52 protein-coding genes, 1 tRNA gene, 1 pseudogene and 1 other annotated feature (2 of these 55 cut by a window edge) are annotated in these 57,671 nt (G+C 41.2%); of the genes and pseudogenes, 39 read left to right on the top strand and 15 right to left on the bottom strand.

What is annotated here, in order from left to right:
- Positions 1–1,007 carry the 3' portion of a beta-ketoacyl-ACP synthase II gene (fabF, locus tag MKY93_RS05090; protein WP_078817334.1) on the top strand. 229 nt of this gene lie to the left of the window's left edge, so only the last 1,007 of its 1,236 coding nucleotides appear in the window; its start codon lies beyond the left edge, outside the window; it ends in the stop codon at positions 1,005–1,007.
- 427 nt (positions 1,008–1,434) lie between these two features.
- Here the strand turns inward: fabF and trpS are convergent, their stop codons facing one another.
- On the bottom strand, positions 1,435–2,421 hold the full coding sequence (gene trpS, locus MKY93_RS05095; protein WP_040758864.1) for a tryptophan--tRNA ligase: 987 nt from the start codon (positions 2,419–2,421) through the stop codon (positions 1,435–1,437).
- Positions 2,422–2,472: 51 nt separating this feature from the next.
- Positions 2,473–2,687, bottom strand: a binding site (T-box leader).
- 417 nt (positions 2,688–3,104) lie between these two features.
- Between trpS and spxA the strand changes: the two genes are divergently transcribed.
- From spxA to pepF, 4 genes are all read left to right on the top strand, one after another.
- Positions 3,105–3,503 (top strand): transcriptional regulator SpxA, encoded by a 399-nt coding sequence (spxA, locus tag MKY93_RS05100; RefSeq protein ID WP_009765721.1) that lies wholly within the window; start codon positions 3,105–3,107, stop codon positions 3,501–3,503.
- A 230-nt stretch (positions 3,504–3,733) separates the two neighbouring features.
- Complete coding sequence (gene mecA / locus MKY93_RS05105) at positions 3,734–4,384, top strand: adaptor protein MecA (RefSeq protein WP_340758469.1); 651 nt, start codon at positions 3,734–3,736, stop codon at positions 4,382–4,384.
- A gap of 1,045 nt (positions 4,385–5,429) precedes the next feature.
- Positions 5,430–6,575: a competence protein CoiA gene (locus tag MKY93_RS05110; RefSeq protein ID WP_221835633.1), complete on the top strand. Its 1,146-nt coding sequence runs from the start codon at positions 5,430–5,432 to the stop codon at positions 6,573–6,575.
- 51 nt (positions 6,576–6,626) lie between these two features.
- Positions 6,627–8,444 carry an oligoendopeptidase F gene (gene pepF, locus MKY93_RS05115; RefSeq protein ID WP_009765717.1) on the top strand — a complete coding sequence of 606 codons (1,818 nt, stop codon included), beginning with the start codon at positions 6,627–6,629 and terminating at the stop codon, positions 8,442–8,444.
- 277 nt (positions 8,445–8,721) lie between these two features.
- Here pepF and MKY93_RS05120 read toward each other — a convergent pair whose 3' ends face one another.
- The 3 genes from MKY93_RS05120 to MKY93_RS05130 all read right to left on the bottom strand — a co-directional run bounded on the left by MKY93_RS05120 (position 8,722) and on the right by MKY93_RS05130 (position 10,955).
- Positions 8,722–9,546 carry a DsbA family protein gene (locus MKY93_RS05120; protein ID WP_340758470.1) on the bottom strand — a complete coding sequence of 275 codons (825 nt, stop codon included), beginning with the start codon at positions 9,544–9,546 and terminating at the stop codon, positions 8,722–8,724.
- On the bottom strand, positions 9,543–9,935 hold the full coding sequence (locus MKY93_RS05125) for a globin domain-containing protein (RefSeq protein ID WP_009765715.1): 393 nt from the start codon (positions 9,933–9,935) through the stop codon (positions 9,543–9,545). The genes MKY93_RS05120 and MKY93_RS05125 overlap by 4 nt, the downstream gene beginning before the upstream one ends.
- A 333-nt stretch (positions 9,936–10,268) precedes the next feature.
- Positions 10,269–10,955, bottom strand: coding sequence for a lytic transglycosylase domain-containing protein (locus tag MKY93_RS05130; RefSeq protein WP_340758471.1), 687 nt, complete (start codon positions 10,953–10,955; stop codon positions 10,269–10,271).
- Between the two features lie 157 nt (positions 10,956–11,112).
- On the opposite strand from MKY93_RS05130, the gene MKY93_RS05135 reads away from it, so the two are divergent.
- The 5 genes from MKY93_RS05135 (at position 11,113) to MKY93_RS05155 (ending at position 15,261) form a co-directional block, all read left to right on the top strand.
- Entirely contained in the window at positions 11,113–11,505 is a 393-nt protein-coding gene (locus MKY93_RS05135) for a UPF0738 family protein (RefSeq protein WP_340758472.1), read from the top strand.
- A gap of 39 nt (positions 11,506–11,544) precedes the next feature.
- Entirely contained in the window at positions 11,545–12,378 is an 834-nt protein-coding gene (locus tag MKY93_RS05140) for an NAD kinase (RefSeq protein WP_009765712.1), read from the top strand.
- Entirely contained in the window at positions 12,362–13,297 is a 936-nt protein-coding gene (locus tag MKY93_RS05145) for an RluA family pseudouridine synthase (RefSeq protein ID WP_340758473.1), read from the top strand. The genes MKY93_RS05140 and MKY93_RS05145 overlap by 17 nt, the downstream gene beginning before the upstream one ends.
- 67 nt (positions 13,298–13,364) lie before the next feature.
- On the top strand, positions 13,365–14,741 hold the full coding sequence (gene mgtE / locus MKY93_RS05150) for a magnesium transporter (protein ID WP_009765710.1): 1,377 nt from the start codon (positions 13,365–13,367) through the stop codon (positions 14,739–14,741).
- A gap of 121 nt (positions 14,742–14,862) precedes the next feature.
- The gene (locus tag MKY93_RS05155) at positions 14,863–15,261 is read left to right on the top strand and encodes a hypothetical protein (protein ID WP_078817340.1); all 399 of its coding nucleotides are present in this window, start codon (positions 14,863–14,865) and stop codon (positions 15,259–15,261) included.
- A gap of 72 nt (positions 15,262–15,333) precedes the next feature.
- On the opposite strand, the gene MKY93_RS05160 is transcribed toward MKY93_RS05155, so the two are convergent.
- Positions 15,334–15,936: a CotY/CotZ family spore coat protein gene (locus tag MKY93_RS05160; protein WP_078817341.1), complete on the bottom strand. Its 603-nt coding sequence runs from the start codon at positions 15,934–15,936 to the stop codon at positions 15,334–15,336.
- A 128-nt stretch (positions 15,937–16,064) separates the two neighbouring features.
- Between MKY93_RS05160 and MKY93_RS05165 the strand changes: the two genes are divergently transcribed.
- From MKY93_RS05165 to MKY93_RS05195, 7 genes are all read left to right on the top strand, one after another.
- Positions 16,065–16,457, top strand: a complete 393-nt coding sequence (locus tag MKY93_RS05165; protein WP_078817342.1) for a hypothetical protein — start codon at positions 16,065–16,067, stop codon at positions 16,455–16,457.
- Entirely contained in the window at positions 16,457–16,912 is a 456-nt protein-coding gene (gene spoVAC, locus MKY93_RS05170) for a stage V sporulation protein AC (protein ID WP_078817343.1), read from the top strand. Before MKY93_RS05165 ends, spoVAC begins: the two co-directional genes overlap by 1 nt.
- Entirely contained in the window at positions 16,906–17,925 is a 1,020-nt protein-coding gene (locus MKY93_RS05175; RefSeq protein ID WP_078817344.1) for a stage V sporulation protein AD, read from the top strand. The genes spoVAC and MKY93_RS05175 overlap by 7 nt, the downstream gene beginning before the upstream one ends.
- Positions 17,922–18,284 carry a stage V sporulation protein AE gene (gene spoVAE, locus MKY93_RS05180; protein ID WP_009765704.1) on the top strand — a complete coding sequence of 121 codons (363 nt, stop codon included), beginning with the start codon at positions 17,922–17,924 and terminating at the stop codon, positions 18,282–18,284. The genes MKY93_RS05175 and spoVAE overlap by 4 nt, the downstream gene beginning before the upstream one ends.
- A gap of 71 nt (positions 18,285–18,355) precedes the next feature.
- Complete coding sequence (locus MKY93_RS05185) at positions 18,356–18,499, top strand: YjcZ family sporulation protein (protein ID WP_078817345.1); 144 nt, start codon at positions 18,356–18,358, stop codon at positions 18,497–18,499.
- A 15-nt stretch (positions 18,500–18,514) separates the two neighbouring features.
- On the top strand, positions 18,515–18,769 hold the full coding sequence (locus MKY93_RS05190) for a stage VI sporulation protein F (protein ID WP_009765702.1): 255 nt from the start codon (positions 18,515–18,517) through the stop codon (positions 18,767–18,769).
- Between the two features lie 88 nt (positions 18,770–18,857).
- The gene (locus MKY93_RS05195) at positions 18,858–19,169 is read left to right on the top strand and encodes a hypothetical protein (RefSeq protein ID WP_340758474.1); all 312 of its coding nucleotides are present in this window, start codon (positions 18,858–18,860) and stop codon (positions 19,167–19,169) included.
- A 63-nt stretch (positions 19,170–19,232) separates the two neighbouring features.
- Here MKY93_RS05195 and MKY93_RS05200 read toward each other — a convergent pair whose 3' ends face one another.
- The 3 genes from MKY93_RS05200 to MKY93_RS05210 form a co-directional block, all read right to left on the bottom strand.
- Positions 19,233–19,673: a GNAT family N-acetyltransferase gene (locus tag MKY93_RS05200; RefSeq protein WP_009765700.1), complete on the bottom strand. Its 441-nt coding sequence runs from the start codon at positions 19,671–19,673 to the stop codon at positions 19,233–19,235.
- A 7-nt stretch (positions 19,674–19,680) separates the two neighbouring features.
- Positions 19,681–20,196 (bottom strand): YjcG family protein, encoded by a 516-nt coding sequence (locus MKY93_RS05205; protein WP_009765699.1) that lies wholly within the window; start codon positions 20,194–20,196, stop codon positions 19,681–19,683.
- An 87-nt stretch (positions 20,197–20,283) separates the two neighbouring features.
- Entirely contained in the window at positions 20,284–21,006 is a 723-nt protein-coding gene (locus tag MKY93_RS05210) for an esterase family protein (protein ID WP_009765698.1), read from the bottom strand.
- A gap of 109 nt (positions 21,007–21,115) precedes the next feature.
- Between MKY93_RS05210 and MKY93_RS05215 the strand changes: the two genes are divergently transcribed.
- The 7 genes from MKY93_RS05215 (at position 21,116) to MKY93_RS05245 (ending at position 28,002) form a co-directional block, all read left to right on the top strand.
- On the top strand, positions 21,116–21,670 hold the full coding sequence (locus MKY93_RS05215) for a phosphatidylglycerophosphatase A family protein (protein WP_040758313.1): 555 nt from the start codon (positions 21,116–21,118) through the stop codon (positions 21,668–21,670).
- A gap of 796 nt (positions 21,671–22,466) precedes the next feature.
- The gene (locus tag MKY93_RS05220) at positions 22,467–23,474 is read left to right on the top strand and encodes a TAXI family TRAP transporter solute-binding subunit (protein ID WP_340758475.1); all 1,008 of its coding nucleotides are present in this window, start codon (positions 22,467–22,469) and stop codon (positions 23,472–23,474) included.
- 93 nt (positions 23,475–23,567) lie between these two features.
- Positions 23,568–24,095, top strand: coding sequence for a DUF1850 domain-containing protein (locus MKY93_RS05225; RefSeq protein ID WP_340758476.1), 528 nt, complete (start codon positions 23,568–23,570; stop codon positions 24,093–24,095).
- Between the two features lie 40 nt (positions 24,096–24,135).
- Positions 24,136–26,118 (top strand): TRAP transporter permease, encoded by a 1,983-nt coding sequence (locus MKY93_RS05230; protein ID WP_340760907.1) that lies wholly within the window; start codon positions 24,136–24,138, stop codon positions 26,116–26,118.
- Between the two features lie 357 nt (positions 26,119–26,475).
- On the top strand, positions 26,476–26,625 hold the full coding sequence (locus MKY93_RS05235) for a hypothetical protein (protein ID WP_009765693.1): 150 nt from the start codon (positions 26,476–26,478) through the stop codon (positions 26,623–26,625).
- A gap of 187 nt (positions 26,626–26,812) precedes the next feature.
- Positions 26,813–26,885 (top strand) — tRNA-Val (locus MKY93_RS05240).
- Between the two features lie 223 nt (positions 26,886–27,108).
- Entirely contained in the window at positions 27,109–28,002 is an 894-nt protein-coding gene (locus tag MKY93_RS05245) for an RluA family pseudouridine synthase (RefSeq protein WP_340758477.1), read from the top strand.
- A 246-nt stretch (positions 28,003–28,248) separates the two neighbouring features.
- Here the strand turns inward: MKY93_RS05245 and MKY93_RS05250 are convergent, their stop codons facing one another.
- Entirely contained in the window at positions 28,249–28,881 is a 633-nt protein-coding gene (locus MKY93_RS05250; RefSeq protein ID WP_340758478.1) for a LysE family translocator, read from the bottom strand.
- 324 nt (positions 28,882–29,205) lie between these two features.
- On the opposite strand from MKY93_RS05250, the gene MKY93_RS05255 reads away from it, so the two are divergent.
- Positions 29,206–31,311, top strand: a complete 2,106-nt coding sequence (locus MKY93_RS05255; protein ID WP_340758479.1) for a heavy metal translocating P-type ATPase — start codon at positions 29,206–29,208, stop codon at positions 31,309–31,311.
- Between the two features lie 93 nt (positions 31,312–31,404).
- Positions 31,405–32,793: an aldehyde dehydrogenase gene (locus MKY93_RS05260; RefSeq protein WP_340758480.1), complete on the top strand. Its 1,389-nt coding sequence runs from the start codon at positions 31,405–31,407 to the stop codon at positions 32,791–32,793.
- Here the strand turns inward: MKY93_RS05260 and MKY93_RS05265 are convergent.
- Positions 32,770–33,852 (bottom strand): two-component system sensor histidine kinase NtrB, encoded by a 1,083-nt coding sequence (locus MKY93_RS05265; RefSeq protein ID WP_340758481.1) that lies wholly within the window; start codon positions 33,850–33,852, stop codon positions 32,770–32,772. The genes MKY93_RS05260 and MKY93_RS05265 overlap by 24 nt on opposite strands.
- Before the next feature lie 438 nt (positions 33,853–34,290).
- Here MKY93_RS05265 and MKY93_RS05270 point away from each other — a divergent pair, with 438 nt between their 5' ends.
- The 5 genes from MKY93_RS05270 (at position 34,291) to MKY93_RS05290 (ending at position 43,988) form a co-directional block, all read left to right on the top strand.
- Positions 34,291–35,781: a UDP-N-acetylmuramoyl-L-alanyl-D-glutamate--2,6-diaminopimelate ligase gene (locus MKY93_RS05270; RefSeq protein ID WP_340758482.1), complete on the top strand. Its 1,491-nt coding sequence runs from the start codon at positions 34,291–34,293 to the stop codon at positions 35,779–35,781.
- A gap of 102 nt (positions 35,782–35,883) precedes the next feature.
- Positions 35,884–37,458 (top strand): peptide chain release factor 3, encoded by a 1,575-nt coding sequence (locus MKY93_RS05275; protein WP_340758483.1) that lies wholly within the window; start codon positions 35,884–35,886, stop codon positions 37,456–37,458.
- 172 nt (positions 37,459–37,630) lie between these two features.
- Positions 37,631–40,702, top strand: a complete 3,072-nt coding sequence (locus MKY93_RS05280; protein ID WP_340760908.1) for an efflux RND transporter permease subunit — start codon at positions 37,631–37,633, stop codon at positions 40,700–40,702.
- A gap of 807 nt (positions 40,703–41,509) precedes the next feature.
- Positions 41,510–42,268, top strand: coding sequence for a TerC family protein (locus MKY93_RS05285; protein ID WP_040758305.1), 759 nt, complete (start codon positions 41,510–41,512; stop codon positions 42,266–42,268).
- A 370-nt stretch (positions 42,269–42,638) separates the two neighbouring features.
- Positions 42,639–43,988, top strand: coding sequence for a TrkH family potassium uptake protein (locus MKY93_RS05290; RefSeq protein WP_340758484.1), 1,350 nt, complete (start codon positions 42,639–42,641; stop codon positions 43,986–43,988).
- A gap of 58 nt (positions 43,989–44,046) precedes the next feature.
- Here MKY93_RS05290 and MKY93_RS05295 read toward each other — a convergent pair whose 3' ends face one another.
- On the bottom strand, positions 44,047–45,813 hold the full coding sequence (locus MKY93_RS05295; protein ID WP_340758485.1) for a B12-binding domain-containing radical SAM protein: 1,767 nt from the start codon (positions 45,811–45,813) through the stop codon (positions 44,047–44,049).
- A 184-nt stretch (positions 45,814–45,997) separates the two neighbouring features.
- On the opposite strand from MKY93_RS05295, the gene MKY93_RS05300 reads away from it, so the two are divergent.
- Complete coding sequence (locus MKY93_RS05300; RefSeq protein ID WP_340758486.1) at positions 45,998–47,380, top strand: ATP-binding protein; 1,383 nt, start codon at positions 45,998–46,000, stop codon at positions 47,378–47,380.
- A gap of 76 nt (positions 47,381–47,456) precedes the next feature.
- Here MKY93_RS05300 and MKY93_RS05305 read toward each other — a convergent pair whose 3' ends face one another.
- Complete coding sequence (locus tag MKY93_RS05305; protein ID WP_340758487.1) at positions 47,457–48,113, bottom strand: hypothetical protein; 657 nt, start codon at positions 48,111–48,113, stop codon at positions 47,457–47,459.
- 59 nt (positions 48,114–48,172) lie between these two features.
- A pseudogene (locus tag MKY93_RS05310) lies at positions 48,173–48,355 on the bottom strand (YkvS family protein); the annotation flags it as partial.
- A 442-nt stretch (positions 48,356–48,797) separates the two neighbouring features.
- On the opposite strand from MKY93_RS05310, the gene MKY93_RS05315 reads away from it, so the two are divergent.
- The 7 genes from MKY93_RS05315 (at position 48,798) to MKY93_RS05345 (ending at position 55,601) form a co-directional block, all read left to right on the top strand.
- Positions 48,798–48,968, top strand: a complete 171-nt coding sequence (locus tag MKY93_RS05315) for an aspartyl-phosphate phosphatase Spo0E family protein (RefSeq protein ID WP_340758488.1) — start codon at positions 48,798–48,800, stop codon at positions 48,966–48,968.
- Positions 48,969–49,149: 181 nt separating this feature from the next.
- Positions 49,150–50,019, top strand: a complete 870-nt coding sequence (locus tag MKY93_RS05320; RefSeq protein WP_340758489.1) for an NAD(P)-dependent oxidoreductase — start codon at positions 49,150–49,152, stop codon at positions 50,017–50,019.
- 236 nt (positions 50,020–50,255) lie between these two features.
- Positions 50,256–52,274, top strand: a complete 2,019-nt coding sequence (locus MKY93_RS05325) for a sensor domain-containing protein (RefSeq protein ID WP_340758490.1) — start codon at positions 50,256–50,258, stop codon at positions 52,272–52,274.
- A 76-nt stretch (positions 52,275–52,350) separates the two neighbouring features.
- Positions 52,351–52,578: a hypothetical protein gene (locus tag MKY93_RS05330; protein WP_009765674.1), complete on the top strand. Its 228-nt coding sequence runs from the start codon at positions 52,351–52,353 to the stop codon at positions 52,576–52,578.
- 143 nt (positions 52,579–52,721) lie between these two features.
- Positions 52,722–53,165: a cyclic-di-AMP-binding protein CbpB gene (gene cbpB / locus MKY93_RS05335; RefSeq protein WP_009765673.1), complete on the top strand. Its 444-nt coding sequence runs from the start codon at positions 52,722–52,724 to the stop codon at positions 53,163–53,165.
- A 122-nt stretch (positions 53,166–53,287) separates the two neighbouring features.
- Positions 53,288–54,727: an MDR family MFS transporter gene (locus tag MKY93_RS05340; RefSeq protein WP_340760909.1), complete on the top strand. Its 1,440-nt coding sequence runs from the start codon at positions 53,288–53,290 to the stop codon at positions 54,725–54,727.
- A complete protein-coding gene (locus MKY93_RS05345) occupies positions 54,714–55,601 on the top strand; it encodes a LysR family transcriptional regulator (RefSeq protein WP_078817853.1) in 888 nt (295 codons plus the stop codon). Before MKY93_RS05340 ends, MKY93_RS05345 begins: the two co-directional genes overlap by 14 nt.
- A 315-nt stretch (positions 55,602–55,916) precedes the next feature.
- On the opposite strand, the gene MKY93_RS05350 is transcribed toward MKY93_RS05345, so the two are convergent.
- Entirely contained in the window at positions 55,917–57,107 is a 1,191-nt protein-coding gene (locus tag MKY93_RS05350; protein WP_221837003.1) for an MFS transporter, read from the bottom strand.
- Positions 57,108–57,245: 138 nt separating this feature from the next.
- Positions 57,246–57,671: the 3' portion of a TlpA family protein disulfide reductase gene (locus tag MKY93_RS05355; protein ID WP_078817852.1), read on the bottom strand. The gene runs 30 nt beyond the window's last position; the window shows 426 of its 456 coding nt (coding positions 31–456); its start codon lies beyond the right edge, outside the window; its stop codon occupies positions 57,246–57,248.

Here is a 57,671-nt window from a genome sequence, read left to right on the forward strand (position 1 = left end):
ATGCCGTCGCTTCTGCCATGATGGCAATGAAGGATGCCGATCTTGAGCTGGATGATGAACTGGCGCTTCGCACAGGCGTGTGGATCGGGTCGGGGATCGGCGGTATGGAATCGCATGAAACCCAATTCAATACATTCCTTGAAAAAGGCTATCGACGTGTCAGTCCATTTTTTGTCCCCATGATGATACCGGATATGGCGGCAGGACAAGTATCAATTTTCACTGGAGCAAAAGGCATCAACTCCTGTTCGGTAACAGCTTGTGCTTCCGGCACGAACTCGATCGGAGATGCGTTTGAAGTTATACTTCGCGGAGATGCAGACGTCATGATCACTGGAGGAACAGAAGCGCCGATTACGTCACTTGCAGTAGCAGGTTTCATTGCAAGCACGGCACTCTCCTTGAATGAAGACCCTGAAAAAGCATCTCGTCCGTTCGATAAGAATCGTGATGGATTCGTAATGGGAGAGGGAGCAGGAATTCTGATCTTGGAAGAGTATGAACATGCGGTCAAACGTGGCGCAAAAATTTATGCGGAAATCGTCGGCTATGGTTCTACTGGAGATGCACACCATATCACGGCTCCAGCACCAGGCGGAGAAGGTGGCGCACGTGCAATGGTACAGGCGCTGGAAAAAGCGGAGATTGATCCTACGCAAATTGATTATATTAACGCGCATGGGACGAGTACGCCGTATAATGATTTATTCGAAACGATGGCTGCCAAAACAGTGTTTGGTGAACATGCCTATAAGCTGGCAATGAGTTCGACAAAATCCATGACGGGCCATTTACTCGGCGCGGCTGGCGGTATTGAAGCGATCTTTACCGTAAAGGCTTTGCAGGAGGGCATCATTCCTCCGACAATGAATTACGAAACTCCGGATCCAGAATGTGATTTAGATTACGTGGTCAATGAAGCACGTAAAGCAAACATCACCTATGCAATGAGCAACTCTCTAGGCTTCGGCGGTCACAACGCTTCGCTGGTATTTAAGAAAATATAATGAAAAAGGAAAGAGCACAGTAGCTCTTTCCTTTTTTTTTGACTTTTAATAAACGATGAAATGATAAAGTGAATTAACGTTGGAGGGGAAAGCTCGGATAGGGCACATGGGCTTGTGGTCGCTCTGTTCATTCTCTTCAAGATCCATGTATCTACTCTTAATACTTTCCGTGCAAGCAAGTTGAAAGTACTCGTCTAAAAGGCATGTACTTATACATAAGATGAAAGAAAACGATAAAGGGCGAGGATCCGTTTGACGCGTTTTCTAGTATTCCTATTCAGCTATTCTATTATCGTCATCTGTGTTGCCAATTTACTCTTCTACTTGAACTACGCAGCACTCGGTTACGATTATAAGCAAATTACTTTGTTTATGTTGCAGTCGACAGACTTTACAATGCTCGTCATAGCCATTATTTCGTTAGTGTTTACCGTCTGCGTCCCAAGCCCATCGCGGCCTCCATCTTCTTGAGAGTGGTGGAAGCGATGGCATTTGCTTTTTCAGCGCCTTGGTCCAGAATAGAATCCAATTCAGGTGAATCAATTAATTCATGATAACGCTGCTGGATTCCTGCTAAATGATTGTTGACCGTTTCAGCTACGCCAGCTTTAAAGGCGCCATAGCCAAGCCCCTCATATTTTGTCTCCAGTTCTGGGATGGACAATCCGCCTAATGAAGATTCGATGATCAATAAATTTGAGACACCAGGTTTGTTTTCAACATCGAATTTCACAACGCCTTCTGAATCTGTAACAGCACTTTTGATTTTCTTTTCAATTTCTTTCGGCGTATCCAAAATGGAGATCGTCGCTTTTTTATTTGGATCGGATTTACTCATTTTCTTTAAAGGATCTTGTAAAGATTTTATTCGGGCGCCGTTTTTTGGAATACGAACGGCAGGAATGGTCAATACTTTGCCGTAGCGGCTATTGAAACGTTCCGCCAAATCTCTTGTCAGCTCCAAATGTTGCTTTTGGTCTTCACCGACAGGGACGATATCTGTGTTGTACAGTAAAATATCTGCAGCCATTAATGGAGGGTAAGTCAACAGCGCTGCAGAGACACCTTCAGCACCTTCAGATTTGTCTTTGAACTGTGTCATGCGTTCTAGTTCGCCGATGTAAGAGACGCATTGCATAATCCATCCTGCTTGTGCGTGAGCGGGAACTTCCGATTGAATAAAGAGTGTAGATTTTTCTGGATCGATGCCGCTCGCGATATAGGTGGCGGCAAGGGATCGGATAGCTTGTTTTAAGTCGTCAGGATTTTGTTGCACGGTAATAGCGTGTTGGTCAACGATGCAAAAGATGCAGTCCTCTTCATTTTGCAACTCTACAAATTGGCGGAAAGCGCCAATATAATTTCCTAATGTGATGACACCTGTTGGTTGAACACCTGAGAATATAGTTTTCATTGTATTTCCTCCTTTATAAATTGGCATAAAAAAACACCAGCCATCCCTATAAAAAGGGACGATTGATGAAAAGTAACCGTGGTACCACCCGAATTGCTTCGTTAAAAGCCGCTCTAGTCCCTTAACGCGGGATACGTGTCGGACTACTGTTGTTCGTCCGTCAAGCTCGGGAGCCCATTCTTTTTGTACGATTTTGCCTGCTTCCACCATAGACAGGCTCTCTGAGAAAATCGCGTCAAAAATACTTTTTCCTTCTTCGCCATTTACTTATTGCTCTAAAGTATATCGATTTCGATTGGAAAATGCAACTTTCAGAAAAAAATAAGGATTAAATTGAAACCTTTCAGTACATCTGTACGTACTATAGAGGAGAGAGAAAAAGATAGAACGACTTTCTAAATGAGAATACCATTTCTTTCTTTTTAGTAGGTTTAAATCAATTCATTACTGGGTATAAAAAGAGAAGATGTTCAATTACCGCATAAAACAGCATCATTCTGCACAGATTTGTAGGAACTAAAGAATGTCGAAATTCTGTATAATTTTTTTTGAAAAACTATATTAATTGAGAATGATTATGTGTATAATGAGTAGTATGAAGACAAATTATAATAATTCTAAATTGAAATCTAAACATATCAAATCTAAATGAGCGTAAGCCGTGGGAAAGGACGTGTCAATACATGGGTGTTACACTTTATACATCACCTAGTTGTACATCTTGTAGGAAAGCAAAAGCATGGTTGGAGGAACATGAGATTCCTTATACAGAGCGTAATATCTTCTCTGAGCCATTGAACATTCAAGAAATCAAACAAATTCTTCGCATGACAGAAGACGGTACAGATGAAATTATCTCCACGCGTTCCAAGATTTTTCAAAAGTTGAATGTTGACGTAGAGAGTCTGCCGCTTCAAAGGTTATATGAATTAATTCAAGAACATCCGGGCCTTTTAAGAAGACCAATCATTCTAGATGAAAAAAGACTCCAAGTAGGGTACAATGAAGATGAGATTCGTCGTTTCCTACCGAGAAAAGTTAGAGCCTATCAGCTGCTCGAAGCGCGGCGAATGGTGAACTAATCTGAATACAAAAGCTGATAGGGATGACACACTGGATACATTTGTGCCTATCAGCTTTTTTGAATTGAAATTCCCTTGTATTCCTCTAGGATTTTCGCTTCAATGCTTAGGCAATTGAAATAAACCCTTTCGAAATCGGTTTGGTCGACATATAGTAAGAGTAAGCATTGCAAGTGAGTTTAAATTATAAAACAGGGGAAGGCCTGTTTGACAGAAGGGAGAGATAAGGGATGGAAATAGAGCGCATTAACGAAAATACGGTAAAGTTTTATCTTTCTTATGGAGATATAGAAGATCGCGGCTTTAGCAAAGAAGATGTTTGGTATAACCGCGATAAAAGTGAAGAGCTTTTTTGGGATATGATGGATGAACTTGGCGATGATACAGAGTTCGAAGTAGAAGGACCGCTTTGGATTCAAGTCAATGCTATGAATGAGGGAATTGAAGTGATTGTGACAAGAGCACATCTTCCGAAGAACGCTGAATCTTCACAATTTCCTTTTGGCATTGAAGACCCTGAAGAATTATTCGATCCGATTTTTGACGCGATCAATGAAACGGAAGAGGATAGTGAAGAAGAAGTGCAAGTCAATGATAAGTTGTTTGTATTCAGAGATTTTGATGAGCTGATTCCATTGGCATCTCAAATGGCTTCACTCGAAGACCCTTTTGAAACTCAGCTGTATGCATTTGAGGGTCGTTATTATCTCAACTTGCGGTTTGATTACACTCTTATAGATACGAAACGCGCCAAGGACATTGTCAGTATGATCACAGAATACGGCATTCTATCTAAGATGTCGATTCATCGTATTGAGGAATATGGCACAGCCGTTATGGAGTCCGACGCTTTCGTTCAAATAGATAAATATTTTTCATAATCCACTGGAAAGCTACCAATAATTTGGTAGCTTTTTTGTATGCGCCCTTAGTTAAAGTATGGCTTTTTATCAATCGAGTGGCGGCATGAGGTCTAGTGTGGTAGGCAAAAGAAGTATCGTTACTGAACTCACTTCGGCGCTAGCGGATGGCTCCCGCAATGAGCCAGTCAGGAAGGGCGCCTGTCAGTCTCATCGCTCCGCCTACCGCTTGTAAGGCGCCTACGTTTAGTGTGGAAAGATCATTCTGTGCAAATTACTAAATGGCCCCTGAAGTATCTTCTATGTTAAAACACAGCCCTCTTTAATTTGTAAGTACAAGCGAAGCCGCAACTGCGGGGTCGTCCGAAGCCATGAGACAGCTAGCGTTCTTTGCTTGTTGGCTCATGGCGGGAGGCAATCCCCCAGCGGCGAAGCGATGCCAATGTGCAACCCATTATCTAGCTTGAACACATAAAAAGTTCGAGCGACGGGACAAGCAAAAGAGTAACGTCATTGAAGTCACTTCGGCGCTTGCGGATGGCTCCCGCGATGAGCCAGTCAGGAAGGGCACCTGTCTGTCTCATCACTCCACCTACCGCTTGTAAGGCGCCTACGTTTAGTTAGGGAAGAATAGGAGATCATTCTTCAAACTATTAAGTAGACACTGAAGCATTTTTTATTTAAACAAGACACTCATTAATTTGAACATACCAGCGAAGCGGCGACAATGTACACCCCTGTACCTATCTTGGACACATTAAAAGTTCGAGCAACGAGATGATGATATATTACTTCTTTAAACACCACACTCAAGTACTTCCTGACACCAACAAAGGGGTCAGCCGAAGCCAGGAGACAACCCCAGCGGCGAAGCGATGACAATGCACAACCTCTGCCCCTTGCCATAACCCACTATGAGTCAAGCGACGAGACAACAAAATATCAAAAAACAATAACCTCATACAATAGTTCAGCAAAACAAAACGTCACAAGCTTTTAGTATGTAAAAAGACTTGCAAAATAATCAGTTAATTCGTAGAATATAGCTGGAAGGAGAGTGAACAACTTGTTGACAGCTCGTACAACTGGCGGGGAACTGGTGATCTTGACTAAACAATATTCCCTAGAACACTTAAGAAAATGGCGTGAAGACGAAACGTTCTATTGTCCCCAATGCAAAGAAAAGCTGATTTTGAAAGTCGGCGACGTTATGATACCACACTTTGCGCACCGTCAGCAGACCAACTGCCGAGACAGCTTCTCAGAAGGAGAATCCCCAACTCATCTGCTTGGTAAAACTCAACTATACGAATTGTTTTCCCGCCACGCCCTCAACGTCAACTTAGAACCTTTTTTAGTAGACGTGCGACAAAGGCCGGACCTTCTCGTTACTTGGCAGGATACTGCGGTCCCTATCGAGTTCCAATGTAGTGTCATTCCACTTTCGCTTGTCCAGCAAAGAAACGCTGGCTACCACATGCTAAACATGCTGCCGATCTGGATTGTCTTAACCCCTCAAACGATCCATGCCACTTCTGCAGCCACACTCTCTATTCGTATCTCTCAGTTCCATCATTTTTTTATTCGGCAAATCAATGACCGGATCACCATCCTTCTTACATACCATCCGCTTAGCGAACAATTTCATTACCTCAGCCATATGATTCATCTGCATGGTTCTACTTATGCCGTTCGCCATTTGATTTTGCGCATAGATAAACAAACGGTTCCTTTTGCTACGCCCGCAGCACCGAACCCGACAGATATAGAGGAGCTGACTCGTCACTATCAATCAGCCCGGCGAAAGTATCTTCGTTCTGTGATCGGTTACAATCCACTAGGAATTCATAATCGTTTTTTACGTGCGTGCTATGAAATGCGAATTCAACCGATTCAACTGCCTTCATGGGTTGGCGTGCCGACGGCGGGACAGGAGGCATTCAAACAGCCTGACTGTGAATGGCAACTGTTGCTTGTTGCAGCAATGCGGGAAACTAGAAAAATGCCTAATCAGCTTAATTCATCATTTTTTCGAACGTTTATTAAAAGATTTGAAGGAGAGACGGAAGATCAATTAAAAGCATGCAGAGTGTATACGGATTTTTTACGCCAAGAGCGCATAGATATCTACAGAATGGATAAATTTATTGGAGGTAATTTCGTGCAGGAAATTCTGGCAGGGCGATTTCTTGCAATGCATGCGAAGAATTGAGAAAATATAGTGGATTCGAATTACGGTGAAATGGCTGAAGGAGGAATTTGATTGACAACCGATCAAAAAGTTTTAACACGTGACGAAGTAGCTGAAGAAGAAACTTGGCGTCTGGAAGATATTTTTGTTTCCGATGAAGCATGGGATAAAGAATATCAAAAAGTTGAAGAGATGGTCAATGAAGCTGAGCAGTATAAAGGGACGCTCGGCAACGGAGCAAGACAACTTTTTGAGGCATTGACGTACCGTGATAAATTGGCAGAGCGTTTACGCAGATTGTATACGTATGCACATCTTAAAACTGATCAGGATACGACGAATGGTTTTTATCAAACAATGGATGGCCGTATCAAGTCACTAGTAGTAAAGGTGTCCACAGCATTGTCTTACTTTACGCCCGAGCTGCTTTCTATAGACGAAGAGCAATTAAACCAAACGATTGAATCGCATGAAGGTTTGCGTTTGTATAAACAAGAGTTTAAGGAATTGAATGCAGAACGTGCGCATATTCTATCAACTGAACAAGAGGCATTACTCGCTCAGTTGTCCGAAGTAACTGGAAATCCGGCTGAAACGTTCAGCATGTTGAATAATGCTGATCTAACCTTCGGATTAGTTAAGGATGAAGAAGGAAATGAAATCCAACTAACACATGGCCGGTATTCTCGTTTTTTAGAGAGTAAAGACCCTAAGGTGAGAGAAGCTGCATTTAAGGAAATGTATGCAAAATATGGAGAGTTCAAAAATACATTTGCATCCACACTTAGCGGGAATGTCAAGGCACATAATGTAAATGCGAGAATCAGGAATTATACTTCTGCAAGAAATGCAGCATTATCCAGCAATCATATTCCTGAACAAGTATATGAGAATCTCGTTTCTACGATCAATAAGAACTTAGACTCGCTGCATCGCTATGTTGCTTTGCGTAAGAAAGTACTGCAACTTGATACACTTCATATGTGGGATATGTACACGCCGTTGGTGGAAGACACAGAAATTAAATACACTTATGAAGAAGCGAAAGAGACGATGCTGGAAAGTTTTCATCCGCTAGGCGAAGATTATACCTCGATCGTAAAAGAAGGACTTGAGAATCGTTGGGTCGATGTCCGTGAAAACAAAGGAAAGCGTTCAGGTGCTTATTCTTCTGGTTCATATGGAACAAATCCGTATATCTTAATGAATTGGCAAGATAATGTGAATAACTTATTCACGTTGGCGCATGAATTCGGCCATAGTGTCCATAGCTATTATTCTCGGCAAAATCAACCGTTTATTTACAGTGGCTATTCAATTTTCGTTGCAGAAGTAGCATCTACAGTGAATGAAGCATTACTCAATGATCATTTATTGAAGGTAACTACAGATGAAGACAAACGAATTTATTTGCTGAACCATTGGTTGGATGGATTCCGTGCAACTGTATTCCGCCAGACGATGTTTGCTGAATTTGAGCATCTCATCCATAAGTTGGATCAAGAAGGAACGCCATTGACAGCTGAAAAATTAACAGAAGAGTACTATGCATTGAATCAAAAATATTATGGTGAAGCAATCGTCAGCGATGAAGAAATTGGTTTGGAATGGGCGCGTATTCCACATTTCTACTATAATTATTATGTCTATCAGTATGCGACAGGGTATAGTGCAGCAGTAGCGCTAAGTAAACAGATTCTCGAAGAAGGGGAGCCGGCAGTCGACCGATACATTTCCAACTTCCTGAAAGCTGGATCTTCTGATTATCCGATTGAGGTGCTGAAAAAGGCAGGAGTCGATATGACATCTGAAAAACCGATTGAAGAAGCGTGCCGTGTTTTTGAAGAGCGATTAAATGAACTCGAGCAGCTTTTGGCGAAGAGAGGATAAGCGATAGCTATAAATCTCTAGGTATGTTGTCGGAGTATGTGACATAAGGATGAAAGCGAGTATAATTTGTTGAAGTCATAAGTTAGATATGGTATGTTATGTACGTGGAATAAATCACATACCAAACATACACCCCTTTTGTTTGAACGTGAACATTTCTCCCATTCCCTTTGAAAAAGAGTATTCACTCCCCCCCAGGAGAGAATGCTCTTTTCTTTTTTTGTATAAAGAAATCCGAAGTGATCATTTTCTTGATCACCTCGGATATGAATAAGTACTATTTAATTAGAGAGCAATTTTGTTGTTTTTTACGCCAAAGCGTTCGATCTTGGAAAGGAATTCGTTCGATTTGCTGCTTGAGCAGGCGCTTCTTCAATTCGCGTTCTGCTTCTTTTTCTGAAATATGATAGATTTCGGCAACTTCTTTAGTGGTTAGTAAATCAAAACGATTGAACAATGAGCTAATGGATGGCGGAATATCGGGTAAGATCTGTTCGCCAATCAATTCCTCTAAGATTTGTTCGTAAATCCCATAATCATAGAGACCGCTCACTTTCAAACCTTCATCTTCAATATTGCTATTGAAAAATACGAAAGTCGGTGCTTCATCTACTTCCATTTCATTTCCTAGAAACATATCGACTTGCAAGGCGCGTATTGTTTCTTCCGACGTGAAGTCGACAATGAATTCATCTACATCTAGATTGATCCGTGCGGCAATTTCAACTAGCACAGAAAAAGATGTGACATCACGCTTCTTTAAAAACGAATACTCAAATAAGCAAGATAGGTAACGGAAGCCAGCCCGTTTCCCTTGAAATTCAGCAGCTTTCACCGCGAGGCTCGGGAAACATGGGTTTGATCGCTTTGTCGGCTGGGGGTCTTGTCTCTCCGTTAAGCAGTTCCTATTTAGTTTATTTATAGGTGTACGCAACGCAACTCTCAACGTAAAATAATGATCATATTCTACTTGAAGTTTACGTAGGAGCGGTTGGAGTGACCAGCAGTCCTTGCAGTATGGATCCAAAAATACATAAAGTTCAATTGGTTTTGCTGAAGTAGAATAGTGTAACGTATCATCAATAACAGTTAGATAGTTCACTGGTCTTCCTCCTCGTTCCTATTTACCATATGGTTGGCTGTTAAGACAAGGCGTTGATAATAGACATTCCGAAGCGGTCCCTCCAGTCCCACTTCATCCATTGCTTCTTCCATGCATGCAAGCCACGCTTTCGCGCGAGTAGGCGTAATTGGGAACGGCATGTGCCGTGCCTTCATCATGGGATGGCCGTGTTCTTCCGTATATAGGTTAGGGCCTCCTAAATATTGTGTCTGAAATTGTTTTTGTTTCCGAATTGTTTCGGTTAAATCTTCAGGAAATATTGGAATAAGGTCCGGGTGCACAGCCACTTTATCATAGAAGCGTTCAATTAGTTCATGTAACCTTTTCTCGCCAATCTCCTCAAAAGGGATGACAGGTTTTCGGGTCATTACATTCACACCCCTTCGTTCATCTGTGACTTTATTCTATCAACGAATTATTTTGTATACAAATAAAACAGCTTATTTCTAATTATTGTTATATAGCAGGCAATTGCTGGTTGGATGTAAATAGGGATTCCGAGAACCGTTGATTTGCGCTACAGGCGTGACGCTTTCCGCGGGGCGTGCGGTGAGCCGCTTCCTTCGCTTCGCTCAGTCCAGGGTCTCACCTGTCACGCTAATCCCGCTGGAGTCGCCCGCCTTTCACTCCAATCAACTAGCGTGTTCCTTAGAAAATAGTGAAGAAAACATCAAAACATCAAACTTTAAAACATATCTATGCTACGCCATCTGTCCGTAGTAATTCATGACTTTTTTGACGTATTGTTGTGTTTCTTTGAAGGGAGGAATTCCACCATATTTTTTTACGTTCCCTGGTCCTGCATTATATGCGGCCAGTGCGGTTTCTATTTTTCCGAATTGATCTAGCATTTTTCGCAAGTATTTGGCGCCGCCCATGATGTTCTGTTGCGGGTCAAAGCGGTCTGTGACACCGATGAATTTAGCTGTTCCGGGCATTAATTGCATTAAGCCGGCTGCTCCTGCGTGGCTCGTGACATTATTATTAAAGTTGGACTCTTGCTTGATGACAGCGGCAATCAGATTTTGCGGCAATTGGTATTTGTCAGCAGCTTGCTTGATGATGTCTCCATACGGACCTTGGTAGGTTGCACCGGATGATGGTGCAGCTATTGTTGGAGAGGAGTTCTGTAACTGGAATGCTGGAATATGGGCTGGCATGTATACTGGATTGGCGCCTTGGTAAAGCAGGCCGTCAGCAGCAGTGCCATTCACTGTATTCGATGAACTTACTGACCCTAATGTATTTTCTGTCATTAACTGCGTCAGCATCGATTGGAATTCGTTAGAGCTGCCTGAAGAGTTCGTGCTGAAGGACTGAACTGCTCCGAGTGTTTGCAGCGCGTTGATTTCTAGGAGTAACCTAAGATTTTGTAGGTCTAGGCTCATACTTTCTCCCCCTATCTATGATTTTTCTATTAGTTTTTCATTGGTCGATTATATCCATTATACCAACTTTTGTACCCGAATGTACAATAACAAAATGCAACTATGTGTGTCATATGGTAGACTGAACGTAAAGACTTGTATTAAGGAAGTGATCATATTGGATATCAAGAATAAAATAATAAAAGTGAGTCAGCAAGGGAATGAAATACACTTTATTTTGGATCCGGGAGCAAAGTGGCCTTTAGATAGTGTCCCTACAGGAAAAATGCTGACAGACACAGACCGACAATCATTTGTTTATGTATTTGATCATGATTTGGGCTATCAGTATGCGTATTTTCCACAAGAAAGCTGGTACGGCCTTGTAGATTTGCTGTTGAAAGAAATGGAACCTTTTCTAATTTGGGAAGATCAGAAAATACCTCTAGAAAGCGCGGCAGAGGAACTACAGGCACTGGTATTGAATATCGAAGGCAATGATAATTATGGTGAAGCATTCAGTGCAGCTGTTGAGAAAGCCTTCCAATCTGTATTAGAACAGGAAAACTAAGCGGTATACGAAGAAACAAAATAGAAAGGAAGTGGCGTAATGAAATTCACAATTCAGTCTCGAAACGACGAACTTTCGAATAAGTTAATGAAAGAAGCGCGAGTATATTTACGAGATTTCGGTTTAAAGTATGATGAGGAAGAACCGGACATTGTATTGTCAATTGGTGGAGATGGCACATTACTGCATGCTTTTCATAAATACATACATCGACTCGACAAGACGTCATTCGTCGGTATCCATACAGGTCATCTAGGATTTTATGCTGATTGGAAACCTTCTGAAGTAGAAAAATTAGTGATTTTGATTGCTAGACAGGAATACGAAGTCATAGAGTATCCATTAATTGAAGTGACGATTAATTACCGCCACTCAGAAAAAAGTGCATCCTATTTGGCACTTAATGAATCAACAGTGAAATCACCTGAAGTGACATTAGTTATGGACGTTGAGTTAAATGGGGAACATTTTGAACGCTTTAGAGGAGACGGCTTATGTATGTCAACGCCATCTGGCTCAACTGCCTATAGTAAGTCACTTGGTGGAGCGATCATTCATCCATCTTTACCTTCGATGCAGCTGACGGAAATGGCATCGATCAATAACCGCGTCTTCCGAACAGTTGGTTCTCCTCTTATTTTGCCCGATCACCATATCTGTACGTTGACTCCTGTAAAAGGGCCTGATTTCATGGTGACAGTGGATCACTTGCAATTGCTTCATAAAGACGTAAAGTCTATTGAGTACAAAGTTTCCAATGAAAAAATGGGCTTTGCGCGGTTTAGACCTTTCCCATTTTGGAAGCGAGTGAATGAATCTTTTATAGCGAGTGATTTAAGATTTGAACGTGAAGACAATGAACAGGATAGCTAATCATTTGTTTCAATTAGACTATGAAGTGGAAGAACAACTGATACTGCGAGATTTTTTAGCGAGGAAAGATATTTCCAAAACCACATTGACCGCCATTAAATATCAAGGCGGGGATATCTTGGTGAATGGTCATGCACAAAATGTTCGTTATATTTTACGGCCAGGTGATCAAGTTACCGTAGTGTTCCCTCCTGAACAGATGAGCGAAGGGTTGAAGCCAGAATTGGGTCCATTGTCTGTTTTATATGAGGACAAGACGATTTTATTACTTGATAAACCTGCAGGTCAGAGTACAATCCCTTCACGTAATCATCCGTCCGGAACACTTGCGAATTTTGTCTGTGGGAAGTTTGAAGAAGAGGGCATACTATCGACAGCTCATATCGTGACGAGGCTGGATACAGATACGTCAGGAGTAATTTGCGTGGCGAAAAATCGACACATTCATCACTTATTAAGTAAGCAGATGAATGAGCAGCTCTTTCATCGGCGCTATACAGCATTCGCGGAAGGTCACATCAATACTTCTTTGATTACGATCGAACAACCAATCGATAGAAAAGAAGGAAGCATAATTGAGCGTAAGGTAAGTGCAGATGGACAATACGCAAAAACAGATGTAACTCTTCTGGGTAATTATGTCAATGACATCCAGGATTTTTCTGTAATCGAGCTGAAACTGCATACGGGAAGAACTCATCAAATACGTGTTCATATGCAATGGTTAGGCCATCCTTTAGTTGGCGATGATTTGTATGGTGCTTCGAGTCACCAATTTGCGCGTCAGGCATTGCATTGTTCATCTATCAGTTTTCTTCACCCGCTTACGAAGGAAAGAATGATATTTGATAGTCCGTTGCCAAGTGACATGAAGTACTACTTAAAGCAAAGTAAGACAGTCGAAATAAGGAGTATGTAATAATTTCCCGGGGAATAACAGAAGGATTTGATATGAACCGTAACTGCAGAAGGGAAGGTGTATAATCATGAACAATCAACCAGAGGAATTAAAAAATGAAGTCATCTATGATGAAGATAGCTTGCGTGAGTTGCTCGTAAACGAAGATATCCATTCATTTAGACAAGAATATTTAACCCTTCATCCATATGATCGAGCGATTTTTTATGAAAAAGTTGATCCGAAACTCCGAGAATTGATGTATTTCTATTTATCACCAAAAGAACTTGCTGAAATTTTTGAGACGAGCGAAATTGATGAAGATGAATACAAAGAGTTCCTTGAGGAGATGGACGCGACATATGCTGCAGAGATGATATCTTACATGTTTGTGGATAATGCGGTAGATGTCCTGAAAGAACTTGATAAAAAGCAAGTAGTCAGCTATTTGACATTAATGGATAAAGACGCTGCTGTTCAGATCAAAGCTTTGCTACACTATGAAGAGTACACAGCAGGATCCATCATGACCACTGAATTTGTTACGGTTCCCGAAAATTCAACCGTCCGTTCTGCGATGACTATACTGCGTAATGAAGCTCCGAGTGCCGAAACAATTTACTATGTCTTCGTCGTGGATGATCACCAGCGTTTGACTGGTGTCGTTTCTTTACGTGATCTTATTATTGCGGATGAAGATACGTTGATTCGTGAAATCATGAGTGATCGCATTGTCAGCGTGTCTGTTTCAGATGACCAGGAAGATGTTGCGCGAACAATCCAGGATTATAATTTTTTAGCCGTTCCTGTTGTCGACTTTCAACAACACATTTTAGGAATTATTACAGTCGATGATATTATTGATGTTCTTGATGAAGAAGCTTCAGATGATTATTCAAAGCTTGCCGGTGTTTCTACAATGGACACATTCGACAAGAACTCCTTTTCTGCCGCGAAGAAGAGGATACCCTGGTTGATCACATTGATTGTTCTCGGTATGCTCACTGCTAATTTAATTGATTTATTTACAGAAACGATTTCTCAGGTTGCTTTACTCGCTGTATTTATACCGTTAATTGCAGGAACTGCGGGAAATAGTGGTACCCAATCATTAGCCGTTGCCGTTCGGGGTATTGCGACACGTGATATTGAGGATGAAAGTAAGTTCAAATTGTTAGTGAGAGAAGCGGGTACCGGATTGATCACCGGATTAGTCTGCGCAATATTCGTTGTTCTGCTGATATTTATCTGGAAACATGAATTGGTCATTGCACTTTTAGTGGGTACAGCTACCCTTGTATCGATTTTTGTCGCTACCATTTCAGGGTCGTTCATCCCTTTATTCATGCATAAGATCAAGGTGGACCCCGCAGTAGCCTCCGGACCATTTATCACGACGTTAAATGACGTCATCAGTATTATTATTTATCTAGGACTAGCAACAGCATTTATTAGCTCCTTGTGAGGTGTAAATGCTGTTTTTTCTATTTGAACATTTGAAAACGTATAGAAAATTGAAGATAAACTGGAACTCGGAACGTTAGGCTTTTTGTTTACATATGCTAAACAAAAAGGATGTGAGAGGTATGCGTAATGCAGAGCCGTTATTGTTTATTAAGAGCCCGGTGATTCGGAAATTCATGTATACGCCAACTGTTGAAGAAGAGAGTACTTCTGTTTTTGAAATGGAGCATACTCGAGAAGCGGAACGAGTCATTGAATTGCCTCAATTAGTCGTATCGGATGAAGAAGTTTCAGTGGAAATAAATCCGCATATTCTGAGGAACTTGGATTATTTGGTTCATCCTTTCCGAAAAGAATTGTATCAGCCGATTGAAATTGTGACAGAGGAGAGAGTGGTAATGGGGAAACTTGAGGAACTGAAAGATGAAGTACTTTGGATGAAGGAAGGCGAAGATCTTACTTCAATCGCCATCCACGATATTAGAGACATAAAGTGGAAACAGCAATCATTTTCTATATAAATAGTAAAAGGCGAACCCGTAATTTCGGGTTCGCCCTTTTTTCGCATTGCAAGCGTTAATTCTAATTAAATTTTAGTCCTCATCGCAGAAGTCGATATACACATCGTCGATGCATTGGATACCGCAGAAACAGCTTAAATCAACAGTCAAGCACGTATCGGTGGCTCCGAAACCGTTTACTTGACAAATTTTTTCTACGCAGATTTTTCCGTTATTTGTAATATCGAAAGGCCTGCCATCTTTCAATGGTTGTAATACTTGAAGCGTTGCACAGCAAGAGTCAAATACTTTCTGTACGCGGAAGAATACGGAAACGCAGCTTGTTGATGGTGCTGGACCTGGTCCTGGTCCGGGTCTTCTGCCACTTATTTCATCTTCAGTTGCTCTCGGTTGCGGGCGAGGTCTATGATTCCTTTTCCCACCGCGGAATACGGCCTTGAAGTAGTCCCCATCGTCTGTTAACAAACTGAATACACGAGTATTCACACGACCGCGCGCCGGAAGAGTTAAACTGCCGAGCGGAGCCATGAAGCAATCCGTATCACATTCAACACAATCCACCTCTGGACTCGTGCTTTGGACACGTTTAATAAAACGCACTACCTCACAAATACAATTGGACTTGTTACAGCAACCATAATTCTCTCTTCCACTATCTGTTCTTTCACATCCCACTACTGTCCACCTCCTGTTTGTCTTTCCCTATACCTTATGCGGTGTGAGAAAAGACGTCAGGGCGTTTGCACCGGTATGCATAAATCGCTTAGGAATATTCCATACTATTTACAAGGAGGGAGATACTCTTGAAAAGAATAGGTTTGCTGTTTACTTTGCTCATTCTATTGACTGGCTGCAGTGAAAAAGGAACCAAGATCGAAAATACAACGGCTTATAATGAAGATAAGTTGGAAGAAGTTTTGGATCAAAACGGTCATGTCAAATTAGCGATAGCACTTCTTCATGAAAAGGACTTGATAACGGGCATTCGTGTGAATACATTTTCTCGCTTTCAAAAGAAAAAGATTGCATCGGAAATTAAAAAGAAATTAGAAAAAGCTTATCCAGATTTGACGGTTACTGTTTCTGCTGACAGTAAAGTGTTGTTGGAAACAAAGAAATTGATAGATAAAGAAAAACAAGATGAATACCAAAAGAAAATAGATAAAATTAAATCCATTGAAAAGGAGCAAACCTAATGGAACAAGAAAAGTATGCCCATTTGGAGAAAGAATTATCGCCTAAACCTCCCATTCTAAAAAATGTCATTAAAGCGTTCTTGGTAGGTGGTCTCATTTGCCTAATTGGACAGTTTATCGCACTTTTCTATATAACGTTCTTTGATTTTACGGAACGTACAGCGAGCAATCCAACAGTTGCCACGATGATTTTCCTTTCAATGTTGCTAACGGGTTTTGGTCTGTATAAAAAGATTGCTCAGTTTGGGGGAGCGGGTGCAGCAGTTCCTATCACAGGTTTTGGTAATGCGGTTGTTTCATCTGCAATTGAGCATAAATCAGAAGGATATGTGCTCGGTGTCGGGGGGAATATGTTCAAACTTGCAGGCTCTGTTATTTTATTTGGCGTATTTTCTGCATTTGTTGTGGCACTCATCAAGACAATTCTTGTGAAATTCGGTGTTGTTTCATGGTGAAGAATGGAATCCTGACCTTCAATTCTATGCCAAGTATTCATTCAGCCGGAGTTACTGCAGGACCTCTAGAAAAGAAGAAAAGTGTTTTTGCCCAGAGTTTTGACAAATTATATGAAGACGAGCGATGTGATTTGCCGACAAATGAGGATGGCCACAAACAGTTGATGTATGATGCTGTGATGGTTGCTCTCAGTAAAGCTAAAAAAGATGTCGAAAAAATTGATTTCTTTTTAACGGGCGACTTGGTGAATCAAATGACGCCATCTAATTTCACAGCCCAGGCTTTAGGAATTCCTTATTTAGGAATGTTTTCAGCTTGTGCAACATCCGTTTCTTCTATGATTACAGCCGCGCTGCTTGCAGAAGCTAAACAAGCAAATTGGCTCATCGCCGGCTCGTCTAGTCAACATAACGCAGTTGAACGGCAATTTCGCTATCCGCTCGAGTACGGTACTCAAAAAGCAGCTACTGCACAATGGACAGTGACAGCAGCAGGGGCTGTTTTAATTGGACAGAATAAGCCGGGAACTCCTTCGATATCTTGCGCCACGATTGGCAAAGTAGTGGACATGGGAATGACGGATCCTCTGAATATGGGAGCTGCTATGGCGCCTGCTGCGATGTCCACTTTATCTAGCCATTTAAACGGTCACAGTAAAACGGTTGATGATTATGACACGATTATCACGGGTGATCTGGGGAGCAGTGGATTTAAGCTTTTAAAAGCTCTTGCAAATGAACAAGGGCTACCCCATACGAAGAATTTTCGAGATGCAGGAGAAGAGTTCTATGGGATGGATCCTTCATTTTTTGCTGGTGCCAGTGGAGCTGGCTGTTCAGCCGCCGTGTTCTTTTCGGATGTATACCAGAAGTTGCAAAAAGGTGAATATCAACGTGTGCTGCTGATCGCAACAGGTGCATTGCTATCCCCATTGTCCTATCAGCAAGGAGATACCATTCCTTGTATCGCACATGCAATAGAAATTTCGATAAATGAGGTGAGTATGATATGATCTCCATTTATATTACTTCGTTTATTGTTGGTGGTCTGATCTGTGTCATTGGACAACTTTTGATGGATGTTGCAAAACTGACCCCGGCGCATACTTTATGTTCACTTGTAGTTGCTGGATCGGTATTGGATGGGATCGGTTGGTACGAGCCATTGATTGATTTTGCAGGCGCTGGTGCTACGATTCCAATCACTTCATTTGGGAATTCATTGACACATGGGGCTTTAGCAGAAGCGGAAAAACATGGCTTGATCGGCGTAGTGACAGGAATGTTTGAAGTGACGAGTTCTGGTATCAGTGCAGCTATTGTTTTCGGTTTGATTGGAGCACTTCTTTTTACTTCGAAAGGAAATGTGTGAAAATATATTAACCGCCCTCTCCATTTTGTTCTTCTCTGCATACGATAGAGAAGAAGGAAGGAGGGGTTTTTATGTTTGGATGTTATCCGTCTTACGGTCAAGGTGGATTTGGATATGGCGGCGGAGGCTGCGGAGAAAGATATGGCGGTTCTTCTTTCGTTTTAATTGTGGTCCTGTTTATTTTGCTGATCATTGTAGGCAGAAGCTATTTTTAAGGAGGAGATCTGAAGATGAATGATTCATTCTTTCGAAAAATAGAATCCAAGACAGGCGTCCCGATGGAAGAAGTTTTTGCCTTAGCCAACGCGATTCAGTTTGCCGATTTTAAAGATGAACGTCAAGTTAGAAAGATTGTACAAAAGGTGAGTCAGTTGGCTAGAAAAGACGTACCACAACACGTAGAAGATGAATTGGTCAATTCGATCATTCAAAGTGGAAAAGGGCTTAACTTAAACGATATTAATCACATGCTTGACGGGAATTAATTAAATATTTAAAAAGATGTTTAAAAGTTTCTACTAATGGGTATACTAGATAGAAATAGAAAGCACAGAATCTAAGGAGGTGCACGTCATGGGATATATTTTACCGATCCAACCACTTCAGGCTCAACAATACGCAGAGCGAATGAATAACGAACGTCATAATTTTGCTTATATTGGCCGAGTAAGCCCAGTACGTCTAGAAAATGAGGAATCTAGTTATTGGGAAGATATCTTGGAGGACGAGAATCGGCAACAAGTAGAGCAAATGGAAGAACGGAACATGAAGCGTGCACCGCTTCCTTTAGTCAAAAGGGGCCCGATAGCTCCGAACCCAACGCAATTATCTCCCGAGATAGCGGCAGCAGTAGGAAAAGGTCTAGCGGTTAACACATATGTGTGAGCACTCTAAAAATACCCCTGTCAGCTAAACAAAGCTGACAGGGGTATTTGATTGGGCACAGCATTATGATTCATCTAGTAAGCTCTTTTCCATCGCTCGATGCGGAATGTCTGCATCCATAAACTCTGGTGAAGTTACTACGTATCCTAATTTTTCATAGAAAGGCACGGCGTATGCCTGAGCATTCAACAGAAGTTTTTTCATAGAACTTTTTCTCGCATGTTCCTCTAATGTATGCATAATCATATTGCCAAAATGCTTGCCTCGATGTTCAGGTAAAACGCAGATTCTTTCGATTTTTCCGTGCGCGTTGACTAATCCTCTCATTCGACCGGCGCCGATTGGATTGTCTTCGCTGTCATAAACGACAAAATGTGTAGCGTCTTGATCATATTCATCCAATTCCAAATGCAGAGGTACTCCCTGTTCTTCTACAAAAACTTTCTTGCGAACAGAGAATGCATCCTCCCTACCCTTATCATCTGTGACGATCTTCACTGTCATCAGCAAATCAAGACTCCCGGTCAAGACGAAATGTTTCGTATACTGTCCACGAACCATCTTCTAGTTGGTACAGTAAATGGATGCGATCGATGAGTTCAGAATGGTCGACACCTACCATTTTCAATTGGCTGATTATATCGTCATGTTCTCCTGATGTCAGGTTTTGGGCAATTGTGATGTGCGGTGCAAACGCATAATTGGATTCTGCTTCATAAAAATTCGAATTCAAATCTTTGTGTAGTTCGAGCAATTCATCGTTCGGTGTAACCTTGAAGTAAATTGTATTCGTAGTTGGAGCGAATGTGCTTACTTTTGTGGCATTCAACTCAAAAGGACTGTTCTTGATCGTAATTTCTTTTAACGCTTTTGCTACTTCTTCAATTTCCTTATCGTTCGCTTCAAACGGATCTTTAAGAGTCATATGCGGTGTGATCAGCGAGTAATGCGGATCATATCTCTTACGATAGCCATTTGCCAAGTCTTGGAGTTTCTTTGAAGGGAATGCAACAATACCGTATTTCATTTAAGATTACCTCCTCGTGAATTGAGTGAATTTTAGTTCATCCACTTCAGTATATCAGAAAATAGTCGGACTTGTCTTTTATTATCCCTATAAGTTGTTAATTTGTAGGAGAGCCCGTCGGATATCGGGTTGCCATGATTTCCATGTATGATCTCCGTCTAGCTCTTCATAAAAATATGGGAAACCTTTTTCTTTAATCAATTCATGCAGCTCACGGTTGGGCGTTAAAAAGTCTAGTCTGCCATCAGCGGTTGTTGGGACTGCTGTTTCTTGTTGACCGATCACCTGGTAAATGGACAAGGCAGCTGGATCTTGAATGGACTTTACAGCTTCCATGACATGTTCATTGACAAAAGGAGAATGCAGGACGACTTTTCCGAAACAATTCGGGTATTTCGCTGCCGTCAGTAATGATATGGAAGCAGCTAGAGAATCTCCAATTAACATACGACTTGAGCCCATTTGGTATGTTGGATAGGTTTCATCAATATACTGGATTAATTCATGAGCTAGAAAACGAATATACGCTTGGTGGCGGTCGCCTTCAGGATGATACATACGTCTGCGCTCAGGAACTGTTTTGTACGGAATGCCAACGATGATGACAGGGTCGATCAATTCTTCTTCCATCAACTCTTCTGCAACACGACCGATTCGGCCTAGTTGAAAATAATCTTTTCCGTCTGATGCCAGCACGACGTTATGCTTGTATAAAGGAGAGTAATGGGAAGGTAAATAAAGCAATAGTTCCATTTCTTCTTGCAGTTCATTGCTGTAAAAACGAATTTCTTCAATCTTGCCTGGGTTCATTTTGTAGGACCTCCATAAATAATGTACACTTAGAAGATATCATACCGGTAAGTAATGGGGAAAAGCCAGTGAAAAATTATCTGGTATGAGGAGAGAGAGGGGAAATAATATGGTAGCAGGTAAAAATATTGTTCATTCCGATGTAGTAACGGCAGCTGCAAAAGATGCATTGCTTCGCCGTGGAGTAAAAATTGAAGATATCGCGAAAATCGTTTATGAGATGCAGGTACCTTACAACAAGGGCTTGTCTCTAGATCAATGTATCGACTCTGTAGAAAATGTCTTGCGTAAGCGAGAATTGCAGCATGCGATCTTAGTTGGTGTGGAATTGGATGAAATTGCGGAAAGAGGTCAGCTTTCAGCTCCGCTTCAGCAAATTGTCGAGTCGGATGAAGGATTATTTGGTGTGGATGAAACAATTGCGTTAGGAGCAGTTTACACGTACGGTTCCATCGCAGTTACGACATTCGGTCATTTGGATAAAAACAAAATTGGCATTATCAATGATTTGGATACAAAAAAGGGCATAGGCATTCATACATTCTTGGATGACTTAGTCGCTAGTGTGGCAGCCTGTGCTGCATCTCGAATCGCCCATAGAACACGCGACTTACAAGAAGCGGGCCTGACGTTTGAAGATGTACGAAATGGGAACAGCGAATAAATCAAACAAAACGCACAAATACTTTACTCATAGTATTTGTGCGTTTTGTTTGTAGATTGAGGAAGGAATAAATGAGAACGGAAACCTTCTTATCTCAGTCTAGGCTCACGCTGGTCTACCTGGAGTCAAACGTCCTCCGCTCAAATGCTGTATAGCAGGAATAAGGAAAGGAAATCTTCTATCCTTTTTTCTCTTTTTGACCCTTCATAAAATTCTCCACAGTGCTTTATCGATTTTATTTTCTAATACACCATTTCGAAGATCCAACATATTTACCTGGTTCAAATAGGGGTGTGAAATGAGTAGGTTTCCTTATATGAATTCTAAGATACTAGCATCCATTCTAGTGATCCATTCTAATATGAAAAATAATAGTACAAACCATTGTCTTGGCCCGCACTACTAATATTAGTATGTTTCCGAAAGGCGCAGCTGAGCTACCTCAACTGAAAGTATAAACTTCTTACGCTTCGATAATGCTTGGGAAAGCCATTCTTTGTGGTGGCTTTTCCTGTAGTGTTTAACGCGAATGATGAGACACGATGCTGAGCGAAGTGAGGAAAGCGGCTAATGTGCCTCGCGGAGCATCCCTTTAGCTGTAAAACTAAAGCGTACTAATACCGCTAGAACAGCGTACAGGTATTTTTAGAAGTAGCGAGCATTTAAGTACAGTACTATTTAATTATTGCTAAGTGTTCGACTTGCCGGTTTGTTTTGAAAATCATTGACACACTAAAGCGCTTTCATGGTAGAATGGAAATGTCTATGACTATATTAGAAAAGGGGAGAAAGACACATGAAGAAAAAATCACTTCGCCTATTGGCGCTAGTTTCCATGCTTGCTCTTCTTGTTCTGGCTGCTTGCGGAACCGACAATGCAACAGACGGAGACAAGGATGCAGGGGATGGAAACAAAGAAGAAGATAAGCAAGGTCAAGATTACAAGTTCTTAAGCTTATTAACTGGTGGAACGCAAGGAACATACTATCCGCTAGGTGGTTCTTTCGCAGAATTCATCGGTGAAGAAACCGGCATCAAAACGACTGCAGAAGTATCACAAGCTTCTGCTGCCAATATGACAGCATTAAAAGATGGAGATGCACAAATCGCATTTGTACAAACAGATATTGCATATTATGCATCTAAAGGTGAAATGATGTTTGACGGAGAAGTAATCGATGAGGTATCCGCTGTCGGTAACTTATACCCTGAAACCATTCAATTGGTTACATTGAAGAAAAATAATATTACAACGTTTGAAGATTTAAAAGGTAAAAGCGTTTCAGTAGGTGCTCCAGGTTCAGGTACGTATGCGAATGCTGAGCAGTTACTTGAGATTCACGGTCTTACAATGGACGATATTAAGCCACAAAACCTAGACTTCGGAGAGTCACAAGAAAGCCTACAAGCAGGGCAAATTGATGCGGCATTCATTACTGCAGGTACACCAACAGGTGCTGTAGAAGGCTTGAACGCGGTAGCTGAAGTATTCATCGTTCCTGTAGAAGATGCAAAAGCAGATGAACTAATTGAGAAATATCCATACTATGCAAAAGAAATTATTCCAGCTGGAACATACGGTTCTGAAGAAGATACACCGGCAGTTTCTGTAGGTGCAATGCTTGTTATGCAAAATGACATTTCTGAAGAGCTTGGCTACCAAATCACGAAAGCAATTTATGAAAACGCTTCAAAAATCCAACATGCTAAAGGTGCGTTGATCAAGGCTGAAAACGGCTTGGATGGGATTGGTATTCCTGTACACCCAGGTGCACAGAAGTATTTTGACGAAGTAAACAAGTAAAAATAAGAAGTTTGGAATGATGAAGAGGGACGGTGAAGCGTTTAGCTTTATCCGTCCCATTCTTAATTGTTCATAAAAGGAAGGGAAAGGCGGATGAAATTCGGAAAAGTCATTCTTCTGCTGATATTTCTAATTATTAGTTCGGTACTTATACTACTGTTTTATCCCTATAAACAAGTGATCGTACTTGAAGAAGTGCGGAGCGAACAACCGAAATTGTATTATCTTCCATTACATACTGATCGTCATTTTCAAGTAAATTATATTCATTCGATTCACTTATCTAATGTGAAGGAACAATATGAAGTTACCGATAACGAGAAGCTCCGTTTCGAATTTATGCAGTATGAAGACGTAGCCATCGGATTGCCGGGTTACGCGGATGAAGGCGAATTTTTGAAGGTGGAAGATGGTGTTTATACGCTTACATTCGAAAATCGTGTGATCGACTCATTTGTTCTGTATGTAGGTAGAGTAGATACCGGGTTATCTTTGCGATATGAAAACAAAGATTATAATTTGAAAGATTTTCTTCAGAAAGGTCATTCGTATAGTTTTCATATAACTAAGATATCGATTTTTGAGTTGTTGAGAGGAGTTGGAATTGATGGCAAAAAATAAGGATAATAATGAAGAAATCCCACGTTTATCTGATGAAGAAATGGGGACGCTGACTGAACAGGAGCAGCTCGAAATTCTTCAAAAATATGACCCTGAGTCCAATACAAGAAATTTGAAGGGCATTTTAAGCAAGATTGTGTTTTTCGGTTTATTGGCATTTTCTATTTTCCAGTTATATACAGCGATAGGTAAACCATTCACCGCGCAAATACAGCGTTCCATTCATTTAGGATTCGCGCTATCTCTTATTTTCTTATTGTTCCCAGCTAGAAAGAAAATTGGAATCCGTCGTGATAAAGTACCGTTTTATGATATTATCTTAGCTTTGTTGGCGATCGTAGTTGGCTTATATTGGCCGCTTTTCATGGATGATCTCATATATCGTGTTGGCCGGGTTTCGGATATCGACTTGATTGTCGGTATATTAGCCGTTCTATTGACATTAGAGGCGGCGAGACGGGCTGTCGGTTTGCCGATCACGATCATTTCCGTTGTGTTTTTAATCTATGCTTTTTTCGGGCCATACTTCCCTGGGTTTCTGGCGCACCGAGGACAAAGCGTAGAAAACCTTGTCCAACTGATGTTCTTCACAACGGACGGTATTTTAGGTACGCCAATTAGTGTATCTGCCACCTTTATATTCGTCTTCCTATTATTTGGCGCGTTTTTGGTGAAAACAGGAGTAGGAAATTATTTTAATGACTTAGCCGTTGTATTGGCTGGCCGCTTGACTGGCGGTCCTGCTAAAGTAGCAATATTCTCTAGTGCTTTGCAGGGCACGATTTCAGGTAGTTCTGTAGCAAACGTAGTAGGGTCGGGTTCTTATACGATCCCTATGATGAAAAAGTTAGGTTATAGAAAAGAGTTCGCCGGAGGGGTAGAGGCCGCGGCTTCGACTGGCGGACAGATTATGCCGCCGATCATGGGAGCGGCAGCGTTCCTGATGGTAGAGTTTATCGGAGGCGTGACGTATTGGGAGATTGCCAAAGCAGCTGCCATTCCCGCATTGCTCTATTTTACAGGTATTTGGATCATGACGCATTTCGAAGCGAAGCGTGTTGGTTTGCAAGGAATGGATGCATCCCAAATACCGGATCGTAAAGAAACATTAAAGAAAATTTACTTGCTTCTTCCGATTCTTGGGATTATCGTCTTCTTGTTGGTTGGAATTCCGACAATGAAAGCAGCACTATTAGGTATCGTGTTAACAATTGTTGTCAGTGCGATCAGTAAAGATACGAGAATTGGTATCCGGGATATGATTCATGCACTGGTAGACGGTGCACGGACTGCATTGGCTGTTGCGGCAGCGACAGCGTGTGCGGGTATTATCGTTGGAGTCGTAGTGAAAACCGGGCTGGGATTAAGTTTAGCGACAGGCTTGATTTCAGCTGCAGGTGGTAACATCTTCTTAACATTGTTCTTTACGATGTTAGCAGCGATCATTTTAGGTATGGGATCGCCAACTACAGCGAACTATGTTATTACATCTACAATTGCGGCGCCAGCCATTATTACATTGCTGATGCTGGATGCGCCTCCAGGGGCAGCTGTGCCGATTGTAGTAGCCGTTTCTGCACATTTATTCGTATTCTATTTCGGAATTATTGCGGATATCACTCCGCCGGTAGCACTTGCTGCTTTTGCTGCCTCCGGAATTTCAGGCGGGGATCCCATTAAGACAGGTGTTACCTCTGCTAAATTGGCGATTGCGGCCTTCATTATTCCGTATATGTTTGTATTCAATCCAGCGATGTTAATGTTAGATTCCAGCATACTGGAGATTGTCTGGGTAACGTTTACCGCCATTGTCGGTATGGTAGCAATCGGCGCAGGAATGATCGGTTATTGGTATCTTAAATTGAACTGGATCATGCGAATCCTGACGGTAGGAACTGGTTTGTTGTTGATTTATCCAGAAACTATGACGGATATGGTCGGTTTAGGGATGTTCGTGGTTTTATTGGTGCTTCAATTGATTTCTAAGAAAAAGATTGATTCATCACAACTTGCTTCAAATTAATCTAGTAAGACTTGTCTACTCCTGTAAAACTGGGCAGACAAGTCTTTTTATTTCTTAATAATAGTAGTCATTCATATTGAAGAGGTTGTGTGGAAAGTACTATTACTTTAGAAAAATTGAACTGCAGATAATCTAGTAATGACGTGTTGCTAGATAGAATGATTAGTCCGATTCATGTGTGTGTTGAAATGTCAAGACTCCAAAGGTCTATAATATAAAGAATTGATTTTGGACTAATTACGCAGTTTTGCCAAGGACGGTTATGTCTATACTACATATAAGCAAATCAATCACAAATGTTGATGTACATACAACGATTATGGATTTTGACTAAAACGTAAAAGGAGAGGAAATACTATGCAATCACAAGATATTTGGTTTGAAAATTTATTTGAGGGACACTTGGCACATGGATTCAATAAGGAACGTATCGGTGAACTTGATCATGAAGAATTTCTGTATTTTGATAACGATCAAGTGGAAGAATCAGTAAATCAAATGCAGTAGATGGAAGGAGAGTCTCAACTGGCCATTTTAAAAGTGTTCCACAAAAATCGGTAATTTTTCTTCTTGATAAGAAAAATTACCGATTTTAAATTTTCCTATTTACAATATGCGAAGATGATGCTATTATAATATTTGTGCTTATCCAAGAGAACTTATTTGCGATAGTATGCACATCTTAGTTCTATTCGATTCCTTAGCTCAGCTGGGAGAGCGCCACCTTGACAGGGTGGAGGTCGCTGGTTCGAGCCCAGTAGGAATCATAGGTGCCAAACCTAAGTTAAAGTCCGTCGGAACACGGTTCTTTAACACCAAGAGACCCTATTAGGCCGGATGCCTAGGGGTCTTTTTTGTGTTTAAATCGATTTAAAATAGGTTTACTTTATTTTTCTGTAATACAGGAACAGCTTGAACGTACAAGTCCAGAGACCGTGGTGTATTATTTACATACTAGAACCTAATTAGATGAGTAGGAGGTATTTTTTGTTGAAAAGAAAACCAGAAGCATTTAGCAAAACGGAATATACTATTCAGGAACAGATCGAGTTATTGCCATTTTTATTGAAAGTACTGTCAAAAACCAGTCGGAATTCGGTTAAATCGATTCTAACCCGTGGCCAAGTTATGGTGGATGGGCAAATGATGAGGCAACATAATTACTCATTGCAAATTGGTCAGAAGGTTGAAATTCAAAGTAACCAAGTGGCTCTAAACATCTCGAAATTAGTAGGCGTAACAATTTTACATGAAGATGAAGATATAATAGTGATCAATAAAGAAGCGGGTATCCTCTCTGTTGCTTCCAAACGAGAAAGGGAGATGACTGCATATCGACAAGTTACGGACTATGTCCGAAGCAGTGATGTTAGAAATAGAATTTTTGTAGTGCATAGACTTGATAAAGATACATCAGGTGTCATGATGTTTGCCAAAAATGAAAAAACACAACAAACTCTGCAAAATACATGGAGTGAGTCAGTAAAAGAGCGCATGTACACTGCGCTTGTACAAGGAAAGGTGAAAAGTGAATCGGGTACCATCACATCTTGGTTGACTGAAAATAGCGCGTTCAAAGTATATTCAAGTCCGATTGATAATGGTGGTCAGCATGCAATTACACATTATAAAAGAATTCAGTCGAACAAAGAGTGTTCGTTGTTGGAAGTTCTCCTTGAAACGGGGCGAAAAAATCAAATCCGCGTGCATATGGAGGAATTAGGTCACCCTGTTCTTGGTGACAAAAAGTATGGCTCTACAAGTAATCCGCTACGCAGACTGGGGCTTCATGCGACAGCATTGTCCTTACTACACCCGCGAACCGGTGAATTGGTACGATTTGAAGCAGAAGTACCTGCGATGTTTATCACACGATCTAAGTAAGATCAGTAGGAATTATAGGAGTCAAACCTGCGTTAAAGACCTTCAGAACACTATTCTATAGCACATAGAGATCCTAATGGCGGATGCCTAAGGGTCTCTTTTTTTATGTTTAGTGACCCATTTTAAAGCAAACCATTGAACGTATCCCTCGCCCTTCATTAACCTTCTTCTTTTTGAAGTATGAAGCGAAAATAAACCGTTTGGATAATCCAAACGGTGATTTAAAATATAGAAATTAGCGGAAGGTTAAAGTGCGGTTCTCACGCCAAAACTTGCTAAGAGTACACCGGTTGACTTTTGAAAAGCCGTAAGAAACTTAGAATTACCTAACCACTTTCTAGAGAGATCTATTAGATGAATAATAACTAAAAACCATACCACTGCGATTACGGTAGCGATCAACCCTAAAACGATTAGTTGTTGATTTACGCTTCCTTTTAAATCAATAAATTGAGGCATGATTGTAATATAAACTAAAACTGTTTTTGGATTAAAAATATTGCTTAGTAGTGCTTGCGTAAAGGAATCTTTGTAATGTTGATTAGAAGATTTCATTAAAGAGTCAGATGGGTTTTCTTGAATAGCTTCTAAAGAAATTGAGTTTTTGGAGAAAAAACTTCTTACTCCTAAAAACAATAAATAGGCGGCGCCTAAATATTTGATGGCAGTGAAAATAACCGCTGACTGTGCGATAGCCATGGATAATCCAAGGACAGCAATGAGAGTCCAGAAAGAAAGTCCCATAGCCATTCCGAGTACAGTATAAAGCCCAGCTTTTTTTCCGTGACTGATTGTGTTTTTTACAAGAAGTATCATATCAGGACCAGGTATGAAAACCATTACTGCGATCATTATGATATATGTAATTATATTATCCATGTATTACCTCCAAACAATAAATTATATATCACTATATACCATTTAGGTTGAAATAGAAATATCAAATTAATAAGTTAATTGGATTATTATCTGAACTTGAAAGACGGTAGTATAGTTGAAGCTTGGTATGATGTGATGCTTGCAATCATTTCTTTTTTTCAGGCACGTAAGATACTTAAGTACCTTTTGGTTATATCGTTCAAACTGGTGCTTGATTGAATTGACAAAAGTTATTGGATTGAATATACTGAAAGTAATCAATCAAACGGGTGATTGAATGATAATGCAGATAGATTACTCTGAATTTTGGGAAGGACTGATCACATGGCTACTGAGAAAAACGTCTACCGTCTGCAAGGGCTTTCATGCACAAGTTGTGCCGCGAAATTCGAAAAAAATATTAGGCAAATCGATACAGTGGAAGACGTGCAGTTGAACTTTGGGGCATCTAAGCTAACGGTGGATGGCGATGTTTCGATCTTGCAGCTAGAAAAAGCGGGTGCATTTGATGGCATAAAAGTCTTTCCTGAAAAACAAAGAAACACGAAGCAACATATTCCTTTCTGGCTTAAACGTGAAAACCAGACGACATTGGTCTCGCTGGTATTGTTACTGGCGGGCTATGGCGTTTCAGCAGCCAATGGACAGAATAACTGGTTATCCATTGTCTTATTCGCATTGGCTATTTTGATTGGCGGTTACAGTTTAATGAAAGAAGGACTGCTAAATCTTTCAAAATTGGAATTTGACATGTCGACATTAATGACCATCGCGGTCATCGGGGCTGCATTGATTGGAGATTGGGCGGAAGGTGCCGTTGTCGTGTTTTTGTTTTCTGTCAGCGAAGCGCTGGAAAGCTATTCGATTGATAAAGCGAGAAACTCCATTAGTTCATTAATGGAAATCGCTCCTACCACAGCGACTGTATTGCGAAATGGCGTAGAGTATGAAGTAGAAGTTGAAGAATTAATGATCAATGATGTGATCTTAATCAAACCGGGACAAAAGATTGCGATGGATGGGGAAGTGATTCAAGGAAATTCTTCCGTCAATCAGTCGGCCATCACAGGTGAATCGGTACCTGTTCATAAAGTGCTCGGTGATGAAGTCTTCGCTGGAACGCTAAATGAAGAAGGTTCGATGCAAGTACGTGTCACGAAGCTTGCTGAAGATACAACGATCGCAAAAATCATTCATTTGGTAGAAGAAGCACAGGCAGAAAAAGCACCTACCCAGCAGTTCGTGGACCGATTTGCGAAATATTATACCCCGGCTATTCTCGCGATTTCCGTGCTAATTATGGTGATCCCGCCCCTTGCTATGGGTGGTTTATGGAGTGACTGGTTTTATAAAGGGTTAGTAGTTCTTGTTGTCGGTTGTCCGTGTGCGTTGGTGATCTCGACTCCTATTGCAATTGTCACAGCGATAGGGAATGCAGCGCGGAATGGTGTCTTGATTAAAGGAGGCATTCATTTAGAAGAAACTGGACAAATTAAAGTGATTGCATTTGATAAAACAGGTACTTTGACGGAAGGCCGCCCGGAAGTGACAGATGTTATTTCAGTATCTGCAGTCGCTGAAGCTGAATTACTGAAACAGGCTGCATCGATCGAACGATTCTCTCAGCATCCGCTTGCAACAGCTATCATGAGAGCAGCAGGGAAGTTGTCGAATGATTTATTGGAAGTGGAGGATTTCCAATCGATCACAGGTAAGGGAGCGAAAGGATTGCTCGGCGGTAGATTAGTTTATGTTGGCAGTCCGAATCTGTATAAAGAGATGGATCGTTTAGAAGAGTCTTTTGAACAACGAATACTCGAATTGCAACGGCAAGGAAAAACGGTCATGCTCGTTTGGTCCGAAGCAGGCCTAGACGGTATGATTGCTGTAGCAGATCAAGTCCGCAAAAGCAGCTTATCGGTCATTCAGAAACTTCATCAAATGGGGATAAGAAAGACGGTCATGCTTACCGGTGATAATCAATCCACTGCGTCGGCGATCGGCCAGCAACTAGGTTTATCAGAAGTGAAGGCAGAATTGCTGCCTCATGAAAAAGTGGCAATGATTAAATCGATGAGACAATATGGGAAAGTCGCTATGATTGGCGATGGAGTGAACGACGCACCTGCTTTGGCGAGTGCGAACATCGGAATTGCGATGGGCGGTGCGGGTACAGATACAGCGCTTGAAACTGCGGATATCGCGTTAATGGCAGATGATTTGGAAAAACTGCCGTACACAATCAACTTGAGTATGCGTACAAAGCAAATCATTCTTCAAAACATCTCCATTGCACTAGGTTTGAAAGTGATCGCACTGCTATTAATTATTCCAGGTTGGTTAACGTTGTGGATGGCAGTTATGGCCGACATGGGTGCGACAGTGATTGTCGTTTTGAACTCTTTGCGATTAATGAGAAGTCGCGTATAAAGATAAACTCCGAATCTTCAATCGTTCGGAGTTTTTTCTTTTGGATAAACTGATAGAATGGAAGGAGGTAGGAAAAAGAGGAGCGTGAGTGTTGTGAATTTTTCAGGTAATGAGTTAGAAATCATCATGAGCAAACAGAAGACGTATTACGTATCGGGTGTGACACGCAGTATTTCATTCCGAAAAATGATGTTGGAAAAATTATATGACGCCATTCAGCACTATGAAAAAGAAATTATTGAAGCGTTGCGTAAAGACTTGCGGAAGCATCCGTTTGAATCCTATGTGACGGAAATTGGATTTGTTTTATCAAGCATTACACATACAATGGACCATTTAGAGGAATGGATGACTCCAGAGAAAGTGAAAACACCGATCCATTTGCAACCGGCATCCAGTTTTATTGTTAAAGAGCCATACGGCAGTGTGTTGGTCATCGGACCTTTTAATTATCCATTTCAGCTATTGCTCGATCCTTTGGTAGGTTCCATAGCAGCAGGGAACTGTACAGTGATAAAACCTTCTGAAGATACACCTCATACAGCGGATGTCATGAAGAGAATGATTACCGGCATCTTTACGCCAGAATATGTCTCGATTTTGCAAGGTGGGAAGGAAGAAACCCAGCTTCTTTTACATGCACCATTTGACTATGTATTTTTCACAGGCAGTGCGGCTGTAGGAAAAATCGTCATGAAAGCTTGTGCGGAACGACTAACACCATTTACGCTAGAACTTGGTGGTAAGAGTCCTGTAGTCGTGGATCAGACGGCAGATTTAAAGAAAGCGGCAGAAAAGATCGTCTGGGGAAAATTCTTGAATAATGGACAGACTTGCGTTGCCCCTGATTATGTAGTGGCTCATATATCGATCTATGACCAATTACTTGATGAATTAAAGCGCGCTATTAAGAAATTCTACGGAAAAAATGTACAGAAAAGTCCGGACTACGGCCGAATCATTAATGAACGTCATTTTCAGCGATTGGCGAACATCTTAGAACACGATCAAACGTATATCGTAGAAGGTGGAGAGTTGGATCAGGATGACATGTTTATTGAGCCGACGATATTGGCACTAGGTAATTGGAATGGTGCAAGTATGCAGGAAGAGATTTTCGGTCCGATACTTCCGCTTCTCACTTATGAGAATTTAGGAACAGTTATTCAGCAAATTAACACCATGCCCAAGCCGCTCGCTGCTTATTTTTTTACAGAAAACGACAATGCCGCAGAATATTTCATAGAGACACTGCCGTTTGGCGGGGGATGTATAAATGACACAATCTCGCATGTGGGAAATATTCATCTGCCTTTCGGCGGAGTTGGACCTTCAGGGATGAATCAGTATCACGGCAAGGCGAGTTTCGATACGTTCTCTCATTCAAAATCGATGATGAAAAAGAGTACGTCCGTATCGGTACCAATCGGTTATCCGCCTTATAAAGGGAAACTTCCATTAGTGAAGCGAATCATTCGATAATGGCAAGTGAATAATAACTTTTGTCCAGGCGCCTTGGAGACTTTCCACCTCCAGGGTGCCTTTATGATCGACAATGATTTTCTTGGAAATCAGCATTCCGAGACCTGTGCCGTGTTCTTTTGTAGAAAAGAAAGGCTGGTAGATCGCTGCTAGTGTCGGTTCATCCATTCCGTTTCCATCGTCTTGGATAAAAATACTAAGTGTTTCATCGGTCAAACTGAAAGTAATGTCGATTTGACCGTTATGATCGATTGCCTCACAGCTATTTGTTAAAATATTAAAGAATACTTGTTTTAACGATGCTTTATTCCCAAGGAGTACTGGGTTTTGATTGATTCTATGAAGATGGCATGTAATCTCCCGTTTATTAAATTTGCCACAAAATTCATCGATAACTTCCTGAATCGTCTCGATAACTGAGAAGGAAGAGGATTGATGGAGTGTAGGTTTAGATAAAACTAAGAAATCTGTTACGATTTGATTGATATTCGTGATTTCACTTTCCATGATCTGTGTGAAAGGTGAATACGGATTCGCGGAATCGTTATTCATCATTTGGACGAAGCCTGTTATAGCAGTCATTGGATTTCGAATTTCATGTGCCACGACGGCAGCAATATTACTTGTAGTCCGAAGTCGTTCGATCTCCAAAGCGTATGCCTCCGCTTGTAAACGTAAGGTGATGTCCCTCGTTATATTCGAAATGGCAACTACTTCGTTGTGTTCATTGAAGATAGGAGCCATTGTGATTTCAGCATGAAAGCAAGTTCCATCTTTGCGTTTTTCAATGACTTGGACAGAGTTAAGACTTTCTCCTTTCTTTAGTAACTCGCAGCGGGCTCGAACACTTTCTAACTCAGTATCGGGATAAAAGCGAATCACTTTACCTAAACATTCCTCAAGTTTCCAACCGTAAAGTTCTTCAAATGCGGGATTGATTGTCACGATTTTGTCGTCCAGATCAAATACGGAAATGGGATCTTGGGATTGTTGGAAAAAAAGATCAAGGTAATTATAATAACGAGTAGTGTCCCTCTGTTGTATAGGTATTTTAAACACCCCCTAATAAGCTACTGGCCAAGCGATCATCTAAGGTGGATGTGACAAGGAAATACGAGTATGATGATAGTATTCGGCTAAATATATTTTACTTCATTTTTGAAAAATTCAAAGACATTTTGAATGAAATTTATTTATCTTTATTCAGCAGAAGACTTTTACCTCTAAAGTTGATGAGATGAAAGCGAATTTACTTACTGCTCAACGGGTGTCAAAACGCTTGCTGAACAAAGATAAAGCCTCCGGCGGATGTCACAGATTTTGAGAGGAGCTTTAAAAGATGAAGTTAGCCAAAACTCGCCGCGTCCTGCGGCAAAAGCTAACTGACCTGCGTCACGCAGGCCTAAGCACAATTCGAAATCTGGACGTAAATACACCGAGGCGTATTTGATTTATGACATTTTTCAGTATTTTAAACTATCCATTGGAGGAAACCATATGAATACGAATGAACTTTTATCGGTGCTGCCTGTTAAAACGATAATAGGGACTGTGCCTGAAACGATCACGGACTTAGCGGTAGACTCAAGAGCAGTCCAAGATGGAGGCGCGTTTGTGTGCTTGAAAGGTTACACGGTAAATGGCCACCAGTTTGTTAAAAGTGCTTTAATGAGCGGAGCACGTCTACTTATTGCTTCAGAGCCTATTACGGTGGATGAAGAGCGGGTGGCGGTGGTCTATGTAGAAGATACGGCGAAAGCAATCCAGCAATTGGCTTCAAAGTTTTACGGCTATCCTTCCAAACGAATGACGATGATTGGGGTGACTGGTACAAACGGCAAAACAAGTGTCGGCAACATTATCCATGATATGCTGCGGCAATCCGGAGAGCAGACGGCGGTGTCGGGAACGATTGGTTTTAAGTTAAATGATACATTGTATGAAACAGAGAATACGACGACGGATGTATTGACAACACAACAAATGATTGCACAAGCAGCAAATGAAGGCTGCCAATCCATGACGATGGAAGTATCCTCTCATGGTCTGGTGGAAGGACGACTCTCCGGAACGGAATTCGATATTGCCATTTTTACGAATTTGACGCATGATCATTTGGATTACCATAAAACAATGGAAAATTACAGTGCTGCAAAAGGCTTATTATTTGCACAGCTTGGTCAACAATTGGACCAGAAAAAAATTGCGATTATTAATGCGGATGATCCTTGGAGCAGCAAAATGGCGGAGATGACGGCGTTTCCTGTTTTAACGTATGGCATCCGCTTAAAAGCCACATTTCAAGCAACTGCGATTCAGATGTTCTCAAATCGTACGGAATTTCAATTGCAGGGACCGGATGGTACATACCGAGTCACAATGCCCTTAATTGGGGAATTTAATGTTTATAATGCACTGGCGGCGGTTGCTGCACTATATGCGAAAGGTATGACGATCGAAGAAATTCTACCACTGCTTGCCAATGTATCTACGGTGAAAGGTCGTTTAGAAAAAGTGGAGACAGCATTACCGTTGACGATTTTCATTGATTACGCACATTCTCCCGATGCGATTGAAAAAGCGATCGACACTGTGCAACCTTTAAAAAAAGAAGGCAATCGCTTGTTGTTCCTTATAGGCACAGGCGGTAATCGTGATCGTTTGAAGCGTCCCATCATGGGAGAAAAAGCTGCAGCAGCGGATTATGTAGTCTTCACAACGGATGATCCAAGAGATGAACCAAACGAATCGATCTTGTCTGAATTAAGCGCCAGCATGCCTCATGATCAATATGCATGTATTGGAGACAGAGAAGAAGCCGTTCGTCATACAATTGCCATGGCGAATGAAGGAGATATCATTATTTTTGCAGGAAAAGGGCATGAAGATTTCCAAATCATCGGCAATACAAAATACCCTCATTCAGATGCGGAAATCGCGTTGGATGAGGCCAGAAAAAAATTCGGTGGAACTTCAGTTAATTCCTAAGGAAAGAGCGTATAGTTTTTTTGGCAAATCAATGAAAAAGCATTGAAATGCCTCTCCATACTCTCTATGATAGAAAACGTAAACAAAAGGAGAGTACCCGTGATGGAAAAGAAGATTCATGATGAAATAAATTCACGGCGAACGTTTGCGATTATTTCGCATCCGGATGCCGGTAAAACTACAATAACTGAAAAACTGCTGTATTTTGGTGGAGCGATTCGAGATGCAGGAACTGTAAAAGGTAAGAAGTCTGGCAAATTTGCGACTTCGGACTGGATGGAAATCGAGAAACAACGTGGGATTTCTGTTACGTCATCGGTATTGCAATTTGATTACGCAGGAAAGCGCGTCAATATATTGGATACACCAGGCCACGAAGATTTCAGTGAAGATACGTATCGTACGTTAATGGCAGTTGATGCAGCAGTCATGATGGTGGATTCTGCAAAAGGTATTGAACCGCAAACGATCAAGTTGTTTAAAGTTTGCCGTATGCGCGGTATCCCTATTTTCACTTTTATCAATAAAATGGACCGACAAGGTAAAGAGCCTTTAGAGTTAATGGAAGAATTGGAAGAAGTGCTGGGGATTCAGTCCTACGCAATGAACTGGCCGATCGGTATGGGAAAAGAGTTCCTCGGGATTTACGATCGTTACAACGATCGTGTTGAACTGGCACGTCCTGAAGGAGACGAGCGTTTCCTGCCAATCACTGAAGAAGGCGGACTGGCCGTCGAGCATTCAATGACAGCCACTTCGTATTATCAGCAAGCCTTGGAAGACGTCATGCTGCTCAATGAAGCAGGTAATGAATTCGATGAAGAACGTGTTGCAAAAGGAGATTTAACTCCTGTGTTCTTCGGTAGTGCACTGACGAATTTCGGTGTGCAGACGTTTTTAGAAACCTTTTTACAATTCGCCCCGCCACCGCAACCGAGAAAGAGCCGAGATGGGGAAGAAGTGGAACCTGAGTCAGAAATATTCTCAGGATTTATTTTCAAAATTCAAGCGAATATGAACCCGGCACACCGTGATCGTATTGCTTTCGTGCGAATTGTCTCAGGGGAATTTGAACGCGGCATGACCGTGAATGTGCCGAGATTATCGAAGAACTTTAAACTCTCCCAAACCACTCAGTTTTTAGCGGATGACCGTGAAACCGTAAACGAGGCAGTGGCGGGCGACATTATTGGGTTGTATGACACGGGGAATTATCAAATTGGCGACACGGTTGTCGGCGGGAAAAGTAATTTCCAATTTGAAGCACTGCCACAATTTACTCCTGAATTATTTGTCAGAGTGGCTGCCAAAAATGTCATGAAATCGAAACAGTTCCATAAGGGGATTTTACAGCTCGTGCAAGAAGGAGCTATTCAGTATTATAAGACATTGCATACTGAAGAGGTTATCTTAGGAGCAGTAGGTCAGCTTCAATTTGAAGTGTTCGAACACCGCATGAGAGCGGAATATCATGTCGAAGTGCAGATGGAAACAATGGGCTCAAAAGTGGCGCGTTGGATTGAGAACGAAGAAGACGTCAAAGAATCTATGGCTGGACAGCGTGCATTGTTAGTGAAAGATCGATATGATCGAAAAGTATTCTTATTTGAAAACAACTTTGCTATGCGCTGGTTCCAAGACAAGTTTCCGGATATTCGTCTTTACAATCTCCTTTAATATATAACTCCTTACAGACCCGGCTGGATTAATTGATATCCAGCTGGGTCTTTTGCTAAAATTATTGTTATTGTAAGAAGGAGTTTCAATTGTCTATGATGAAAGAAATATGGACAAATGGTATGGTAAGAGGATAGAAATTCTTTTGATTGGTACAGAGAGGAATAGATCAATGAAGATTAGCAGCTTTTCGGTAAAACGACCTGTTTTTACATTAGTTACAATGTTTTTAGTCATTATTTTAGGGGCGGTATCCTTTTTCAAGATTCCGATGACGCTAATTCCTGACTTGAATCCGCCTGTTGCTGTAGTCGTTACGAATTATCCTGGTGCCTCTCCAACAGAAGTAAGTGAGAAAATTACGAAACCTTTAGAAGAGAGCTTGTCCACAGCACCCGGTTTGAAGTCCATGCAATCTTCTTCTCAGGAAGGTGCGAACTTAATCTTCCTGCAATTTGATTGGAATTCTACTATTGACGACGTGCAAATGGATATACTTCAACGGATTGACCAAGTGGCGATTCCGGAAGAGGCGAATAAGCCGAGATTCATGAAATTCGATCCATCTCAATTTCCTGTCATCCAATTATCCCTAAGAACAGTCGATGAAGGGGCTGACATCAGAAGTATTGCTGATGATTTGGAAAAGGAATTGCGACGTATTGAAGGCGTAGCCAGCGTCAATGTGTCCGGAAAAATCATTGAAGATGTTCAAGTGATCCTAAATCCTGAAAAATTAAAAGAATATGGTCTTGTACAGTCGGATGTCGTTCAGATGATTCAGGCGAGCAATGTCTCCATGCCTGGTGATCCAATCGATGCAAATGATGGAAGGCAATTGACAACGAGAATCATCAGTCCACTACAGAGTATTTCAGACATTCGGGACATTCAGCTTGGGACAAACCCGTTAACTGGAGACAAAATTAAAGTCTCAGATGTGGCGGATGTTGCATTGCTTGAGCCGAAAGCACAGTCGGAGACAAGAGCTAATGATAAGCAGGCTGTCCTAATGTCCGTGCTTCAGGAATCTGGAGCGAATACGGCCACTGTATCAAAGGAATTCAAGAAATCTTTGGATGAATTATTAGAAAAAGACGCGTATAAAGGTATTGAATCCGATATTCTCTTTGACCAAGGGGACTATGTTCAGCTTGCAATCGGCAATATTGGCCAATCGCTCATTCTTGGTGGCTTGTTCGCAATGCTTGTACTATTCTTCTTCCTGCGTGGCATCAAGAGTCCGATTATTATCGGCGTGGCTATACCTTATTCGGTTATCGTGACATTTGTTTTGATGTATTTTGCAGACTTCTCGTTGAATATCATGACGCTTGGGGCATTAGCGTTAGGAATCGGAATGCTCGTTGATAACGCGATTGTAGTAATTGAAAATATTGAGCGGCATTTGGCGATGGGGAAAGACCCGGAGGAGGCTGCGAAAGACGGTTCGAAGGAAGTTGGCGGTGCAATTACAGCCTCTACACTAACGACGCTTGCCGTATTCGTACCCGTTATTTTTATTAGTGGTTTAATCGGACAAATTTTCACCGAATTTGCTTTGACGATTTCCTTTAGTTTATTTGCGTCATTGGTTGTTGCATTGACGGTCGTTCCGATGCTTGCTAGCCGTATGCTGAAGGCGCCTAACAAAAACCGGGAGGCAAGAAAACGTCGTTCAAAGAAATGGCAGACTTTTGAAAAGTCGGTTAAGTGGGCATTAGGTCACCGTGCTATTGTCTTGCTGTTGACGACGGTTTTATTAGCCGCAAGCGGTTTTGGTTTGTTTAAAGTCGGCACGGAATTTCTCCCGGCGACAGACGAAGGCTTTTTCAGCATCAACGTCAAACTTCCGAATGGCTCTTCTTTGGATTCGACCAATAAAGTTGTGAAGCGAATCGAGGATAAAATTAAGAAAGAAAAAGACGTGGAAGTATACGTTAGTTTAGTTGGCGGCACACAGCAGAGCATGGCGCAAGGCGGTTCTGAAGGGAATATGGCCGAGATGTATGTGAAATTGCTGCCGCTCGATGAACGAGATCGCTCTGTATTTGAGTTCGTCGATGAAGTGCAACCTGGAATCTTGGATACGATTGGCGAGGATGCAGAAGTTAGTTTCAATATGCAGACCGCGGCAGGATCCAGCCCGAATACATTAACTTTCTCATTGAATGATACGGATGAAGAGCGGTTAAATAAAGCCGTAACTATGCTGGATGAAAAGTTACGTGAATTGGATTCTGTTACAGAAGTTGATAATGACTTAATTGATACAGTAGAAGAGGTCAAAATTGAAGTGAATCGCGAGAAAGCTTCAGACGTAGGATTAGCACCGTATCAAATTGCCCAAACAGTTAGCGATGTTACACGCGGTGTATTTGCTACACAAGTCGTCTGGAAAACAGGTGAAGTAGTCGGAGTGAATGTGAGCTACGATGAAACGTTCAGAGATGGAGTAGATAAATTGAAGGAGTTAGAATTGAAAACTCCGTTCGAAGCCTATGTAAAATTGAAAGATGTAGCAGACGTCAAGATTGCGGAAGGTCCTGTCGCGATTAAACGCGTGGACCAGGCGCATTCCGTTACCTTCACTCTAAAGTATCTGTCCAGCGAATCACTTGGAGACATGACAAAGCGCGTAAATGATCTGGTAGATGATCTGAGCTTGCCGGATGAAGTGGAACTTTCGTACGGTGGAGACCGCGAGTTATTCGAAGGTGCGATCAACGATATGCTGATGGCAATTATCCTGGCTGTCGTGTTAGTTTATATCGTCATGGCAGCACAGTTCGAATCCTTTAAATATCCATTCGTTATCATGTTCTCAGTTCCATTGATGATCATTGGGGTATCGCTAGGATTGCTGGCAACGAATACGCCAATCAGCGTTACGGCTGTCATCGGAATTCTCATCTTGGTAGGGATTGTCGTCAACAACGGTATCGTATTGGTCGATTATATCAACCAAAGAAAAGCAGCTGGACTCAGCTCATACGATGCGATTGTTACCTCTGTCCGGGACCGGGTGCGCCCGATCCTCATGACAGCCTTAACGACAATCCTCGGATTGCTGCCACTGGCTCTAGGACTTGGCGAAGGAACGGAAATGAACCAACCGATGGGAATAGCGGTAATCGGAGGTCTAATAAGCTCTACGTTCCTAACGCTCTATATCGTTCCGGTAATTTACAGTCTGTTCGATCGTGAAACAAGACGGAGAGCGAAAGAAGTGAAAGTTAAATAAAATTTATGCAAGACCGGCAAAGGATCTCCACTTGCCGGTCTTTTTGGTGTTTGAAGGGTATTTTGAATAAATTACAATGGAGGGAAGTACACTGTAAGGAGATCATTGAAAATTAGTAGGGGAGTCCTGAGACGTTTCTGGTAGCATACGTAGCATGGGGGGTTCGTCATTGAACCCACTCCGGCTCTTGCGGCTGGCTCCCGCAATGAGCCAAAGAGCACCTGTCTGTTTCATTGCTTCGCCTACCGCTTGTAAGGCGCCTTCGTTTAGTAAGTGGAAGCTACTTGGTATATCATTTTGAAACACAGCACTCACTATTTTTGCCACACCAGCGATGCTGCAACTGCGGGGTAGGCCGAAGTCATGAGACAGCTAACGCCCTTTGCTAGTTGGCTCTTGGCGGGAATTCCCCAGCGGCGAAGCGGTGTCAATGTACAACCTCTACCTAGCCTTGACACACTACTAAATTGAGCGACGAAACAACAAAAAGTTAGCCCTTAACTCGTTCAACCTGCTAAAATAATTTAAAAATTATATAGTTTCACAGACAACACCTAAACGATTTGCAAAGCGAAGTTATTATGTTATAATACTTTAAAAGTATCCAATAACTTAATAACTTTGACGCAATGTCAAAGGGGAGTAGCTATAGGGAAACCTATTTCATAATCGTCAATACGTGGCTGTCTAAACTGCCATCGGTTATGATAGCTGGATTTTGAACATACAAAATTCTGACTTAGCGAGACCTTTGCCTTTTATTAGGTGAGGGTCTTTTTATATTGTATAAAACAAGGAGGAATTTTGTTGGACGCGATTTTATTAGAATACGCATGGGTTCTTGTCGTACTGATCGTACTAGAAGGGCTATTGGCGACGGACAATGCAGTAGTGATGGCGGTAATGGTCAAACATTTGCCGAAACCACAGCAGAAGAAAGCATTATTTTACGGCTTGGTTGGAGCGTTTGTCTTCCGATTCACAGCTTTATTCATGATTACATTTTTGGTGAACATTTGGCAGATCCAAGCGTTAGGGGCAGCATACTTATTAATCATTTCAGGTAAGAATATATATGACAAGCTCACGCACTCGCAAAAAGATAATCCGAATAAAAAACCGAGAAAACAATCTGGTTTTTGGATGACGGTTTTGAAAGTAGAATTAGCGGACATTGCGTTTGCTTTGGACTCTATGTTGGCGGCAGTGGCGCTCGCTGTGACATTGCCAGAATTGGGTGATTTCCATGTCGGTGGAATCAATGGTGGACAGTTCGTTGTCATGTTACTTGGCGGTATGATTGGTTTGATTATGATCCGTTTCGCAGCTAGACAGTTTGTCGTTTTGCTGGAGAAATATCCGACACTCGAAACTGCGGCATTCTTAATAGTAGGCTGGGTAGGTGTGAAACTCGTCGTGCTGACATTGGCACATCCAGCGCTTCAAATTATTCCTGAGACATTCCCGCACTCGACGTTGTGGAAAACAACATTCTGGATCATACTGTTGATATTGGCAGTTGGCGGCTATTTGTTAGCCGTAGTGAAACAACGGTTGAAAGGGTAAACTAAATGCAACTCCTTCTAATATTTAGAAGGAGTTGCATTTTATCTTTATTCAGCAGAAGGTTCTCATCTATATGGTGATAAAATGAAAGCTGTTTTACTTCCAGTACTACGGGTGTTCAAATGCTTGCTGAACAAAGAGATAGCCTCCGGCGGATGTCACATATTTTGATGGTGTTAAAGGTTAACTGACTGCGTCACGCAGGCCTAAGCACAATTCAAAATCTAGACACAATTACACCGAAGCGTAATTGATTAGTTGGTTTAAGGTTATTAAAAGAGTGTAAAGTTCTTTGTAACGCTATCTTTTCAGCAAAGCATTTGATAAAGTAGGAAAATAAAGTTTCTGTTATGAAAGGAATTTGAAAAAGATGAAGCTTTCCCGAGAAGTTTTACATAAATTCACTCCAGCACAAATCATCGTATTCTATTACTTTTTAGCAATTGCTTCTTCTTTCCTGCTGCTGAACTTACCAGGTGTCTATAAGCCAGGCGTCCATGTAGCATTTATCGACAGCTTATTTACAGCTGTAAGTGCGGTAAGTGTTACAGGGTTATCATCAATTAGCATCGGAGAAACCTACTCGGTTTTTGGCTTGTGTATGCTCATGTTGGTCCTCCAGCTAGGAGGTATCGGCATTATGTCAATTGGTACGTTTTTTTGGTTGCTCGTAAAAAAAAGAATTGGAATGAGAGAACGTCAGCTGATCATGGTCGACACGAATCAATATACATTAGCGGGTGTTGTGCAGCTCATTCGCCAAATTATTCAAATCATAGTCGCAATCGAATTGATTGGCGGGGCGATTTTGACACTTTATATCTCTCGTTTTTACGACTCGTTCAGTGAAGCCTTATTAAATGGGATGTTCATGGCTGTCTCTGCCACTACGAATGCAGGTTTTGATATTACCGGTTCTTCCATGAAGCCTTATTTTAATGACTACTTTATTCAATTAATATTAATGGTTTTAATTATTTTAGGAGCTATCGGGTTTCCTGTTCTAATAGAGGTGAAAAGTTACTTTTCGAAAAAAGTACCTCATTTCCGTTTCTCCTTATTTACGAAGATCACGACTTCTACCTTTGGCTTGTTATTAGTTTTCGGTACCTTGATGATTTGGCTTTTAGAATCATTTCATTCATTCAAAGGGATGAGGTGGCATGATCAATTTTTCACGGCATTGTTCCACTCGGTTTCAGCGAGATCAGCCGGTCTTACGACGTATGACGTTACAAACTTCAGCGATGCAACCGACATATTCGTCAGTTCCTTAATGTTTATCGGGGCTTCACCCAGTTCGGTTGGAGGAGGGATCCGTACAACCACATTTGCCATAGCGATATTATTCCTTATCAATTTTGCCAAAGGGAACGATGTCATCCACATTTTTAAACGGCAAATTAAATTGGTTGATGTGTTTCGTTCATATGCGGTCATTCTCGTAGCTTGTGTTATGGTCATGACGGCATTGCTCCTTTTGTTGCTTACGGAGCCAGGCGTCCCGGTCGTTTCTTTACTATTCGAAATTACATCAGCATTCGGGACCTGCGGAATGTCGCTTGGAATTACATCGGATCTGTCTGTAGCTGGGAAACTCATCATTATGGTTTTGATGTTTATCGGGCGCGTAGGATTGATTTCATTTCTTTATACAATAGGCGGTAAAACGAATAAAACACCTTATCATTATCCAAAAGAACGTGTGATTATCGGATAATGATTACGTAAATAAAAGCAGGCTGAGAAAATATGGTCATTTTCTCAGCCTGCTTATTTTAATGCTTCTGTTCCTTCAAATTCTCTAAAACTTGGTCAGAGAGGTGGAAGTATTGTGCTTCTTGACTCGGACTATATTGGAAAATGAGATATCCGCGATCTTTTTTCACAGTGAGATCTTCTTCCAACTTGGCAGCAGTATCTGTGATGAAAACTTGTTTCCGGATCGTTCGATCAGTATGGCCGAGTGCTACAAACCTCTCGCCGAGTACATGTGGGGAGCGAACCAAAAACTGATTGATATCTCTCAATTGTTCTTCCTGTAAAGTAGAAGGGCCCCACCATATTTTTCTAGGGAGGAATTTCTGATGTGCCAGATAATCAATTTTTAACAGACTTCGTGCGATTTCTGTATCAACCTTCAAAACTTCTTTTAAAAATTGTTCCAAACGTGTGAACAAATCTTCAAACTGATGGCCGATTCTTGACCACCCTTGGTTTTCCCAAAAAGCGCCGAATAGCTGAAAGAAGTCGAAAGGTGTATCGACCAATTCGGTAACGATATATTCCATAGAGTGTATAAATCGACCTGAATTCCAATATTTTTCGAGAATGTCTTCTGTTTGTTTAATCTTCAGCATATCATCAAAGGACAACACATTATTTGATACGATTTCATAAGGAGCTGTGTCGATGAAACGATAACCGTATTGTTCTGCTTGAATTCGCAGACCAGTACCCCGCAGTAATTTTAAGAAACCTAATTGCAGCTCTTCTGGTCGTAAAGCAAATACTTCATTGAAAGTATCGCGGAAAGAATCGTAATCTTCTTCAGGCAATCCAGCGATTAAATCTAGATGCTGCGCAATTTTTCCGCCTTCCTTGACCATGGTAATGGTACGAGAAAGCTTACTGAAATTTTGTCTTCTTTGAACGAGTTCATTCGTCAGATCATTTGTTGATTGGACACCGATTTCAAAACGGAATAGTCCTGCGGGTGCATTTTCGTTTAAAAATTCAATGACTTCCGGCCGCATGATATCGCCCGTGATCTCAAATTGAAAGACAGTGCCTGGAACATGTTCGTCAATTAAAAATTGGAACATTTCCATCGCATAACTACGGCTGATATTGAACGTACGATCGACAAACTTTATCGTCTTGGCACCGTGTTTCATCAAATATCGAATATCTTCTTTGATTGCTTCCCGGTTAAAATAGCGGACGCCCACTTCGATTGAAGAAAGACAGAATTGGCAAGAAAAAGGGCAGCCACGGCTCGTTTCGATGTACATCACTCGATTTCTAAGATGAGGCAAATCCTCAACAAAACGAAAAGGGGATTGCAGTGTCCGCAAATCCAATTTTGGTCCAGGCGCTGTAATCTTCAACTGTTCATCTTGGCGATAGGCGATCCCTTGCACGCTCGATAATTCAGTTTTCCCGTCAATCGCTTGTAGTAAATCCTTAAATGTCCGCTCGCCTTCGCCAATGACGATAAAATCAATCTCTGGCACGCGTTCAAGCCATTGATCATAATCATAGGTCACTTCTGGCCCACCACAAACGATAATAGTTTCGGGACTCGTCAATTTAAGCAATCGAATGACTTTGATAGTTTCTTCAATGTTCCAAATGTAAACACTGAAACCGACAACATCAGGGGAATGTTGATAAAGTTCAGAGACGATCGAGAGTGTTGGGTCATGGATGGTGAATTCCGCCAAAGTACATGGGTATTCTGGCTCTGCGTATGCCTTAAGATAGCGGATTGCAATGTTGGTGTGTATGTATTTAGCATTTAAAGTAGATAAAACAATTTTCATGATTATACTCCTATACGAAAAAATATTGGTATACTTTAGGTAATTAAAAGAGACTATGGTCCTATGTAAAGCGTTCCAAAAATATGACATAATGAGAATTCAAAGGATTATATTTCAAATTTTCAAAATAGAGATTAGCAAACTTATCAAGTTACACTTTGAAATAAAAGAGGGAGGCATGTTTATGGTATTGAAATCAACAGATATCAATAAATTTCTCGAAAGTTCTCTTTTTAAAATAATTATTAATCACAATGGTGAAATATTGGGTATGACAAAAGCTTTTAAATCATTAGTGAAAGAAAATGACTTACCGAAATATATATCAGAAATTTTCGACGAAAGACTACTCGTTCAAATTGAAAACATCCTTGTGCACTCTAGCTTTCAACAAATTACTGTACAGGAACGTGTAAAGGGATGTCTAAAAGATGACTGCGATAAACATGTCTCATGCTATATTATATACCAGCCTCGTAGTGAAAAGGCTATTATTACGATAAAAATGGATGAACAGACGAAAACCTTAAGTCAATTATACGAAAGTGCCTTTCAGACAGCTAAGATCCCGATGGCATTAGTTAATGAATGGGGATTCTTTGTGTCCGTGAATGAGGAATTCAATAAGACCTTCTTCGATCCAACTCGCGGGACTTCTATACACCTCAAGAGCTTCCTAGAAAACTTCCACCACGATGAAGAATTTTGTTATACGGAATACGTAGTTCAGGCGAAAAATGAAGGTGTTGCTCAAAGGAAATTGTCCTACCAGAAAAATGGTGATATACAATACTTCAACCTTCTCTTGGAAGTCGACTCAGCTACCGAAATGTTTATTTTGCGAGTCCTAGATATGACAGAACAGGAACATATGCTTCAATTGCTTGCACACTCCGACCAACTGTCCACGACAGGTGAAATTGCGGCTAGTATAGCACATGAAGTCCGAAACCCCATGACTACATTACACGGTTTTCTTCAGTTATTGGAACATGAGGTAACAGGAAGTGCCCATAAGTATGTAACTGTGATTCAAGGCGAAGTAAAGCGGATGAACGAAATTTTAAATGAAATGCTCGCTCTTTCCAAACCTCGTGTCGATGAAGTTACAGTATTTTCACTTACTGTCCTAATGGAAGAAGTATTGTTATTATTACAGCCGAAAGCCTTACTTGACCAAATAAACTTATTTAATGAAAATTTTATCACGGAACCCATTTTAATTAAAGCAAATCCGAATCGCGTCAAGCAGATTTTGGTAAATCTTCTTAAAAACGCGATGGAAGCAATGGGGCCAAAAGGGACGCTGACTGTTCATGTTTGTGAAGGAGAACAGCAAAATGTGGACATTCTAATTTCAGATACAGGCACTGGTATGAGCGAAGAGATGATGGAAAAGATTTTCTTGCCGTTTGTTTCTGGTAAAGCAGGCGGCACGGGACTTGGTCTTCCATTCGTCAAGAAAACGGTCACTGAATATGGTGGTAGCATAGCCGTTAGCAGTGAGGAAGGCGTAGGGTCTGTCTTTAAATTGACATTTCCGCGAGTGTCTGTCGTTGGCACCTGAACAGGAATTTAAATTTTAAACAAAAAGAAGGCCGATCTGCTGTATATAGCGGGTCGGCCTTCTATATAGATGGAGATTACTTGATCGTTGAAGCCATTTCTGTGAATTCTTTAATATGCTCATTGTCTTCTGTAGCATAAATTGTCACGCGTACTAACTTGTCCTCACGTTCCATCACAAAGCCTTTGAAGTATCCTTCAGCGGATTTAGCTTCGGCTCCTTTTACGTTCGTAATGCCTTCACCTTGAGGAAGTTCTGCTTCGTCTGTTAATTCAGTCGGCTCAGCCCCATCTGTTGACGCAGCTAATAATTCTTCCAAGTTTTCATACCATTCATCGAAACTGAAAGCTTCTTCGTCTTTCGCTGTCGTTTCAATTCGCATAAACGTTTCGCTGTCTTCGTCTACATATAAGCTATCTCTTCCAGGCTCTTCACTTGTTAATGTATATCCTGGTATCACCATAACCGAATAGTCTTGAGCATCACTTTTCGTTTCGACTGCGTCTTTAAGCAAGTCTTTTTCTTCTGTGCTGTCTGCTTCATCTCCCTCTGCAGTTGTACTGTCAACGTCTTCCTCAATGTCCGTTTCAGGCTCGTCTGCAGGTGTTTCCACTGCACTTCCATTCGTGCCGTCAGTTGATGAAGGATTGTCATCTGAATCAGATGTTCCGCAAGCTGCGAGCAGTAAGGATGCTGCAAATGAAGCGAAAATAATGCGCCATTTGTTGTTCATATCGATTCACTCCTCTATTTACGATTCTACTAATTGGACGGATAGGCGAGAAGAAGGTTTCATTCTGCCGCACTATGAATAATTTTGTAGCGTTTATGGTTGATAACGGTTTTTTCCTCCATCTCCAACTCATCGAAATCCTCCATATATGTCAAATCCACAATAACAGAGTTTTCATTGACTTTCTCCACAATCCCTTGTAAACCATCTTTGAATTCAATAATATCCCCGACTTCTGCAATCGTCATCATACAACTTCCTTTCTATCTTCATGAATTACTCTAGTTATGGTAGAGTGGTACAAATCTATTCCTGAGAATTACTTTCTAGTTTGCCTGAAAACTTACAAAAGGTAAAGGGTTATCTTCTAAGAAGTCGATAAAAAGAAAGTTCAATTACGTCTCGGCGTAATTGCGTCCAGATTTTGATTTGTGCTTAAGTCTACAGGAAGTAGATCATGTGGGCATTGGGCGATCTTAGCCTGCGTACTTCTGTTGTTCAGCGAGCATTTGAACAACCAATGAACAGGAAATAAAACGGCATTAATTTCATCATCTATACAGGTAGAGTCTTCCGCTGAATAAAGATGAAGTTGTCGGAAAGTGTCGACAACTTCATAGAGCTAATTATTCATGCTTTTAGTATAATATAAAAAGTAGCCTATTATGATGGAAGGTGTAGTGTTTGAACTGTAACTTTGAAATTCAAATCGAATGTCTTAGAAACCAGTTAATAGAAGTCGCTCAAAATGAGGGGATGCATTCTGAGCGTACAATTATTCTGAGTCGTGAGCTGGACTTACTGATAAATGAATATGAAAGACAAAAAGAAAAAAGTTTTGAAAAAAATTTGTGATTTATGTTTATATATACGAAAAGGGGGCATAATATAATTGAACACAGCAACATTCTCATTTCCCCCTTTTGTGGATCAATCTTATTTATAAGATTGGTCCTCTTTTTTTGTATCCTTTATTGTAAATAAATTCTGACTCCTATACGATGGAATATATAAATGTATTGTAAGGAGTGATTAAATGAAAAATGAAAAGATAGCATTTATTGGGACCGGTGTGATGGGTGCGAGTATTGTAAAACATTTAGTAAACGCATCCTACGATGTAACGGTGTATACAAGGACGAAGTCTAAAGCGGATCCTTTGGTTGAGCTTGGCGCGCGGTGGGCAGACTCTGTAGGAGAAGCTGTGCGTGAAGCAGATATTATCTTTACGATGATTGGCATGCCGGCAGATGTGGAAGAGGTTTATCTGTCAGAGAACGGCATCTTTGCGAATGGTCGTCCTTCTCAAACGGTAGTCGATATGACAACATCGAGCCCGGAGTTGGCTATTGCTATAGCTCGAAAAGCAGAGTCGCTGCAGATGCACTCTCTCGATGCACCCGTTTCCGGCGGCGATATAGGCGCACAAAATGGCACTCTCTCTATTATGTGTGGCGGTAAAAAAGCGCTATATAATCGTTTGTTGCCGATACTTTCTGTTTTTGGAAAGCAAATTGTCTATCAAGGCGATGCAGGAGCGGGGCAACATGCCAAAATGTGCAATCAAATTACAGTGGCAGGAAATATGATTGGTGCGTGTGAAGCACTCGCTTATGCTATGAAATCAGGACTGGATCCAGATACTATGCTGCAGTCGGTAGCTTCTGGTGCCGCCGGTTCGTGGAGTTTATCGGCTCTCGGTCCGCGAATCATTAAAGAAGACTACGAGCCTGGTTTTTTTGTGAAGCACTTTGTGAAAGATTTAAATATTGCGTTACAGGAGACGGAAAGATTGAATTTAGAGTTACCGGGCCTGAAGCTTGCGCGCAAAATGTATATAGAATTGCTGGATCAAGGATACGGAGAAAAAGGTACTCAAGTCCTGATTAAACAATATATCGATTAAGTAATGAAGCATAGGGGCGTTCTAGCCCCTTTGCTTCTTTTTCTATTCAATTAACTTGTCTTTAGGAAACGTTACGTGAATAGTCACAAAGGGTAGTATAATCTAGGTATCTAGTCTTTTATAGCAGATTAAATAGCTGTATACTTATTGATAAAGGTGAATCTAACTATATCTTAAGTATTAAAAATAATTAAAAGTGCACAATAGAATTTGTAAACGAAAGGAAGCGTCTCAAAATGAACAATGAAGAACCATTTGATCATTTTCTTCAAAAGGAAGAGCCGCAAGCTCACTCTACTATGGTCGTCATCTTAGATGTAAGCTCCAATCAACATATGAAGATTTTGTATACAAATGAAAGTTCTACATCATTCTTTTCATCGAGTAAACATTCGCCTGAGCAATTTTTTGGTCTATATTGGTCAGCAATCCGAGAAGCTATAGTAGAAAAAGCTGCTACTCTAGGTTCATGCCAGATTTCTATTATCGGACAAGAGCCATTGAAAATGACTATGAAGGAGTTAGTTGATTCCTCTAAAGGTTTTTTACTTCTCTTGGAATTTCAGAATTCTGTCTCCCGGAATGCCAATCAGCTATGGAAAGAAAAATATCAATCCCTTCTATTTTCCAATTCAGACGCACTGCTTACATTAAATGGACAAGGACAAATTACATTTTGCAACCCTATGATAAAAAAACTACTTAATTATAAGCCAAAACAATTGATCGGCAAGCCGTTTCATCAGCTTGTAAGTGAAGTAGATCAGCTAAGTTTCAGGCAGTTATGGTCTTACGTGAAACTTGGAAAGACATTTGAATTGCCGCACATCGAGCTAATGCATCAAAAAGGCCATGAATTGCTGGTTTCGCTAAAAGCACTACCTGTTGTAGTGAAGGGAGAGCATCTGGAGACACAAGTCATCTTAAAGGAATTACCGAACTATTTGATCAGTAATTCTAAAATGTATTATCTTTCATACCATGATCACTTGACAGGACTGTGGAACCGCCGAATGTTGAAAATTCATTTCGCCCAAGATTCACTTCAGGCTGTGAATGAAAAGGGGAAACTCCGCATTATTCATTTAGGTATTGATCGTTTTAAAGTGATAGTGGAGTCACTAGGCTATATGGCAGGCAACCAAATCTTAAGGATAGTTGCTGAGCGTTTAAGAAAGATTTGTACAGCGGGTGAGAAAGTTTATCGTAATAGTGGAGATGAGTTTATTTTTCTCGTTCAGGAATACAGCTTCGCCCAAACGGAGCGAATTTGTAATGAAGTGTTATGTTCTTTTAAAAAGCCTTTTCTGTTTAACGGCCAAGAATATTATTTATCTATTTCTATAGGGATTTCTACGTTTCCTGAACACGGAAATACCATTGATGAGCTGACGGAAAAGTCCAAGCAAGCTTTGTCCGTCACAAAACAACGAGGCCGTGCTCATTTTCGATATTTTGAAGAGGATATGAAGGCAACGTTTACAAATGAAGCGTTGATGGAATCTCACTTACGGCGGGCAATTGAGTTTGATGAATTGAAAGTTTGTTTTCAGCCGCAAGTGGAATTAGAAACGGGGACGTCCACAAGCTTTGAAGCCTTACTGCGTTGGAACAATCGCAAGTTTGGTGAGGTTTCTCCAGCCGATTTCATTCCACTTGCTGAAGCTTCCGGTATTATTCATGTAATTGGGGACTGGGTTATCGATCAAGTGTGCCAGCATTTGAAAGAGTGGCAGAAAAAACAGTATAAACCTGTGAAAGTTGCGATCAATATTTCACCAAGTCAGTTCAGATCAGAAAATTTTTGCGTTAAACTGTTTGATACCGTACGTAAATACGAATTACAGACGAATTGTATTGAAATTGAAATAACAGAGAGTGCGCTCATGAGGCCGGATGAAACGTTAAAGTCTTTACGACAACTTAAAGAGATGGGCTTTACTATTTCCGTTGATGACTTTGGAACGGGTTATTCTTCATTGAGTTACTTAAAAAAATATCCGATCGATATAATTAAAATAGACCGTTCTTTTATACAAGATATCGAAATGGATGCCAAAAATGAAGCAATTGCCAAAACGATCATTAATTTAGCACATAGCTTAGGTATGAATGTGATTGCTGAAGGAATTGAAACCGTTTCACAGGCTGAAATTTTGAAGGAATCCAAATGCCGGATTGCGCAAGGATTTCTATACAGTAAGGCTGTGCCATCAGAAGTCATTGAACGAGACTATTTAGAAATTCATCAGTAATGTGTAAAGAGACACATAAATTTCTGCCTTCTGCACAAACTTTATTGTAATGGATGTGCAAAAGGAGTGATAGATTATGTGGGATATATGGCTATGGCCTATGATTTTTGTGAGTGCTATTATGCTGTGGATTTGTTTGGCTGCAGTCAGAAAATCGAGTCGTTCGCTGCAATTGAATGAAAAAGATCAAATTCCTGAGACGGTAGCAGAGCATCCTTATACGATTAATCCGATACTCTGGATCATACTTATCGCCACTTTCTTTGCCTTGTTTGTAATTTTTTATTATTGGGCCTCTTCCTAATGAAGGAAGAGGTTTTTGTTTTTGGAAACAATTCATGTTTTGAGGTGAAAAAAGGCTATTTGTGGTATGATGGAATGGAAGCGGATACTTTTACTTTTTCATTGATAGTTTAACGATTTGACGAACAGAAGGAGCGATTACGTATGGTTTCTATAAATAATAAAGAGTTTCTCTTTGCGCCGATTGCTGACCAAATAATTTCTTCAGAAAAAGTTGCTCATGTGCAAATCGGTAATAACGCAGAACACGCTCTTCTCGTTTTAACGAAGACAGGTTATTCTGCCATCCCTGTACTTGATCACCAGTATCATTTAAAAGGCTTACTCGGGATAGGTATGATTACAGATGCCATTTTAGGTTTAGAACGTATTGAATATGAACGATTAGAGAATATTAAGGTAGATGAGATTATGGAAACATCGCTTCCGACGATTCGAGTAAATGAACGTTTTCAACGAGCGATGGACCTGTTGATTAATCATCCATTTTTATGCGTGACAGAAGAGGATGGGACGTTTGCAGGTATTTTAACTAGACGAGTAGTTATGAAAGAGTTTAAGAAATATCTTTATAATGTTCAAGCATAAATTGATAGTTTGTATAGTTAGATGACAACAAGGCTCCTCTTATGGAGTCTTTTTCTATCTAGAATGGAGTTGAGCGCTCAGTGCAAAAGGAAACAAAGCGTCCGCTCGTGCTTGCGGCAGTGATGCTGGCAATGTTTGTCGGAGCTGTTGAGGCGACGATCGTTACAACTGCCATGCCGACTATCGCATCTGAGCTAGGCGGTTTTTCACGTTATAGCTGGATATTTTCCTCGTATTTATTAATGAGTACCGTCACCGTATTGATTTATGGGAAATTAGCAGATGTCTTTGGAAGGAAACCTATATTTTTTGTAGGATTGACGTTTTTTTTGATAGGCTCCATATTATGCGGTTTTGCGGGTTCGATGGAACAATTGATCATTTACCGCCTTGTACAAGGAATAGGAGCAGGGGCTGTCATGCCTATTGCCACGACGATTGTTGGAGATATATACTCAACCGAGGAGAGAGCAAAGATTCAAGGATACTTATCAAGCGTCTGGGGGATTTCTGCGGTTTCCGGTCCCGTCATTGGTGGTTTGCTGGTTCAATACGTGAACTGGCAGTTTGTCTTTTGGGTAAATGTTCCGCTCGGAATTCTCGCCATGGCTGGCATTTTCTTTTTCTTGCATGAGCCAAAAGAGACGCGCAACGCATCGGTTGATTATAGAGGAGCGGTTTTGCTGACGATCGCTTTGTCGTCAATTTTAGTTTGGCTTGTGGAAGGTGGACAAGCCTTTGGACGGTTCTCTTTAATTGGTCTGCTGTTGTTAGCAGTATCTGCTGTCATTTTCTTTTTATTTTTTAGACAAGAACAGTTGGCAAAGGATCCACTCATATCGTTTAGCATCTGGAAGAATCCCATCATTTTGTATGCGAATTTAGTCTCCTTAACAACTGGCGTTATTTTAATCGGTATTTCATCCTACTTACCTACGTATGTATCTGGTGTAATGGAACAGAAGGCGATTATAGCTGGATTTGCATTGACCGCGATGTCTATCGGCTGGCCATTAGCCTCATCTTTAGCCGGGCATCTGCTCATTCGTTTTGGACCGTTTCTCGTATCGTTTGCCGGCGGTATATCCCTTGTGGTCGGCTCGATGATGTTCGTCTTCATGAATGCAGGTTTAGGTCCGATTTGGGCAGCGTGTTCGAGCTTCTTCATTGGGGTTGGGATGGGGCTGACGAACACATCGTTTATCGTGACGATTCAAGGTGCTGTATCGCGAACGCAAAGAGGTTCTGCCACAGCTGCAAATATGTTCATGAAAAACTTTGGGAATACGATAGGTGCTTCCGTCTTCGGTGCTATTTTGAATGGTACGCTGCTTACGTATTTTGCGGCAGAAAAGTTAATGTATTCCGTAGATGATGTAAATAGCTTGCTGACGGAAGAAAGTCGATCGTTGATACCGATGAAAGAGCTTGTAAGCTTGCAAACCGGTTTAGAAAACTCGTTGCATTGGGTCTATATTGCAATTACCTTTTTTGCATGGATTAGTTTACTGCTGATTTTACGAATACCTCGAGGAAAGGTGTATGAACATGTCGACAACTGAGTTAGATATTATAAAAGCGTTGGCGGAAGAAGGAAATATGCGAAAAGCATCGGAGCGATTACATTTATCCCAGCCTGCGCTTTCTCAACGACTGCAAACAATTGAAAAGGAATGGGGAATGCAGTTGTTCATTCGTTCCCAGAAAGGGCTTGAACCTACGCCTGCCGGTGAGCATGTGATCGCCTATGCGAAAGAGTCTTTAGCAAAACGGGATGAAACGTTGGAGTTGATTGCATCACTTGAGGATAAAGTCCATGGAACGCTGAAGATTGCCTGTGCATCAATCATTGGTCAGACATGGCTACCACAAGTATTGAAAGATTATGTGGCTTTGTATCCGGATGCCAAAATTTCATTGATGACCGGCTGGAGTTCTGAAATATCCAATGCGCTGTATGAAGGAGAAGCGCATATTGGAATTGTCAGGGGGCAGACGGACTGGAAAAGTAATCGCAAGTATTTATTCCGCGATCAGCTGTATTTGGTCGATCGAGAAATCTCGACAATCGACGAGTTGAAAGATACGAATCGGCATTTTATCCAGTTTAAAAGTGATTCGAATTATTATATGGAAATACAGCGTTGGTGGAACAAGCATTTCAATCAACACCCAAGCCGCCAAATTATCGTGGATCAAATTGAGACGTGTAAGCAATTGGCTTTGAATGGGATTGGTTATGCGATCTTACCTTCCATCACGCTCTCGGGCGACGAACGTGTGAATCGTATTCCTTTGTTGAATAGTGAAGAGGAATTTGAGCTGACGCGAGATACATGGCTAATCGGCTACAACTCCACTTTTGAACTGAAGCAAGTAAAGGCATTCGTGGAAATCGTTCAAAAGCATGCCGAGATATTAACGAAGCAATCATAAAAAGCACAAATACTGTATTCACAGCACTTTGGGATTTCAGCTTTAAGATAAATAGCGGCATTGGTTCGGGAGTTTGAGCTAGAGAAGGGGTGCCCTCCGTGAAGCGTACCGTCTGGAATGCAAATCCCGATATACACACTATTGATATTCTACTTTTTTGCGTTTAGTTTGATAAAAAGCTTAATTGAGGTTTAGAAAGCATCCATTTGGAACGTAGGTCAACGGTTCTTTTACCATTCGCCCATTCTTCTGGCGTCTGGATGGAAAACATTAATAAAAAGGCCTTTCCATAGAGGAAGGCCTTTTTGCTGTGGATTAGGTAGTCCTTGAAGACTGCAGAAGCTCTTTGTTGCTCTTTGCCCAATAGGCTGCGAGAGAAAAGCATAGTAACAGGATGAACATACCGACTACGTATGGAGAACTCATATTGATGTCGAAAATGTAGCCGGCCGTAGCGGGACCGACCATATTGCCTAAGCTCATATAGGCATTCATCATCCCGGCGGCATACCCTTGCTCTTTTCCGGCTAATTTTGAAACGAGTGTATTGACTGCTGGTCGCAATAAGGAAGTGGCGGTAGAAAAAATCGTTGCCACCAACAAGATTGTGAAAAATGTATTGACGAACAAGATGCCGAGCATGGCGAATGCAGCGACGATTAAATTAATCAATATTATACGCATCTCACCAAAGCGCCTGAAGAGTCGATCGATGACGAAAGTCTGAATAATAACACCAACAAATCCACCGACTGTGATAATAACTGCGATTTGAGAAGGTGTATAACCGTATTTGTGATCGACATAGAGTGAAATGGTAGATTGGAAGTTCGCTAATCCGAAAGAAAAGACGAACATAACAATGAGCATCACAAAATATGGGGTTTTTGTAGAACGCCACATTTGCTGTAATAGGTTTTCAGCAGTCGTTGCACCCTGTAAAACAGGTTTAGGGTTGGGCAAGAAAATTAGTGAGAAAATCGCAGCGAAGAAGGATGCACCCGTTGCCGCATAGAATGGAAAGACCAGACTAATTTTCGATAGAAATCCGCCGATTCCAGGACCAATCATAAAGCCTAATGACATGGATGCGCCGAGAAGTCCCATGCCGCGACCACGGTTTTCGAGAGATGTAATGTCCGCAACAAAAGCCATTGTCGGAGGGATGATAAAAGCAGCGCCGAAGCCGGAAAAGAAGCGGGCAATATACAACATCCAAAGATCAGTTGATAAGCTGAAAGCTAACTGAGATGATCCATAAATAATTAAACCGATAATGATAATACGTTTTCTGCCGTGTTTGTCTGAAAGGTTTCCAGAAAAAGGAGAGAAAATAAATTGAGCAAATGAAAATATTGCAATTAAGAGTCCGAGTGCTTGTCCTGCTACTCCAAATGTTCCTAAGTATTCGGGCATGATTGGAATAATAAGTCCGACTCCTGCCATCGCGATAAACATGTTGAACATTAAGATGTAGAGGGCAAAGTTTTTTGATTGTATGGCCATTCGACTGCTCGCTTTCTAGGAACTTTTTGTCTATCGTATCATAAAGCAAAGAGGATGACACTTGCTGTGCTTGTAATTTTCTTTGGTTTGATCGAAACAGAAAAAACCGGTTCCTAGTCTAAGGAACCGGTTGCGTGATCAATCTTCTTTTTTCATTTCATCCAATACTCGATTGACACGCTTTTCGAGCATCTTCATACCGCTGCCGCCTGCTTGGAAATGGCGAAGCTGTCCATCTTTATCAAAGACATAATAAGCAGGCACATATTGGTTTTCGAATGCGTCGCTTAACTTTAGTTCACTATCTACGAAAATGGGTTGAGTTATATCATGCTCAGCTGCTACTTTTTTGATTTCTTCTAGATTGGTATCGTCTTCTGAACGCGGCATATGCACAGCTACTACGTTGAGTTCATCTTTATATTGATCTCTGAAGTTGTTTACATCTGGCATTGCTTCTTTACAAAGGTGGCAACTAATAGACCAAAAGTGAATCAGTGTCGGTTTTTCTCCAACTAGTTCAGATTTAGTAGTTTCACCGTTTAACCAAGTTGTCGCACCTTG

The sequence above is a fragment of the Sporosarcina sp. FSL W7-1283 genome (assembly GCF_038003105.1).
GTDB classification, from domain to species: Bacteria; Bacillota; Bacilli; order Bacillales_A; family Planococcaceae; genus Sporosarcina; species Sporosarcina newyorkensis.

Coding starts and splice junctions, on each gene's coding strand:
- trpS (WP_040758864.1), bottom strand. CDS start 2,421: ATGAAAACTATATTCTCAGGTGTTCAACCAACAGGTGTCATCACATTA.
- spxA (WP_009765721.1), top strand. CDS start 3,105: ATGGGTGTTACACTTTATACATCACCTAGTTGTACATCTTGTAGGAAA.
- mecA (WP_340758469.1), top strand. CDS start 3,734: ATGGAAATAGAGCGCATTAACGAAAATACGGTAAAGTTTTATCTTTCT.
- MKY93_RS05125 (WP_009765715.1), bottom strand. CDS start 9,935: ATGACCCGAAAACCTGTCATCCCTTTTGAGGAGATTGGCGAGAAAAGG.
- MKY93_RS05130 (WP_340758471.1), bottom strand. CDS start 10,955: ATGAGCCTAGACCTACAAAATCTTAGGTTACTCCTAGAAATCAACGCG.
- MKY93_RS05140 (WP_009765712.1), top strand. CDS start 11,545: ATGAAATTCACAATTCAGTCTCGAAACGACGAACTTTCGAATAAGTTA.
- MKY93_RS05145 (WP_340758473.1), top strand. CDS start 12,362: ATGAACAGGATAGCTAATCATTTGTTTCAATTAGACTATGAAGTGGAA.
- mgtE (WP_009765710.1), top strand. CDS start 13,365: ATGAACAATCAACCAGAGGAATTAAAAAATGAAGTCATCTATGATGAA.
- MKY93_RS05155 (WP_078817340.1), top strand. CDS start 14,863: ATGCGTAATGCAGAGCCGTTATTGTTTATTAAGAGCCCGGTGATTCGG.
- spoVAC (WP_078817343.1), top strand. CDS start 16,457: ATGGAACAAGAAAAGTATGCCCATTTGGAGAAAGAATTATCGCCTAAA.
- MKY93_RS05175 (WP_078817344.1), top strand. CDS start 16,906: ATGGTGAAGAATGGAATCCTGACCTTCAATTCTATGCCAAGTATTCAT.
- spoVAE (WP_009765704.1), top strand. CDS start 17,922: ATGATCTCCATTTATATTACTTCGTTTATTGTTGGTGGTCTGATCTGT.
- MKY93_RS05185 (WP_078817345.1), top strand. CDS start 18,356: ATGTTTGGATGTTATCCGTCTTACGGTCAAGGTGGATTTGGATATGGC.
- MKY93_RS05190 (WP_009765702.1), top strand. CDS start 18,515: ATGAATGATTCATTCTTTCGAAAAATAGAATCCAAGACAGGCGTCCCG.
- MKY93_RS05195 (WP_340758474.1), top strand. CDS start 18,858: ATGGGATATATTTTACCGATCCAACCACTTCAGGCTCAACAATACGCA.
- MKY93_RS05200 (WP_009765700.1), bottom strand. CDS start 19,673: ATGACAGTGAAGATCGTCACAGATGATAAGGGTAGGGAGGATGCATTC.
- MKY93_RS05205 (WP_009765699.1), bottom strand. CDS start 20,196: ATGAAATACGGTATTGTTGCATTCCCTTCAAAGAAACTCCAAGACTTG.
- MKY93_RS05210 (WP_009765698.1), bottom strand. CDS start 21,006: ATGAACCCAGGCAAGATTGAAGAAATTCGTTTTTACAGCAATGAACTG.
- MKY93_RS05215 (WP_040758313.1), top strand. CDS start 21,116: ATGGTAGCAGGTAAAAATATTGTTCATTCCGATGTAGTAACGGCAGCT.
- MKY93_RS05220 (WP_340758475.1), top strand. CDS start 22,467: ATGAAGAAAAAATCACTTCGCCTATTGGCGCTAGTTTCCATGCTTGCT.
- MKY93_RS05225 (WP_340758476.1), top strand. CDS start 23,568: ATGAAATTCGGAAAAGTCATTCTTCTGCTGATATTTCTAATTATTAGT.
- MKY93_RS05230 (WP_340760907.1), top strand. CDS start 24,136: ATGGGGACGCTGACTGAACAGGAGCAGCTCGAAATTCTTCAAAAATAT.
- MKY93_RS05235 (WP_009765693.1), top strand. CDS start 26,476: ATGCAATCACAAGATATTTGGTTTGAAAATTTATTTGAGGGACACTTG.
- MKY93_RS05250 (WP_340758478.1), bottom strand. CDS start 28,881: ATGGATAATATAATTACATATATCATAATGATCGCAGTAATGGTTTTC.
- MKY93_RS05255 (WP_340758479.1), top strand. CDS start 29,206: ATGGCTACTGAGAAAAACGTCTACCGTCTGCAAGGGCTTTCATGCACA.
- MKY93_RS05270 (WP_340758482.1), top strand. CDS start 34,291: ATGAATACGAATGAACTTTTATCGGTGCTGCCTGTTAAAACGATAATA.
- MKY93_RS05275 (WP_340758483.1), top strand. CDS start 35,884: ATGGAAAAGAAGATTCATGATGAAATAAATTCACGGCGAACGTTTGCG.
- MKY93_RS05280 (WP_340760908.1), top strand. CDS start 37,631: ATGAAGATTAGCAGCTTTTCGGTAAAACGACCTGTTTTTACATTAGTT.
- MKY93_RS05290 (WP_340758484.1), top strand. CDS start 42,639: ATGAAGCTTTCCCGAGAAGTTTTACATAAATTCACTCCAGCACAAATC.
- MKY93_RS05295 (WP_340758485.1), bottom strand. CDS start 45,813: ATGAAAATTGTTTTATCTACTTTAAATGCTAAATACATACACACCAAC.
- MKY93_RS05300 (WP_340758486.1), top strand. CDS start 45,998: ATGGTATTGAAATCAACAGATATCAATAAATTTCTCGAAAGTTCTCTT.
- MKY93_RS05305 (WP_340758487.1), bottom strand. CDS start 48,113: ATGAACAACAAATGGCGCATTATTTTCGCTTCATTTGCAGCATCCTTA.
- MKY93_RS05320 (WP_340758489.1), top strand. CDS start 49,150: ATGAAAAATGAAAAGATAGCATTTATTGGGACCGGTGTGATGGGTGCG.
- MKY93_RS05325 (WP_340758490.1), top strand. CDS start 50,256: ATGAACAATGAAGAACCATTTGATCATTTTCTTCAAAAGGAAGAGCCG.
- MKY93_RS05330 (WP_009765674.1), top strand. CDS start 52,351: ATGTGGGATATATGGCTATGGCCTATGATTTTTGTGAGTGCTATTATG.
- cbpB (WP_009765673.1), top strand. CDS start 52,722: ATGGTTTCTATAAATAATAAAGAGTTTCTCTTTGCGCCGATTGCTGAC.
- MKY93_RS05340 (WP_340760909.1), top strand. CDS start 53,288: ATGCTGGCAATGTTTGTCGGAGCTGTTGAGGCGACGATCGTTACAACT.
- MKY93_RS05345 (WP_078817853.1), top strand. CDS start 54,714: ATGTCGACAACTGAGTTAGATATTATAAAAGCGTTGGCGGAAGAAGGA.
- MKY93_RS05350 (WP_221837003.1), bottom strand. CDS start 57,107: ATGGCCATACAATCAAAAAACTTTGCCCTCTACATCTTAATGTTCAAC.